At 68.7% G+C, this 56,706-nt stretch carries 54 protein-coding genes (2 of these 54 only partly in view); 24 read left to right on the forward strand and 30 right to left on the reverse strand.

Going from position 1 to position 56,706, the window contains the following annotated elements:
* Window positions 1-86 carry the beginning of a hypothetical protein gene (locus E8A74_RS52130; RefSeq protein ID WP_170229048.1) on the reverse strand. 262 nt of this gene lie to the left of the window's left edge, so 86 of the gene's 348 nt are visible here — the first part of the coding sequence; its start codon is at window positions 84-86; its stop codon lies off the left edge, out of view.
* Window positions 87-1,640: 1,554 nt separating this feature from the next.
* The gene (locus E8A74_RS55475) at window positions 1,641-2,873 is read right to left on the reverse strand and encodes a hypothetical protein (RefSeq protein WP_269749869.1); all 1,233 of its coding nucleotides are present in this window, start codon (window positions 2,871-2,873) and stop codon (window positions 1,641-1,643) included.
* A 132-nt stretch (window positions 2,874-3,005) separates the two neighbouring features.
* Between E8A74_RS55475 and E8A74_RS11415 the strand changes: the two genes are divergently transcribed.
* Window positions 3,006-3,647 (forward strand): hypothetical protein, encoded by a 642-nt coding sequence (locus tag E8A74_RS11415; protein WP_170229049.1) that lies wholly within the window; start codon window positions 3,006-3,008, stop codon window positions 3,645-3,647.
* A gap of 1 nt (window position 3,648) precedes the next feature.
* Here the strand turns inward: E8A74_RS11415 and E8A74_RS11420 are convergent, their stop codons facing one another.
* Window positions 3,649-4,782 (reverse strand): hypothetical protein, encoded by a 1,134-nt coding sequence (locus tag E8A74_RS11420; protein WP_170229035.1) that lies wholly within the window; start codon window positions 4,780-4,782, stop codon window positions 3,649-3,651.
* A gap of 399 nt (window positions 4,783-5,181) precedes the next feature.
* Between E8A74_RS11420 and E8A74_RS11430 the strand changes: the two genes are divergently transcribed.
* On the forward strand, window positions 5,182-5,757 hold the full coding sequence (locus tag E8A74_RS11430; RefSeq protein ID WP_136928985.1) for a hypothetical protein: 576 nt from the start codon (window positions 5,182-5,184) through the stop codon (window positions 5,755-5,757).
* A complete protein-coding gene (locus tag E8A74_RS11435) occupies window positions 5,754-6,275 on the forward strand; it encodes a hypothetical protein (protein WP_136928986.1) in 522 nt (173 codons plus the stop codon). Before E8A74_RS11430 ends, E8A74_RS11435 begins: the two co-directional genes overlap by 4 nt.
* Before the next feature lie 27 nt (window positions 6,276-6,302).
* On the opposite strand, the gene E8A74_RS11440 is transcribed toward E8A74_RS11435, so the two are convergent.
* The 5 genes from E8A74_RS11440 to E8A74_RS11460 all read right to left on the reverse strand — a co-directional run bounded on the left by E8A74_RS11440 (window position 6,303) and on the right by E8A74_RS11460 (window position 9,668).
* Entirely contained in the window at window positions 6,303-7,283 is a 981-nt protein-coding gene (locus tag E8A74_RS11440) for a hypothetical protein (protein WP_136928987.1), read from the reverse strand.
* Between the two features lie 49 nt (window positions 7,284-7,332).
* Window positions 7,333-7,986: an LON peptidase substrate-binding domain-containing protein gene (locus E8A74_RS11445; RefSeq protein ID WP_136928988.1), complete on the reverse strand. Its 654-nt coding sequence runs from the start codon at window positions 7,984-7,986 to the stop codon at window positions 7,333-7,335.
* Window positions 7,987-8,047: 61 nt separating this feature from the next.
* Complete coding sequence (gene folE, locus E8A74_RS11450) at window positions 8,048-8,611, reverse strand: GTP cyclohydrolase I (protein WP_136928989.1); 564 nt, start codon at window positions 8,609-8,611, stop codon at window positions 8,048-8,050.
* A gap of 5 nt (window positions 8,612-8,616) precedes the next feature.
* Window positions 8,617-9,045, reverse strand: coding sequence for a DUF2203 domain-containing protein (locus E8A74_RS11455; RefSeq protein ID WP_136928990.1), 429 nt, complete (start codon window positions 9,043-9,045; stop codon window positions 8,617-8,619).
* Window positions 9,042-9,668: a helix-turn-helix domain-containing protein gene (locus E8A74_RS11460; protein WP_136928991.1), complete on the reverse strand. Its 627-nt coding sequence runs from the start codon at window positions 9,666-9,668 to the stop codon at window positions 9,042-9,044. Before E8A74_RS11460 ends, E8A74_RS11455 begins: the two co-directional genes overlap by 4 nt.
* A 210-nt stretch (window positions 9,669-9,878) precedes the next feature.
* Here E8A74_RS11460 and E8A74_RS11465 point away from each other — a divergent pair, with 210 nt between their 5' ends.
* The 5 genes from E8A74_RS11465 to E8A74_RS11485 all read left to right on the forward strand — a co-directional run bounded on the left by E8A74_RS11465 (window position 9,879) and on the right by E8A74_RS11485 (window position 15,482).
* Window positions 9,879-11,936, forward strand: a complete 2,058-nt coding sequence (locus E8A74_RS11465; RefSeq protein WP_136928992.1) for a DUF2330 domain-containing protein — start codon at window positions 9,879-9,881, stop codon at window positions 11,934-11,936.
* Between the two features lie 287 nt (window positions 11,937-12,223).
* Window positions 12,224-12,448, forward strand: a complete 225-nt coding sequence (locus E8A74_RS11470; RefSeq protein WP_136928993.1) for a hypothetical protein — start codon at window positions 12,224-12,226, stop codon at window positions 12,446-12,448.
* Between the two features lie 20 nt (window positions 12,449-12,468).
* Complete coding sequence (locus tag E8A74_RS11475) at window positions 12,469-13,722, forward strand: molybdopterin molybdotransferase MoeA (RefSeq protein ID WP_232379506.1); 1,254 nt, start codon at window positions 12,469-12,471, stop codon at window positions 13,720-13,722.
* Between the two features lie 15 nt (window positions 13,723-13,737).
* Window positions 13,738-14,424, forward strand: a complete 687-nt coding sequence (mobA, locus tag E8A74_RS11480; protein WP_232379507.1) for a molybdenum cofactor guanylyltransferase — start codon at window positions 13,738-13,740, stop codon at window positions 14,422-14,424.
* A gap of 32 nt (window positions 14,425-14,456) precedes the next feature.
* Window positions 14,457-15,482, forward strand: a complete 1,026-nt coding sequence (locus E8A74_RS11485) for a site-2 protease family protein (RefSeq protein ID WP_136928994.1) — start codon at window positions 14,457-14,459, stop codon at window positions 15,480-15,482.
* 11 nt (window positions 15,483-15,493) lie between these two features.
* Here E8A74_RS11485 and E8A74_RS52140 read toward each other — a convergent pair whose 3' ends face one another.
* The 3 genes from E8A74_RS52140 to E8A74_RS11495 all read right to left on the reverse strand — a co-directional run bounded on the left by E8A74_RS52140 (window position 15,494) and on the right by E8A74_RS11495 (window position 16,893).
* Complete coding sequence (locus tag E8A74_RS52140) at window positions 15,494-15,691, reverse strand: hypothetical protein (RefSeq protein WP_170229050.1); 198 nt, start codon at window positions 15,689-15,691, stop codon at window positions 15,494-15,496.
* Window positions 15,692-15,698: 7 nt separating this feature from the next.
* Window positions 15,699-15,968, reverse strand: coding sequence for a hypothetical protein (locus E8A74_RS52145; protein ID WP_136967022.1), 270 nt, complete (start codon window positions 15,966-15,968; stop codon window positions 15,699-15,701).
* A 106-nt stretch (window positions 15,969-16,074) separates the two neighbouring features.
* Complete coding sequence (locus E8A74_RS11495; RefSeq protein WP_136928996.1) at window positions 16,075-16,893, reverse strand: hypothetical protein; 819 nt, start codon at window positions 16,891-16,893, stop codon at window positions 16,075-16,077.
* Window positions 16,894-17,140: 247 nt separating this feature from the next.
* Here E8A74_RS11495 and E8A74_RS11500 point away from each other — a divergent pair, with 247 nt between their 5' ends.
* Complete coding sequence (locus tag E8A74_RS11500; RefSeq protein WP_136928997.1) at window positions 17,141-17,569, forward strand: DUF6918 family protein; 429 nt, start codon at window positions 17,141-17,143, stop codon at window positions 17,567-17,569.
* Between the two features lie 13 nt (window positions 17,570-17,582).
* Here the strand turns inward: E8A74_RS11500 and E8A74_RS11505 are convergent, their stop codons facing one another.
* From E8A74_RS11505 to E8A74_RS11525, 5 genes are all read right to left on the reverse strand, one after another.
* Window positions 17,583-18,512 (reverse strand): cation diffusion facilitator family transporter, encoded by a 930-nt coding sequence (locus E8A74_RS11505; RefSeq protein ID WP_170229051.1) that lies wholly within the window; start codon window positions 18,510-18,512, stop codon window positions 17,583-17,585.
* Between the two features lie 142 nt (window positions 18,513-18,654).
* Window positions 18,655-19,959: a hypothetical protein gene (locus tag E8A74_RS11510; RefSeq protein WP_136928999.1), complete on the reverse strand. Its 1,305-nt coding sequence runs from the start codon at window positions 19,957-19,959 to the stop codon at window positions 18,655-18,657.
* An 8-nt stretch (window positions 19,960-19,967) separates the two neighbouring features.
* Window positions 19,968-22,052: an elongation factor G gene (fusA, locus tag E8A74_RS11515; protein WP_136929000.1), complete on the reverse strand. Its 2,085-nt coding sequence runs from the start codon at window positions 22,050-22,052 to the stop codon at window positions 19,968-19,970.
* Window positions 22,053-22,176: 124 nt separating this feature from the next.
* A complete protein-coding gene (locus tag E8A74_RS11520) occupies window positions 22,177-23,343 on the reverse strand; it encodes an acyltransferase family protein (RefSeq protein WP_136929001.1) in 1,167 nt (388 codons plus the stop codon).
* Between the two features lie 17 nt (window positions 23,344-23,360).
* A complete protein-coding gene (locus E8A74_RS11525) occupies window positions 23,361-23,825 on the reverse strand; it encodes a Tudor-knot domain-containing protein (protein WP_136929002.1) in 465 nt (154 codons plus the stop codon).
* 74 nt (window positions 23,826-23,899) lie between these two features.
* Here E8A74_RS11525 and E8A74_RS11530 point away from each other — a divergent pair, with 74 nt between their 5' ends.
* The 5 genes from E8A74_RS11530 (at window position 23,900) to E8A74_RS11550 (ending at window position 28,340) form a co-directional block, all read left to right on the forward strand.
* Window positions 23,900-24,241 (forward strand): cytochrome P450, encoded by a 342-nt coding sequence (locus E8A74_RS11530; protein WP_232379508.1) that lies wholly within the window; start codon window positions 23,900-23,902, stop codon window positions 24,239-24,241.
* A gap of 77 nt (window positions 24,242-24,318) precedes the next feature.
* Window positions 24,319-25,110: a formylglycine-generating enzyme family protein gene (locus E8A74_RS11535; protein WP_136929004.1), complete on the forward strand. Its 792-nt coding sequence runs from the start codon at window positions 24,319-24,321 to the stop codon at window positions 25,108-25,110.
* On the forward strand, window positions 25,107-26,036 hold the full coding sequence (locus E8A74_RS11540) for a formylglycine-generating enzyme family protein (RefSeq protein ID WP_136929005.1): 930 nt from the start codon (window positions 25,107-25,109) through the stop codon (window positions 26,034-26,036). The genes E8A74_RS11535 and E8A74_RS11540 overlap by 4 nt, the downstream gene beginning before the upstream one ends.
* Window positions 26,033-27,667, forward strand: a complete 1,635-nt coding sequence (locus E8A74_RS11545; protein ID WP_136929006.1) for a serine/threonine-protein kinase — start codon at window positions 26,033-26,035, stop codon at window positions 27,665-27,667. The genes E8A74_RS11540 and E8A74_RS11545 overlap by 4 nt, the downstream gene beginning before the upstream one ends.
* A 16-nt stretch (window positions 27,668-27,683) precedes the next feature.
* Window positions 27,684-28,340, forward strand: coding sequence for a hypothetical protein (locus tag E8A74_RS11550; RefSeq protein ID WP_136929007.1), 657 nt, complete (start codon window positions 27,684-27,686; stop codon window positions 28,338-28,340).
* Between the two features lie 4 nt (window positions 28,341-28,344).
* Here E8A74_RS11550 and E8A74_RS11555 read toward each other — a convergent pair whose 3' ends face one another.
* Together E8A74_RS11555 and E8A74_RS11560 are read right to left on the reverse strand one after the other, a co-directional pair.
* Window positions 28,345-29,472, reverse strand: coding sequence for a hypothetical protein (locus E8A74_RS11555; RefSeq protein ID WP_136929008.1), 1,128 nt, complete (start codon window positions 29,470-29,472; stop codon window positions 28,345-28,347).
* Between the two features lie 38 nt (window positions 29,473-29,510).
* Window positions 29,511-30,566 carry an OmpA family protein gene (locus tag E8A74_RS11560; RefSeq protein WP_136929009.1) on the reverse strand — a complete coding sequence of 352 codons (1,056 nt, stop codon included), beginning with the start codon at window positions 30,564-30,566 and terminating at the stop codon, window positions 29,511-29,513.
* A gap of 133 nt (window positions 30,567-30,699) precedes the next feature.
* Between E8A74_RS11560 and E8A74_RS11565 the strand changes: the two genes are divergently transcribed.
* Complete coding sequence (locus tag E8A74_RS11565) at window positions 30,700-31,830, forward strand: Rieske 2Fe-2S domain-containing protein (RefSeq protein WP_136929050.1); 1,131 nt, start codon at window positions 30,700-30,702, stop codon at window positions 31,828-31,830.
* 68 nt (window positions 31,831-31,898) lie between these two features.
* Complete coding sequence (locus E8A74_RS11570) at window positions 31,899-32,495, forward strand: Uma2 family endonuclease (RefSeq protein ID WP_232379509.1); 597 nt, start codon at window positions 31,899-31,901, stop codon at window positions 32,493-32,495.
* Window positions 32,496-32,498: 3 nt separating this feature from the next.
* Here E8A74_RS11570 and E8A74_RS11575 read toward each other — a convergent pair whose 3' ends face one another.
* Genes E8A74_RS11575 through E8A74_RS11590 form a run of 4 tightly spaced genes read right to left on the reverse strand, consistent with a single transcriptional unit; the run spans window position 32,499 to window position 37,696 of the window.
* Window positions 32,499-34,064, reverse strand: a complete 1,566-nt coding sequence (locus E8A74_RS11575) for a sodium:solute symporter family transporter (protein ID WP_136929010.1) — start codon at window positions 34,062-34,064, stop codon at window positions 32,499-32,501.
* Complete coding sequence (locus E8A74_RS11580; RefSeq protein ID WP_136929011.1) at window positions 34,061-34,351, reverse strand: DUF485 domain-containing protein; 291 nt, start codon at window positions 34,349-34,351, stop codon at window positions 34,061-34,063. The genes E8A74_RS11575 and E8A74_RS11580 overlap by 4 nt, the downstream gene beginning before the upstream one ends.
* A complete protein-coding gene (gene acs, locus E8A74_RS11585) occupies window positions 34,348-36,318 on the reverse strand; it encodes an acetate--CoA ligase (RefSeq protein ID WP_136929012.1) in 1,971 nt (656 codons plus the stop codon). Before acs ends, E8A74_RS11580 begins: the two co-directional genes overlap by 4 nt.
* 40 nt (window positions 36,319-36,358) lie before the next feature.
* Window positions 36,359-37,696 (reverse strand): hypothetical protein, encoded by a 1,338-nt coding sequence (locus E8A74_RS11590; protein WP_136929013.1) that lies wholly within the window; start codon window positions 37,694-37,696, stop codon window positions 36,359-36,361.
* Window positions 37,697-37,964: 268 nt separating this feature from the next.
* Here E8A74_RS11590 and E8A74_RS11595 point away from each other — a divergent pair, with 268 nt between their 5' ends.
* From E8A74_RS11595 to E8A74_RS11625, 7 genes are all read left to right on the forward strand, one after another.
* Window positions 37,965-38,165, forward strand: a complete 201-nt coding sequence (locus E8A74_RS11595) for a hypothetical protein (RefSeq protein WP_136929014.1) — start codon at window positions 37,965-37,967, stop codon at window positions 38,163-38,165.
* A 2-nt stretch (window positions 38,166-38,167) separates the two neighbouring features.
* Window positions 38,168-41,158, forward strand: coding sequence for an ATP-binding protein (locus E8A74_RS11600; RefSeq protein ID WP_136929015.1), 2,991 nt, complete (start codon window positions 38,168-38,170; stop codon window positions 41,156-41,158).
* A complete protein-coding gene (locus E8A74_RS11605; RefSeq protein ID WP_136929016.1) occupies window positions 41,158-42,501 on the forward strand; it encodes a sigma-54-dependent transcriptional regulator in 1,344 nt (447 codons plus the stop codon). Before E8A74_RS11600 ends, E8A74_RS11605 begins: the two co-directional genes overlap by 1 nt.
* 73 nt (window positions 42,502-42,574) lie before the next feature.
* Complete coding sequence (locus E8A74_RS11610) at window positions 42,575-43,924, forward strand: RCC1 domain-containing protein (RefSeq protein ID WP_136929017.1); 1,350 nt, start codon at window positions 42,575-42,577, stop codon at window positions 43,922-43,924.
* An 85-nt stretch (window positions 43,925-44,009) separates the two neighbouring features.
* Entirely contained in the window at window positions 44,010-45,848 is a 1,839-nt protein-coding gene (locus E8A74_RS11615; RefSeq protein ID WP_136929018.1) for a vWA domain-containing protein, read from the forward strand.
* 549 nt (window positions 45,849-46,397) lie between these two features.
* Window positions 46,398-47,429, forward strand: a complete 1,032-nt coding sequence (locus E8A74_RS11620) for a tetratricopeptide repeat protein (RefSeq protein WP_170229052.1) — start codon at window positions 46,398-46,400, stop codon at window positions 47,427-47,429.
* Window positions 47,430-47,578: 149 nt separating this feature from the next.
* Complete coding sequence (locus tag E8A74_RS11625) at window positions 47,579-51,217, forward strand: hypothetical protein (protein ID WP_136929020.1); 3,639 nt, start codon at window positions 47,579-47,581, stop codon at window positions 51,215-51,217.
* Window positions 51,218-51,236: 19 nt separating this feature from the next.
* Here E8A74_RS11625 and E8A74_RS11630 read toward each other — a convergent pair whose 3' ends face one another.
* Together E8A74_RS11630 and E8A74_RS11635 are read right to left on the reverse strand one after the other, a co-directional pair.
* Window positions 51,237-51,560: a hypothetical protein gene (locus E8A74_RS11630; protein WP_136929021.1), complete on the reverse strand. Its 324-nt coding sequence runs from the start codon at window positions 51,558-51,560 to the stop codon at window positions 51,237-51,239.
* 47 nt (window positions 51,561-51,607) lie between these two features.
* The gene (locus E8A74_RS11635; protein ID WP_136929022.1) at window positions 51,608-52,165 is read right to left on the reverse strand and encodes a hypothetical protein; all 558 of its coding nucleotides are present in this window, start codon (window positions 52,163-52,165) and stop codon (window positions 51,608-51,610) included.
* Window positions 52,166-52,609: 444 nt separating this feature from the next.
* Between E8A74_RS11635 and E8A74_RS11640 the strand changes: the two genes are divergently transcribed.
* A complete protein-coding gene (locus E8A74_RS11640; RefSeq protein WP_136929023.1) occupies window positions 52,610-53,128 on the forward strand; it encodes a class I SAM-dependent methyltransferase in 519 nt (172 codons plus the stop codon).
* An 87-nt stretch (window positions 53,129-53,215) separates the two neighbouring features.
* On the opposite strand, the gene E8A74_RS11645 is transcribed toward E8A74_RS11640, so the two are convergent.
* The 6 genes in view from E8A74_RS11645 to E8A74_RS11670 are tightly spaced (at most 54 nt apart) and all read right to left on the reverse strand, a layout consistent with a single transcriptional unit that may run on beyond the window.
* A complete protein-coding gene (locus tag E8A74_RS11645; protein ID WP_136929024.1) occupies window positions 53,216-53,899 on the reverse strand; it encodes a glycoside hydrolase domain-containing protein in 684 nt (227 codons plus the stop codon).
* A 31-nt stretch (window positions 53,900-53,930) separates the two neighbouring features.
* Window positions 53,931-54,416: a hypothetical protein gene (locus tag E8A74_RS11650; protein WP_136929025.1), complete on the reverse strand. Its 486-nt coding sequence runs from the start codon at window positions 54,414-54,416 to the stop codon at window positions 53,931-53,933.
* A 51-nt stretch (window positions 54,417-54,467) separates the two neighbouring features.
* Window positions 54,468-55,112, reverse strand: a complete 645-nt coding sequence (locus E8A74_RS11655; protein WP_136929026.1) for a glycoside hydrolase domain-containing protein — start codon at window positions 55,110-55,112, stop codon at window positions 54,468-54,470.
* A 54-nt stretch (window positions 55,113-55,166) separates the two neighbouring features.
* Window positions 55,167-55,796, reverse strand: a complete 630-nt coding sequence (locus tag E8A74_RS11660) for a hypothetical protein (protein WP_136929027.1) — start codon at window positions 55,794-55,796, stop codon at window positions 55,167-55,169.
* A gap of 33 nt (window positions 55,797-55,829) precedes the next feature.
* Window positions 55,830-56,507 (reverse strand): hypothetical protein, encoded by a 678-nt coding sequence (locus E8A74_RS11665; protein ID WP_136929028.1) that lies wholly within the window; start codon window positions 56,505-56,507, stop codon window positions 55,830-55,832.
* Between the two features lie 40 nt (window positions 56,508-56,547).
* A protein-coding gene (locus tag E8A74_RS11670) for a hypothetical protein (protein ID WP_136929029.1) crosses the window boundary here: on the reverse strand, window positions 56,548-56,706 show its 3' portion. The gene runs 42 nt beyond the window's last position; 159 of the gene's 201 nt are visible here — the last part of the coding sequence; the start codon falls outside the window, past its right edge; its stop codon occupies window positions 56,548-56,550.

Raw genomic sequence — 56,706 nt, forward strand, 5'->3', positions numbered from 1 at the left:
GAGATCGGGATACAGCCTATCCATTCGCGTGCGTCGACGCCCCGAAAACATACCTGGGCGTCGTCGGGGACATCGTTGCCGTTCACGCGGACACTGTACAGCCGAATCCAATGGCGCTGCGTCGGCGAAAGAGCGTCAGCGCAAGCGCCTGGGACCGATGCACGACCCGAGGCACACGGACCACAGTACTGGGCGGATTCCTTGCATACCGCTTTCAGCCTGCTCGTATTGTACGGGTCCGTTCGGCACTCGACCCCCCCGCAGCAGGTGGAACCACTTGGCGTCTGAGCCACCGGGACCGTCGTCTTGACGGAGGACTCGTTGCCCTGCTCGTGGACGGACGGAGGAGAAACGCTCTGGTTCGGAGAGTCGCTCCCGTAAATACCTTTGAAGATACCCACGCAGAACAGGACGACAAAGATACCCGCGAGCGTCATCCATGACGTACGGGACCACGAACGCGCTTCCGGAGTTCGATAAACCGGCCCGGCTCCAGGAGACGACAGACTCGAATGAGGCTGACTCCAACGAAGATCCGGCGAAGATGGATGCGCCCCCCCGAAATCCGGGGAGGACGCGTGCATCGGTCTCGGATCGGATGAAAAGGAAGGCGCGCTCGACCTGTACGACGGCGTTGAGCCTTGGTGCTGTGCCTCGATGTTCTTCACGAGATAGCGAATCGACTCCGCGACGAGGCTCCAAGCCTCATCCGGCTGTGGCCACCTCTCCACGGGCACGAGATTGGAGGGGAGCACGTGGAGCCCGGCTGGCCTCACGCCCGTGGCTCTTATATCAAGCGACCGCACCAGGACTGGCACGACCGACGCCGTGCGCTCCTCATGCCGCGCATAAGCCCGGTGTTCCTCGGCGTTGCACTCGCGGGACGCAGCGTAGTCCGCGGTGAGCAAACATAAAATGATCTGTGCGCGTTCGAGATCTGGATGGACATCAACCCGTGTCTGGCCAGCCAAGACATTGCTGGTGTGGGAGATTCGTATCCGTCCACGGGTGAGGAGCCCGGCGAGATGCTTCTCGAGCGCTCGGTAGGCTTCGACATCCTTGGGTGCATTCACGGCGAAGGAGATGAAGACGTCAACAGGCATCCGCGACACTCCAGGTGGCCCAGCGGGTGATCCGTGCTCCGTCTCCGGAAGCCGGAAGAGTGTGCAACGCTACCGCGGTTTGTCGGCCGCTGGCAAGTGCCGAGCAGATCCCGACCTGGGCAACCCCTGCGACAGGTCGCGCGCGTCAAACCGCCACCGCCTGCCTCCTTTTCCCCTGGCCCACCTACTCCCCTCCGTACGCTCCGCTCTCCACCTCACGACACGGCAAACGCCGCTTTCCCCCCTCGCCACGCGTCTACCCCCGCTGGTCATCGTGACCAGCGCCCCTCGCCACGCGTCTACCCCGACAGTCCATCCTGACCCGCCCCCCTCGCCACGCGGCGACCCCCGCAGGCCATCGTCACCTGCACCCCTCGCCACGCGGCGATCCCCCGCAGGCCATCGTCACCTGCACCCCTCGCCACGCGGCGACCCCCGCAGGCCATCGTCACCTGCACCCCTCGCCACGCGGCGACCCCCGCAGGCCATCGTCACCTGCACCCCTCGCCACGCGGCGACCCCCTCGGTCAGCTCCGATCAGAGCGCGCAGGCTCCGCAGGTGCAGGTGCCTGCACTGCATTCGCCGCTCGCCGTGCAAGCGGCGCCGAGATCACACGGGGTCTGCACACAGGGCGCAGGCATCGGAGTCGCGCCGGCGGGGATGTCGAGGCAGGCCCGACCTCGATCGATGACCCGAAGCATCTCTTGCATACGGAGCGCGACCTGGTCGGCGACGAGGCCTTTGATCGTGTTGGCGACCGCGCCGAGCGCGCCTGCGTTGCAGATGTGCGTCGCGTCCAGCAGCGCATCCTCGTTGAGCGAGACCCGCGTGAGGGTGAGCGGTTCGCACCCGAATCGGATGGCGCCATTCGCAGATGCCACGCCCATTCCCTGGATGAACACCGGGATGTCCACCCAGGCGGGCATGCCGCACATGCCGCCCACCGTGACGTGATAGTTGATGGGGGTCCCAAAAACGACCGTACGCATGGGCAGTTGATCGAGCCGTAGTCGCAGCGTGCCGCTGACCGACACCGGGCCGCACGTATCCGCGGGAGCCGTGGCCGCGGGGAGCTGCGAAAGGTCGAGTTCGGCGATGCAGCGTTTGGGGTTGCTGTCTGGATCGGGACCGCCGACGCATATCTTCGTGTTGTATCCGGAGACCGAGATGTCCTGCGTCTCGATCGGCACGGAGAGGGTACACGCATCCGGCAGCTTGCAGGTGGCCATGGGCACGCCGCCATCCATGTCGCCCCCGGCGCCGCCGCTTCCGCCGGCGCCTCCGGTCCCGCCTCCACCGACGCCGTTTCCGCCGGCGCCTCCGGTCCCGCCTCCGCCGACGCCGTTTCCGCCGGCGCCTCCGGTCCCGCCTCCGCCGACGCCTCCGCTTCCGCCAGCGCCTCCGGTCCCGCCTCCGCCGACGCCTCCACTTCCGCCAGCGCCTCCGGTTCCGCCTCCGCCGACGCCTCCGCTTCCGCCAGCGCCTCCGCTTCCGGTCGCGCTGCATTGGCAGGGCTCGTATCCACTGCCCTCCCCGTTGCACACCTGGACGCCCTGCGCGCCTGCGGGGCATGCGCAGGCGACCTGGCTGCCGGGAACGCAAAGCACGTTGCCCCCCGTGGAGCTCGTCGAACCATTTCCGCCGGAGCCCGCGGAGCCACCGCCCGGCGTGCACCCCACGAGGAGCGCGAGCGCGAGGAGGGAAACCCCGAGATCAGCGCGTGGGCGGCGGAATGGGCTCGACGGATTCGAATGGCGGGGTCGCGGCATGGCGCTCTTCATGGTGGGGGCTCGGCTCGTAGGAGGACCATCGTCGCCAGCCCATGTGCAGATTGCAAGTGCCAACGACGATCCGCACGGATTCGCCCCCCTGGCACACCCGCTGCCCCTTCCCCCCTCACCATGCCCGCGCCCCCCTCCCCTGCGAAGCCCCTGCTCACGTTGGCAGCGTGTATTGCCCTCACCGCCTGCGAGCCCCCTTCCCCGCAGTCCGAGCTTTTCACCCAGGATCCCGACGCGTCGACCTCGACGACCGAATTCCAGACCACCTACACCATCGACGCGGCCACGCCGCTCCTCCTCGATCTACGCGGCAGCACGACCGGCGATCCCTACGCATTGACGTGCGCGCAAAACGAGCTCGTCGTCGGCCTGCGGGGACGGGTTGATTCGACCGTCGGCGCGCTGGGGCTGATCTGTGCGCGAATGCTGGAGAATGGCACGTTCACGAATCACGACGAAAGGCCGATGATCGGGGGGACGACGGGGGAAGCGTTTTCCTCGGAGTGCCCGCAAAGCGAGGCTGTCATCGCCGTGCGTGGTCGCGCCGCGTCCACGCTCGATCGCATCGGCGTGCGCTGCGCGCGCGTGCGGCCGTGGGTGCAAATGGGGGCGCCCGGGAGCATCGAGCCCTCGTTCGGCGGCACCGGCGGCGTGCCGTTCACGGAGACCTGTCCGCCCGGGTATTTCCTGCAAGGGCTGCTCGGCTACGCCGCCGGGGCGGTCCACAGCACGCAGAGCTTGTGCGTGCCGATCGTCACCTGAATCATTTGTAAAACGTGACGGTGTACGCGCGCGGCAATTCGGGGCCCTCGTCAGGGTCGAACGGGTGGCTCCGGTCGATGCTGCCCACGTTGACGCCGACGACCAAAAGCCCGGCGAGGCCTCGCACGTCGCGAATCGTGCGATCGGCGTGGGTCGCGCCGTTGATCCCGGCGATCGTCGCGCGGCCGACCTCGGCGCCCGCGTGGTCGATCTTCACGAGCGTCCAGTGGAAAAAGACGCCGAGCTCCCAGTCCGCGGCGAACGTGATTTCGGCGTCCTCGGGCGCGCCTTGCAAATCGAGCCAGAGGTACGTCGCGCCGGTCGCCTCGATCGGCCGGAGCGGCGCGAGCCGTCGCGGCAACGTGTCGTAGGCGACGGCCCATTCGAAGCGGACGCGACCGAAATCGCCGAACCGCTCGACGTCCACGAGGTGCCCGCCGTCGCTCCGCGAGCCCACGAACGCGCGGTCGACCGCGAAATCGAGGAGCAGGTCCTCGAAAGGTTTTTCGTGCGCGCGGGCATTGCTGCGCAAGGCGTCGAAGAGGTCGGGCTCGTTGGCGAAATGAAGCGCAGAAGCGTCGGTGCGCTGGCCGGCGACGGCGAGCAGGCCCCAGAGGACGCCGGTCGGCACGCCCGTGCCGTAGTGTTCGTCGAGGAAACGCGCGAAAAGGAAGGCGCCCGTGGGTTCGTCGGGGCTCGCGAGCGCGGTGAGCGAGCGCTCCGGCGCGCGCTGAAAATCGTCGACGGCGGCGGCGTCGACGAGGCCACAATCGACGATTGTTGCGGCGAGCTCGGCAGAGGCCATTCCCATCGCGGAGGGCTCGGCGCCCGCGTCGAGGCGGAGCACGGAGGCATGGGCGAGGGCACGGGTGACGGCGGCGTCGAATTCACAGCCGGCCGCGGGATCGGGCGGCGGGAGGACGGTGAACGCAGCGGCGCGGTCCCAAGCGCCGCCCGTGGCAATGCCGTCGGGGACCGTGAAGGGCGGAAGGGCGCCCTCGACGAGGTAGATGTCGTACCGCACGTCGCCGCCGCGATCGTCGTCGGGCAACGGGAGCGGCAAGCCGAGCGCGGTCATGGCGCGGAGCGAACGTTCGGCAGAGGCGAGCGCGCGGAGGATCGAGCCCTCGGCCACGGAGGCGCCCGCGTGGACGCAGACGGGCGCGAGGAAGGAACAGGCGGCCCTGGGGACGGAGGCAGCAAGCGGGCGTTCGCGGGCCGGGAGAACGGAGGGCCCGGCGCGGCGAGCGGAAGCGGAAGCGGGAGCGGAAGCGGAAGCGGGAGCGGAAGCGGGAGCGGGAGCGGAAGCGGGAGCGGAAGCGGAAGCGGGAGCGGAAGCGGGAGCGGGCGCAGAGGCGGAGGCAGGCGCGGAGGCAGACGCGGGCGCGGCAGCGATCAGGATTCCTGCCCACCCGAGGGCCCAACGACTGCGCGATGAGCGCGACGCCGCCATTTGACACCCCTCGGCGCGACGCCCTACAACCATGAGGTCCGAGATCGTCGGGCTCCGAAGGCCGCTCGACACGGGTAGGGTATGTACACGAACGCGGGGACTTTGTCGTTCGACCTCGCCGAAGGGCTCGTGCGGCTCGGCGGAGAAGCGCGCGTCGTCGTGCCCGCCTCGGCGCTCATGGCGCTCTGGGGCGGCGCGAGCCCAGCCGCGCGCCGCGTCTTCGGTCGAGCTCTCGGCGAGTCGATCGGACGCGCCGCCGCCAAACGTCTCGCCGCCGATGGCGCAGACCCGACGCACGCGATGATCGACGCGAGCCCCGAAGCCGCGCTCTCCGAGCTCGCCGCCACGTGGGCGCTCGCCGGCCTCGGCGCGCTCGATCTCGAACGGTGGGGACGCGCGCTCGTGTTCGTCGTGGCGGGCTCACCGCTCGGCGCGGACGGCGACGAGCTCTGCGAGATCACGCTCGAAGGCGCGCTGTCCGTGGCGAGCGGCAAGAGCGCGCGGGTCGTGCGGATCGAGCGCGTCGAGGCGCGCGCGCGGTTCTTCGTGAGCAACGCAGGCGCGACGGCGAGGATGCGCGCGGAGCTCGCGCGAGGCACGGTATGGGCCGAGGTGCTCGCCGAGCTCGACGGGCCCGCCTCCCGAGGTGACGCTTGAGCGACGACGACGACCAGGACTGGCCCGGCTCGCCAGAGACGAAGGTTTCGAAATCCACGCCGGACCTCGTGCCGCCCGCATCGTCGCGACAACCACGCTCGCTCAAAGACGAGCTGCCGCTCGACGACGCCTTGCCCGGCATCCTCGATCCCGAGGCCGAGCCGCTGCCCGAATCCGAGGAGCGACCTCCCGCCTCGCGCAAGGTCGCGAGCGTGCGCGTCCCGGACGCGCGCGGCGACGAGCGCGTCGACGACTATTCGACCTGGGAGATCGACGGCCTCACGGCGGAGCCTCCGCCCACGCGCAAGGCCGGCTGGCTCGGCGTGGAACGCAAGGCGCCGGGCGAGGACGCGCGCGTGCGCATCGAGCCCAACGCCGCCCAGGGGCCCACGCTCGTGCGGCGCGTGCTGCCGGAGGACGAGCTCGTCGCGCTCGGCTCTCCTGCACGCGCCCACCGCCCTGCCACGTTCGGCGAGCTGCTCGACGCTTCGCTTGTGCTGGGTGAAGAGGGGGAGTGAGTCTCTCCTCCCCCGATCAAGGACGCCTCAGGCGCCCTTCTTCGGAGGCTGCTGGGGCGACATCGTCCGCGCCATGAACGAGTAGACGTCCATCTTGTCGCGCGGCGACTGCCCCTTCTCGGTGAGCTTCTGCGCGATGTCGTCGACGAGCGCGCGCATGCGCTCGTACGTGGCTGCGCTCGGCGCGCGCTCGTACTTGAGCGGGAAGCTCATCATCGCCGCCTGCTTCTCGTAGAACGACGGCTTCACGAAGACGTGCTCCTCCGGCGTCATGAGCGCCGAGAGCACCGTCGCGAGCGGCCACGTCGCGAGCTTCGCCTTCCCGAGGACCGCGACGAGACGATCAAAACGCGCGTCGTACGCATCGGAACCATGAAGCAAATCGCGCACCGCCTCGGCGACGGCGCGGTCGTGCTCGGCCGCCATCTTGGTGAACGGGATGATGTCGCCGAGCGGGTGCAAGAGGCCCGTCGCCGCCTTGTGGATCGTGCGCACGTTCGCCACGATCTCCGCAAACGCGCCCGCCTGGATCTGCTTGTCGAGCACGTCGCGCGCGAGGAGATCCCGCGCCGTGGCCATCGCGATCGCGCGCGTCGCCTTGGCCTTCTTGGCCGTCGGGTTCGGATCCTCGACCCCACGCTCCTCCTTGGCGAACCGCGCGCTCGTGAAGCCGCCCGGGAAGATCTCCAGGAACAACGCGAACTGCGCCTCGAAGTTCGGCAGGACGGGCGCCACCGCCTTCTGCTTGGGCTTGCCCGACGGCGACCTCTGATCCTTGAGCCCGCGGACCTTCTTCTCGAGGGCCCGCGCCTCCGCAGCGCCGAGCGTGACCGGCTCGAGCTTCGACCAGAAGGCCTTGGCGATCGAGTGGCTCATGCCATCCTCGAAGTCGTAGAAGCGCTTGTCGTCGCGTTCTTCGGAGAGATAGCCGAGGCCCCACTCGGGACAGCCCGGGTGCTTGACGATCATCGGCGCGACGGCGGAGGCAGGGGGGACGTTCACGGTCATGGGCGGCCAGAGTAGCCCATGAGGAGCGCGGCGCACGCTCTGTCCGCGCTCAATTCAGGTCGCGACCGCCCGGCATGAGCGTGTGCCTCTGCATCGCGAGGACCTCAGCGACGCGGCGAACACGCGCGCGCGGCGAGAGCGTCTCGAGGATCGCTTGACGTTCGCGTGCGTCGAGCACGAGGTGGTGGGCGCAGAGGTCGGCGAGCAAAGCCGGCTTCGCGTCGCGCGGCAAGCGAAACTCGAAGCCGCGATCCCGCTCCCGAACGAACTGCGCGAACGCCGTCGCGGTCGATACCAGCGCCGACAACTCGCTCTGCGTAATTTCCTCGTCCTGAGGAACGAGCACCTCCGCGGACGCGCGCCGGTACGGCGGTTCGAACGAGAGCTCCGACAAACGAACCCGCACGCGGCCGCGTAGGAGGATGTTGAACCGACCGCCAGGCAGCTCCGTGTGGTCGACGATCGTGCCGAGCCCGGCGACCTGCGCGATCTCCGGATGCCCATGCGCGTCCATCGGGCGCTCGTTCGTGATCATCACGATCGCCATCGAGCGGTGCGTCTTCAGCACGTCGGTCACCATCGCGCGGTACCGCGGCTCGAAGACGTGCAGGGGCAAGAGCGCGCCTGGAAAGAGCACCGTGTTCGGCAGCGGGAAGAGGGGCAACGCAGGGAGCGCCTCCAGCAGATCCGAAAGGGTGTTCATCGAACGAACGTAGCACGCACCACAGGCAGGGCGTACGCCGAGGGCCTTGAACGGACGCGCCTCAGCGGCCGAGCGCGGCGAGCGCGAGCGCGCGTCCCTCGCTCGTGGCGAACGATCCGCCGAACGCGAGGGTCTCCACGAGCGCGCCGGTTTTCCGCTCGCCCCGCGAGACGAGGCAGGTGTGCGTGAGCGAAAGCTTGCAGAGCGCGCCCTTCGCTTCGAGCTCGCGGCCGATGAGGTCGACCACGGTCGCGCCGATCTGCTCCTGGAGCGTCAACCTGCGCGCCACGACGTCGACGACACGGGCGAGCGTGCCGATGCCCGCGACACGCGCGCCCGGCTGGTACGCGACGATCGCCGAGCCAAACGCAGGCAAGAGGTGATGCGGGCAGATGGTCGTGACCGCGAGGTCACGCACGACGACGATGCCCGTGCCCGTGTCGGTCACGCCGAGCGAGCCCTCGCGCAGCACGGCGGAAGCGTCGATCGACTCGCCTTCGAGCAGGTCGTCGGCCCACGCGTCGGCCACGCGCTCGCCCGTGCCCTCGAGCTCGCCCACGGGCTCGTGCCCGAGGGCGCGCAGAAAGTCCTCCACGGCTCGCGCGGCTGCTCTGCGATCGATCATGATGGTCAGTTATACAGCGGCTTCGAGGGGATCCCGATGGGCTTGCGCCCGGAAAAACCCTGATCGAGCTCGTGCCAGTGCTCGACCGCCCGCTCGCCGTACCGCCAGCAGAGCCAGACGTCGCGGCCCTCGATCTGCCCGAGGAAATCACAGAGGCCGATGCGCGGATCCTTCACGGCCACGCCGAGCTCCTCGATGGAGCGCCAGCCCTCTTCGTAGACCAAGAGCTCGGCCCGGAGCGCGCGCTCGTCGGGGTCGAGCGCCTCTTCGCCTTCGATCATCACGAGCAAGCGCTCGCCCTGGCCACGCGCCCGCATCGCGCGCAGGCGCTGGTCGATGTCGAACGCGCGGCGCATCTGCGCGCCGACGAGGAGCGAGAGGCGCGGCACGAGCGCGTTCGCCTCCGCGAGCGTCCAGATGCGCCGAACGCTCAAGGGGACTCTTTCTCGCCCTCGGCCCCAGCCGGCGGCGCCGCGAGCTTGCGCGCCGGATCGTGGTTGCACGGGTTGATGGACCAGAGCACACGCACGCTCCGCGGCAGGACCGGGTGCGCCGTCATCACGGTGCAGGTCTCGCAGGCCGTCGGGAACCCCCGATCGTCCTCGCAGCGCATGCAGGGCTCGACGATCTTCGTGGTCTCTTCGAGGTCGTCGCGCAGGCGGTTCAGGACCGCGAGCTTCTCCTTCAGCTCGTCGATCCGCGCGGCGAGGACCTTCGTGGCCTGCTGCGCAGCCGCGGACCCCGACGTCGCCGTCTTCTTCACGTCGAGGATGGCCTTGATGTCGTCGAGCGACAGGCCTGCCATGCGCATGTCGGTCACGAGCATCAGCCGGTCGAGCTCGGAGCGTTCGAACAGCCGATGCCCGCCGTCGGTGCGCCGGGCGGGCCGCAAGATGCCCTCTTCCTCGTAAAAACGCACGGTGCGGAGCGTGCTGTTCGACAGCCGCGCCATTTCACCGGTGGTCAAGAGCGGCGTTTCGCGCGGGCGGTCCGCCTCCGCAGGCGCACTCGCCTCGGCGGGCGAGTCGGGGCACGGGGCAGGTGCATGAGGATCCACGGGTTTCGAGGGTACATGAGGTTACGTAACCGGCAAGAGGGCATCCCGTCCGCGCTCGCCTGTTTACGTCCCCACATGCTTCTTTTTCATATCCCTCCCAGGTTTGCGCGCCCGCTATGAACGACGGTTCTCACCGCGCGAGGCGGAGCACGAAACTCCGCTTCGCCGGTTGAATTCGATGGAGGCACGTCGCTTGCTGATGGGCTCGGCATGCACTTGCGCTTGCTCCCTCTCACGGGCCTCGCCGCGATCACGACCCTCGCCATGACCCAGCACGCCGACGCGGCCGGCGCCTGGCTCCCAAGCGCGGAGACCACGCCGTTCGAGCAGCGCGTGGCCGTCGCCGTCGGCCCCACGCGCTCCACGTTGTGGACCAGCCTTCGCGCGTCGGCCGACGTCGGCCCGTTCGGGATCATCGTCCCCGTCGCCCCGGGCGCCGCGCTCGATCACAGCTCCGACGCTTGGCTCGAAGCCCTCAACACAGCGACGGCGCCGCGCATCTTCCCGCCGACCGGCGTGACCCCGACGTGCCCCGGCGAAGAGGTCCCCGACGGCTCGGATCCCTTCCACGTGACCGATGAGCTCGGCTCGATCGAGAGCCTCGCGCCGATCGAATCCAAGCTCTTGCCGGACATCGCCGCGGTCTCCGCGTGGGCGAACCAGCACGGCTTCGAGATCGCGCCCGAGGTCTACGCCGCGCTCGACAAGATGGTCGGCAAGCGCTTCTTCGCCGAGCGCTTCAACGCGCCGAACGCGCCGTTCATCACCTCCACCTTGCGTGTCGTGTCCCCGACGCAGGACCCCGTGCTTCCGCTCGCCGTGACGCGCGCCGGCGCCACGGATCTGCGCGTCACGGCGTGGCTGCTCGGCAAGGGCAGGGCCGCGCTCGCGGGCAGCAAGCCGATCACGCTCCCGACGAACGATCTGCACTGGAGCGCAGGCGACGGCGATTCGAACTACGTCACGCTGCGCGCGGACAGGCTCCTCGCCGGCGGGCCGAGCGCGGTGCTGATCGAGGCGGCGAGCCACGAGGCGCTCGTGAGCAACGTGCCGATCGCGAACGGGACGAGCTCGGTCACGGGTGTGGTGACGAGCTTCTTCCAGCGCGCTGCGATCTACGGCGACGGGAACCCGAGCGCCTCGTCCTGCATCACGGTGGCCGCGGTCACGCTCGACGAGCCGTACGCGGTGGCCGAGAGCTGTCCACGCGCCGGGCTCGGCATCGTGGGCGGCGGGCCCGCGTGCGTGGAGTCGCCCGCAGGCGCGGAGCTCGATCCGGCGAAGCTACGTTGCGGCGGCATCACCGACGACCTCGCCGTCGCGCTCTCGGGCATGGTGCCGCAGGATGCGGTGCTCACGCGCGCGACGTTGTTCATCGCGAAAAACGCGGCCGGCAGCGCGTGGCCCGTGACGTTCGAGCCCGCGGCGTCGGACGTCGCGCCCTTGCTCACGGCGACGAGCCTCGATCTCGGCACCTGCAGCGGGAACAGCAGCACGACAGGGAGCGGCAGCAGCTCGAGCTCGGGCGGCAGTTCGAGCTCGGGTGGGCAAGGCGGATCGAACGGCGTGGGCGTGGGCGTCGGCGTCGGCGGATCGGCCGGTTCGTACTACGACGACGACTACGACAACGACGTCAACTGCGCCTGCGTGGGCACCGCGGATCCGGTGATCACCGACGAAACGGGCAGCGGAGGCGACGACTATTATTACGACGACTCGTCCAGCGAGGACTGCAGCGGCGACACCTCCGACGACGACTATTACGACGACTCTTCCGACGACTCGTCCAGCGAGGACTGTAGCGGCGACACCTCCGACGACGACTATTACGACGACTCGTCCAGCGAGGACTGTGGCGGGGGCACCTCCGACGACGACTACTACGACTACGACGACTCGTCCGACGACTCCTCCGACGACTCGTCCAGCGAGGACTGCGGCGGCGACACGGACGACAGCAGCGAGAGCAGCGACTCGGATTGCAGCGGCGACACGGACGACGGCAGCGACGACTGGGGCGACTGGGAAGAGGCGCGCAAGTCGAGCAGCGCAGGTCGGCGCGTCGCGACGATCGACGTGTCTCACCACGACGCGTCGTCGGCTGCGCACCACGCTCCGGCGAAAAAACTGCGCAAGCGCGGGCCCAAGGCGTCCGTGATCACGCTGGGGTTGCTCGCGATCCTCGCGCCGCTGCGTCGCCTCGCGCGGCCCGACCGTTCGCGGCGCAGCTCCAAGGACAAACCCCGGCGCGAGCGCGCTTCTTCGTGAGGGCCCCGCGTGCCCGCTTCCGGGGCTGTCCCGGGCGAGCGGGCACGCGGCCCGAGCCCTTGGACGCGGCAGGAAAACGTCGGGGGCTCCCCGCGGGTCGTGTTGCCGTCCGGGCCGGCGTGATAGGATACTCGAATCATGAATCGCGCCGGGCGCCAGACTCGCGAGGGGGTACAGCGTCGTCGCGGCATGGGCAGCGACCGCCCAAGCGCCACACGAGCACCGAGATCCGCTATGATCTGCAGGCTCGGGATGCATGAACTCGCTCAACGAAGGATGGCGCGCGCGTGGACTCCCTGTTCGATCAAGTAGTCCAGCGTAGCGGCCTTTCGCCGGTGTTCGCGAAGGGCACGATCCAGCGGGCCTTCGCGCGGATCGGCGTCGATGCGGCGAAGATGAAGCGCGACGATCTCGAGCGCGCGCTCCCCACGCTCCAGGCCGCGCTGGGCGTGTTCCTGCCGCCGCAGGAGCTCAAGGAACGAATCACGGACATCGGCAGGCTCTGCCGCTGATCACGGAGCAGGGGGGGCACGTGGGCGTGCGAGACGTGCGCATGCGTGGCTTCCGGAAGCGCACGAGCGTCGAGGAGGCGCTGGCCGCGCTCGTGTCGCGCACGGTCGAGCTCGAAGCCGAGCGCGTGCACGTCACGCAGGCGAGCGGGCGTGTGCTCGCCGAGGACGTGGCCGCCGCCGCGAGCGTGCCGCACTTCCGACGCGCCGCGATGGATGGATGGGCCGTCGTCGGAGCGTCGACGTTCGGGGCGAGCACGTACGCGCCTGTCTCGCTCGTGCTGATCGGCGAGGCGAGGCCGGGCAGGCCGTTCGCGGGCGTGCTGCGGCGCGGCGAGGCCGTGCGCATCACGACGGGCGCGCCGGTGCCCGAGGGCGCGGACGCGGTCCTCATGGCCGAGCGCGCCGAGGAGATCACGCGCGGCGATCAGACGATCGTCTCTGTCGCGGAGCCGGTCTCGCCGGGGAAACACGTCAGCGCGATCGGCGAGGACGTGCCCGCCGGGACGCTCGTGGCGAGGCGAGGCCGCAAGCTCCGGCCGCAGGACGTGGGGCTCTTGGCGAGCGTCGGCGCGGGGCTCGTGTCCGTCGTGCGCAGGCCCCGCGTACGGGTCGTGATCACGGGCGACGAGTTGCTCGCGCCGGGCAGCATGCCCGAGGGCTCGTGCATCGTCGACTCGAACAGCGTGGTGCTCGCGGCGCTCGTCGCGCGGGACGGCGGCGCGCTCTCGCCCACCGTGCGCGCGGCCGATCGGTACGAGCTCGTGCGCGAGGCGATCGGCGGCGGCGACGAGGACGTCGTGCTCGTCTCGGGCGGCTCGTCCGTGGGCCCCGAGGATCACGCGCCGCTCGCGCTCGCGGAGATCGGCGAGGTCACGGTGCACGGCGTGGCGATGCGCCCGTCGAGCCCGGCTGGCTTCGGCTTCGTCCCCGGAGACGGCCGCCCGCGCCCCGTCTTCCTCCTGCCGGGCAACCCGGTCTCTTGCTTGTGCGCGTACGAGTTTTTTGCAGGTCCAACGATCCGCGCGCTCGGCGGCCTCCCGCGCGCGTGGCCCCATCCGCGCGGAAAGGGCCGGCTCGACGCGAAGATCGTCTCTGAGCTCGGCCGCGTGGACTACGTCCGCGTGAAGTACGACGGCGCGCGGGTCACGCCGATCATGACGAGCGGCGCGTCGATCCTCTCCTCCACGACCCGCGCGGACGGCGTCGTGCTCGTCCCCGCCGGCAGCGAGGGCCATGGAGAGGGCGAGGAGGTCGAGGTTCTCCTCTATGATTGACCTCGGGGAAGCGTCGTGAAGCAAGCGCAGCTCCTCAACGTCGTGGACCGGGACCTCGTCCCCGGCCTCGGCGCCGTCGTCCTCGCGGGCGGCCGCAGCAGCCGCATGGGCCGCCCCAAGGCCTGGCTCCCCTTCGGCGACGAGGTCCTCCTCCAGCGCGTCGTGCGTCGCCTCGCCACGGTCGCCGCGCCCCTCGTCGTCGTCCGCGCCCCCGGGCAAGTGCTCCCGCCTCTGCCGGCCGACGTCACCATCGCCGACGACCCCGTCGAAGGTCGCGGGCCTCTCCAGGGCATCGCGGTGGGCCTCGCGGCGCTCGCCGGCAAGGCCGAAGCTGCGTTCGTCTCCGCCACCGACGCGCCTTTCGTGGATCCTTCGCTCGTGCGTTTTCTCTCGGATCTCCGCGGCTCCATGCGCGACGTCGTCGTCCCCCGCGCCGGCGGGCATGACCACCCGCTCGCGGCGGTGTACGGCGTCTCGGTCCTGTCCGAGATCGACGCCCTCCTCGCCGAGGACCGCCTCCGCCCGTTTTTCCTATTCGAGCGCGTCCGCACCCTCGTCGTCCCTGAAAATCAGCTCCGCGAGGCGCCTCTCGTTTCCCTGTCCGGCGACGAGATCCTCGCCTTGCGAAACCTCAACACGCCCGAGGACTTTCGCGCGGCGCTCGACGTCGCGGGCCTGCCGATGCCGCGCGATCCGGCTTGAGCGAAGGCCGCCCACCGGCCACGCTAGGCCCGATGCAAAGGGACCAAGCCGAGACGACCGACGATTCCCCCGCGGCCGATGTGCAGGCCGCCGAGGCGCCTCTGCCCGATCCCCATGCCGACGCCGCCGCGCCCGCCGCGGGCCCGCTCCGGTGGCAGAAAAACCTGCTCCTCCTCGTCCTCACCATCGCCTCGACGCTCGTCACCTTTGCCCTCTCGAACGGCCTCGTCCCCGAAGGCGCGCCGTTCGCCGAGCAGCTCCGCGGCGTGCTCCGCGCGTGGACGTATACCGTTCCGCTCATGGCCATCTTGCTGACGCACGAGCTCGGCCATTACTTCGCGGCGCGCCTCCACAAGGTCCCGGCCTCGCTCCCTTTTTTCATTCCCCTGCCCCTCCTGAGCCCGTTCGGCACCATGGGCGCGGTCATCGGCATGAGCGGACGCATCAAGAGCCGCAATGCCTTGCTCGACATCGGCGCGGCCGGCCCGCTCGCCGGCCTCCTCGTCGCCATTCCGGTGATCCTCTACGGCCTGCGCACCTCGCCCGTCCTGCCCATCCCCGAGGAGGGCATCCAGGAAGGGCAATGCCTGCTCTATTTCGCCCTGAAGCGCCTCGCCATCGGCACGATCCCCGCGGGGCACGACGTCTTCCTCAATGGTCCCGCGTTCGCGGGCTGGGTCGGGCTCTTCGTCACGATGCTGAACCTCGTCCCCGTCGGCCAGCTCGACGGCGGGCACATCGCGTATGCCCTCTTCGGCGAGAAGCAGAATCGATATGCCCGGATCGTCCACGTGACGATGCTCGGCATGTTCCTCTTGAACCTCGCCCGCTTCCTGCCCCCGGCGCTCCGGGCCGGCGAGGGCGTCGGCGACGCCGTCGGCAATTCGATCTCGTGGCTCGTGTGGTTCGTCCTGGTCCACCTGCTCGGCCGCCTCGGCGGCAAGGATCATCCGCCGACCGAGCCGGGCGAGCTCTCGCCCGTGCGCCGCGGCATCGCGGTCCTCTCGCTCGTCGTCTTCGTCCTGCTCTTCATGCCGACGCCCTGGTCGAAGTATTGAGCGAGCGCTCGCTACACGAGCGTCTCGAACAACGTATCGAGGAGCCGATCCGTGGCCCGGGCGCTGCCCTCGGGCCCTCGGCTCATGGGCGCGAAGCGCCACGAATCGCGACGGGAGCACCGGTGGAGATCGAGGATCTCGTGATCGAGGTCGAGGCCGCCGGGGCCCGTTTCGCGTGCCCCGAGCGGCGCTCTCTCGTTCTCCTCCATGGAATCATCAGCCCGCGGCGCGCCGCCGAAGCCCGGCGCGCGGCCGCCCGATTCGCCGCGCCCGGGCCACACGCGCCCCCATCGCGCCCACGCCCGCGGCGGAATCGGCGCCGCGGCGCTCTTCCTCGTCCTCGAACTCGGCCAGGACGAATTCGACGAGGGTCACGCTCTCCATGTATTCGTTCGTCGTGAAAGACCAGGGATCGACGGGGATGGGCCTCCGATCGTGACGTGCAATGGACGGACGGCGGCGAATGCGAGGCGAAAGAAAGCGCATGTTGTTTCTCTCGAAGGTAAGACGTCGACAGCTCTAAGTACGTATCAAGAGATGCTGCTCGCGCCCTTTTCGCTCGCGGCCGCGTCACAAAAAGGGCGCGCGAAATTCAAGGCTTCGCTTTGACGGCCGCCGCCATGGCCTCCACGAGCGACATCGTCGGCGGGGGCACTGAAGGCGTCGGCTCCGGCTCCTCTTCGGCCTCCACCGGCTCCGCCGTGGGCGCAGGCGCGGGCGCCTTCGCGACGGGCACCGCATTCCGGTTCGCCCGGGGCACGTGGCTTTGCCAGCTCGGCGCGGGCATCGCCGCAAGGGCAGGCTTTGCCTCGGGGAGCGCCTTCACCGGCTCCTCGGCGCGCGGCGGCGCCGTCTCCAGCCGGAAGCTCGTGGCGATGCGGTGGGCCCGCTCCGTCGCGCCCGGCATGACCCTGCCCGCGAGCTCCGGCGCCGCCAGCGACGAACGTCCGGCCCGCGCCGCCCGCTCCGAGCCGACCTTGTAGCCCATCACCAGCGATCCTCCGACGGCCACGGCCAAGAGCACGCGGTCGAACGTAATCGGCCGCGGCCGCGACGAGGTCGGCTCACGCTCGCGCGCGGCGTCGCTCGCGGCCTGCGCCGGCGTCGCCGCCGCTGCAGACGCCGGGAAGAGGTCGACGCCGCGGATCGCCGCGCGGACGCTCATCGACACCTCCCCGAGGCCCATGCCGGACGGAGGCGGCAGCATCGACGCACGCGAACGATCCGCGAGCTCGTGCAGCTCCTCCAGCCGATCCTCCTTGCTACGTGGCCCCTCGCGCCCGCTCCCGGGCGCCCATCGGCACGTCGGATCTTCGTCCGCGAGGTTCGTTTGTCCCCGGAAACGTGAAGCAAAGACCTCCGATACGCACCGAGGACAGATCGTCGCCTCCGTCCCCGGGCGTTCGCGCACTCGGGTCCCCCCACAGACGCCGCAAATCGAGCTCATTGGATCCCCCCGAATCCAAGCAGTATGCTCAGCTAGTGCCTCATACTACCAAGCCAAAGCGAGCGTGCATGTCCATTCGACGCGGCTCGGGGGGCGCGGGTTGCGTCGAAAAGCGGCTCGCTCGGGGCGGACGCGGCGCTTCGAGCGGGGGCGTGAAACTCGCGCGTGGCGCGGCTCGTGTGCTAGGAAGGCCGCGCTTGGAGGAAAAAGAATGGGACTTTCCGATGCGCTCGCGGACAAGGACAAGAAGGGCCGGATCATCTCCGACTGCGCCACGTTGATCGACGAAGAGGTCGCGTCGAAGGGGCTCGCCGCGCTGCCGCTCAAGGCGGGTTACAAGGCGATCAAGGGCATCAAGCCCGGCTTCATTCCGCACGTCCTCGAATCGCTCCTGCCCGAGATGGCCACGAAGGTGGACCCGCTCTGGGCCGAGGGCGTCTCCGCGGGCAATCCCGTCAAATTCTTCCAGGACAACCGCGGGCGCGTCGCGGACGCCCTGCTCTCCGTGACCGACGCAAAATCGAAAAACGCGAAAAACGCGCTCGTCCGTTCGACCTACGAATCGCTGCGCGGCACGGCCAAGAAGCACGTCGAGGAGGCCATCCCGCGCCTCTCGAAGGTCATCGAAAAGTACGCCTGACGCGGAGCGACGCTCAGGCGACCTGCGCCGTCCGCGGGATGTCCGGCTCGACGAAGCACCAGCGCACGTCGGACCTCCGGTGGCGCAGTGACGCCTCGAACTCGTTGATCGCCGTGCAGACCTCGTTCGTGGTCACGCCCTCGTAAAAGCTCACCTTCACGGCCACGAGCACCTCGCCCGGACCTTGCTGCATCGTGATCACGTGCAGCACCCGATCGATCTTCGGGTGCGCCGCGACCGCCTGCCGCACCGCCACCTCGACCTCCGGATCGGCCGACTCGCCGATCAGGAGCGACATGATCTCCACCGCGAGGAAGACGGCCACGGCCACGAGCACGACCCCGATCGCGACGCTGCCGACCGCGTCCCACTTCGGATCCCCGGTCACGTACGCCGCCGCCAGCGCGATCGACGCGAGGACGAGGCCGAGCGAGGCCGCCGCGTTCTCGCCGAAGACGACGACGAGGTCCGAGTCCTTCGTGTCCTTGAGGTACTGGAAGAACGGCTTCTGCCCGCGGCGCTTGTTCATCTCGCGGATGTTCGAGATCGTCGCGTTGCCCTCGAGCAGCAGGGAAAACCCGAGGATCCCGAGGCCGAGGTGCACCTTCTCCACGGGCTCGGGGTGGCCGAGCTTGTGGATCCCCTCGTAGATCGAGAAGACGCCGCCACCCGAGAAGAGCAGCAGCGCGACCAGGAACGACCAGAAGTAGAGCGAGCGCCCGTAGCCGAGCGGGTGCGACGCGTCCGGCTTCTTCCGCGCCCGGTTCACGCCGAGCAGGAGCAGGAGCTGGTTGCCGCAATCCGCCGCCGAGTGCAGCGTCTCGGCGAGCAGCGCGCCCGAGCCCGTCAGGAACGCGACCACCCCCTTGCCCGCCGCGATGGCGAGGTTGGTGAGCAGCGACTGGACGATATGGGAGGTCGAATGGTCTTCCGACGACGACACGGCAGCCCTTGTATCACGAGCGGGCCCCGAAAAAGAAAACCCCCAGCAGGCCAAAGCATGCTGGGGGTTTGGGGGCGCAGCTCGGCTTGCCGAGCGTAGCCCCCATGCGCTGACCGCGGGTTCGCTTACGGAGAGCCTTCGCTCAGGAAGGATCGCCGAACGACCGCTGGAAGAGCTCCTCGATCGCCTGCTTTCCGTCCTCGGTCAGGTTCTGCGTGCCGATGCCGGCGAAGGCCTCGCTCTTGATCATCGGCAGGGTCGCCATCTCCCACGCCGTCCCGCTCCAGCGGAACCAGGTCCGCTTCTGCTGGTCGAAGACGTAGAGCGGCTTCTTCCAGAGCCGCGCGAGCTCCGCGCCCCAGCCCGTGCCGCCGCGGACCGTGCCGTCGTCCTGGATCTGGCCGACGACGAAGACCTCGCGCGCCGCGTTGATCTGGTACCAGATCGTCTGCAGCACGTTGCGCACCAGCGGGATCTCGCTGAGCACGCGGCCGAGGCGCTTCGACACGTAGACCAGGCTGAAGTCGCCGCGACGCAGGTCCGCCTCGCTCAGCACCTGCACGCCGCGCGTACGCTCGCGCAGCGTGTGGCCCTCGAAGCTGAAGTTCGTCTCCGTGAGGCCCCAGCGCTCCGCACACGCGCCGAACGCCGCCTCCGCGCCCTTCGCGCCGCCCGAGTACAGGCGGTAGCGCTTGGCGTCGCGCGGGCGCTCGGAGGCCGGCGGGATGTCCGCGTCGATGATCCGCATCGTGTGCGGCTCGAGGCGGAGCGAGAGATCGGCGATCTCCTTGCTGTCGTGATCCTTGAGCAGGCGCAGGCGCACGACGTCCTTCTCGGGGTCGAGGAAGACCACGACGCCGAACTTGTCGAAGAACTTATCGACCGGCGCGGGCGCCGAGCCCGGCTTCGCCTCGCCGGCCTTCGTCGTCGTCGAGAGCCAGAGCTCGGCCGAGTGGTCCCGCGCGAGCGTGCTCAGCGTCTCGATCATGGCCTCGGTCGCGTGCGCGCAGTCGAAGCCGTCGATGATGATCACGTCCGGCGAGAAGTGCGCGATCTCGCGGGCAAACGCCACGGTCTCGACGAGCTTCTTCATCGACGACGACGCGCCTTCGGTCGTGTTCGCGTGACCGAGGAGCGAGAAGATCAGCCGGTGACGCTCCAGGTCCAGGCGCACGGACTCGGGCTCGGCGAGCTTCGTGTACGACGCGATGTCGTGGAAGAGCTCGTCGTAGTAAGCGCGCACGTGATCGACGGCGTGCTCCGTCGAGATGTGCAGCACGCGCCGATCACGCAGCAGATCGTCCAGCGCGATCTGCACGAGGAGCGCCGTCTTGCCGACGCCCGCGCGCGACAGCACGACGCCCACGTTGCCGCGGCCCAGGCCGCCGTGCATCGACTTCTCGAAGACCCGCATGGGGCTCCGCTCGTTGACCTCTTTGCGGTACATCGGTGCCCTCACTTCCCCTTCTTCGCCAGCTCTTCTTTGTGCTTCTTGATGAGCTCCTCGGAGATCGCTCCGGGGACCGGGGCGTACCGGGAGAACTCCATGGTAAACTCAGCTTTGCCCTGCGTCGCGGAGCGAAGAACGGTCGAGAACCCGAACATCTCGGCGAGGGGGACCTCTGCCTCGACGCGGCAGAACCCTTCGGACTCCGTCGTGCCGATGATGATGCCGCGGCGCTGCATCAGGATGCCGACCACGCCGCCCTGGAACTCCGCCGGGCTCTCGGCCGCGACCTTCATGAGCGGCTCGAGGATCTGCGGACCCGCCTTGGGATAAGCCTCACGCCATGCGCCGCGCGAGGCCTCCTGGAACGCGATGTCCGACGAGTCGACGGCGTGCGCGGCGCCGTCGTTGATCGTGACACGGACGCCCGTGACGGGCGCGTGGATGACGAGGCCCTTCGCGAGCATCGAGCGGAAGCCCTTGTCGCACGAAGAGATGAACTCCTTCGGGATGGAGCCGCCCGTGATGTCGTCGACGAACTCGAACCCTTCCTCGAAGGGCTCCATGAAGCCCGCGACCTTGCCGTACTGGCCCGAGCCGCCGGTCTGCTTCTTGTGCGTGTAGTTGAACTCCACGCGGCGCGTGATCGTCTCGCGGTACGCGACGCGCGGCGGGCTCGTCACGACCTCGGCCCCGTACTCGCGCTTCATGCGCTCGATGTACACGTCGAGGTGAAGCTCGCCCATGCCCTGGACGATCGTCTCGTTCGTCTCGGGATCGCTGCCCACGCGGAAGGTCGGGTCCTCCTTCGTGAAGCGCTTCAGCGCCTTCGACATGTTGACCTGCGCCTTGTTGTCCTTCGGCGTCACGGTCAATGAGATGACCGGCTCGGGCACGTGCATGCTCGTCATGGCCACGCTGAGCGTGCCATCGGTGAACGTGTCACCCGAGTTGCAGTCGACGCCGAACATCGCGACGATGTCGCCGGCGCCCGCGCTCTCGATGTCCTCCATCTCGTCGGAGTGCATGCGAACGAGGCGGCCAACCTTGTGGCGCTTGCCCGTGCGGGTGTTCGTGATCTCCTTGCCCTTCGAGATCGTGCCCTGGTAGACGCGCAGGTACGAGAGCTGGCCGAAGCGGCCGTCCTCGAGCTTGAACGCGAGCATGACGAGCGGCTTCTCGGAGTCGCTCTCGAGCGCGATCTTCGCCTCGTCCTTCTCCAGGTCGACGGCGTGGTTCGTCACGTCCGTCGGGCAGGGCAGGAAGGTCGTCACGGCGTTGAGTAGGAGCTGCACGGCCTTGTTCTTGTAGGCCGAGCCCATCATCACGGGCACGATCTGGAGGTTGATCGTGGCCGAGCGGACCGCCTTGTTGATCAGGTCCTCGGTGACCTTCTCCTCGAGCATCGCCTCGGTGAGCTCGTCGGAGAACATGCTCAGCGCGTCGAGCATCTCCTCGCGGCACTTCTGCGCCTCGGCCTGCATGCCGGCCGGGACGTCGGACTCGAGGATCTTCTCGCCGTTCGCGCCCTCGAACCGGAACGCCTTCATCTTGATCAGGTCGACGACGCCCTCGAACTTGTCTTCGAGGCCGATCGGGAGCTGCAAGAGCACCGGGTTCAGGTTGAGCTTCTCGCGGAGCTGGTCACGCGCGCGGAGCGGGTTCGCGCCGGCACGGTCACACTTGTTGACGAACGCGATGCGCGGAACGCCGTAGCGGCGCATCTGGCGATCGACCGTGAGCGACTGCGACTGCACGCCCGCGACCGAGCAGAGCACGAGGATCGCGCCGTCGAGCACGCGCAAGCTGCGCTCGACCTCGATCGTGAAGTCGACGTGGCCGGGCGTGTCGATGATGTTGATCTGGGTGTTGCCCCAGTTGCAGAACGTCGCTGCGGACTGGATGGTGATCCCGCGCTCGCGCTCGAGATCCATCGAGTCCATCTTCGCGCCGACGCCGTCCTTGCCCTTCACGTCGTGAATGGCGTGGATCCTCTTCGTGTAGAAGAGGATGCGCTCGGTCAGCGTGGTCTTCCCCGAGTCGATGTGGGCGCTGATTCCTATGTTCCTGAGCCTGGACAGATCGCTGATCACGAAGAGGACTCCTGCCACCCCCTGGGGGAGGGCGGCTCTCGGCAAAAAACGCGGCGCGCTATAATCGTTAGCCGGCGGTCACGCCAGGGGAAAGTGGACTGGCGTGCCGGCTGACACCGTCTCGTCACGCCGGTGAAGGACGCGATTCCCTTCTTTTCTGGCTCGCCCACCGCATCGCAGGGCGCTCGACGAGCACCCAGGAGACGTAGCCCACGACGAGCGAGGCGACCAGCGCGAACGACGCGGTCCGCGTGAGGTTCTTCCAGGTTGGCGGGGACGCGGGTTCGAGGTCCGCGAGCCCGAGCGCGAGCTGGTGAAAGAGAAACACGCCGTAACTCACGATTCCGACGAAGGCGAGCGGGCGCGGCGCCACGATCCCGAGCGCGCGGCCGCGACAGAGGACGGCCGAGAGGACGAGCGCCGCCGTGACCAGCGAGAGCAGCGCATACGGCGCGCCGCCGCCGGGCTCGAGGTAATGCAGCCCCTCCAGCCGAAACGCGATCACGAGCGCAGGCACGCACACCACGAGCGCGTAGGGCGCGATTGCGGCCGCGCGCTCGCTTCGTGCGTGCGCGACATACGCCCGCGCCGCGAGCGCGCCGAGCACGAACTGATCGAGCCGGCTCGGGATCCACCGCCGCTGCGTCGCTTCGAGCAGGCCCGTGTGGATCCCCGGTTCGAGCACGATCGCGTGAAGCAACATGCGCACGAGCCAGCTCCCGATCACGAGCCCTGCGCCGATCCAGATCGCCCGCCGGCCCTCCTTGCAGACGAGGGGCGCGAGCCACGGAAAGACCAGGTAGAAGCAGGCCTCCGTGGTGAGCGACCACGTCGCCCCGATGATCACGATCCCGCCCGGCGAGACGTATCCTTGGAGCACCAACAGATGCGCAGCGAGCGACGCGGCGAACGAGGGCGCGCCGAGGACGCCGCGGTGAAAGGCGATCGTCACGACGAGCGCGACCCAGTAGGCGGGCAGGATGCGCGCGGCGCGCCGGAGCAAGAAGTCGCGCGGGGTTTGTCCGCCCGAACGGATCCACGAGAGCCCGAGCGAGAAGCCCGAGAGCACGAAGAAGAGATCGACGCCCCACCACGCGTGATGGAGCACCGTCAGGATCCACGGCACGAGCGGCGCCGGCGCGCGAGCCTCGACCGACGCGCGCACGAGCGGGAGGAATCGATCGCCGAGGTGCTGGACGAAGACCGCGAGGATCGCCACGCCGCGCAGGGCATCGAGCTGCGGCAAGGACGGCCCCGCGCTCGGCGCCGGCCTTTCGAGGGCGAGGGGCATACGGACCGACGCGCGCGTCAGCGCGGCTGGATGCGGGCGAGGCCCACGGTGTCGTCCCACTCGTCGCCGTATCCCTCGAAGTGGATGCGGTACCGCTCCTGCCCCACGATGCCCACGATCACGGCGGGGTACATGGTGCTGTGCCACTCGACGCGCACCCGATCGCCGATCTTGTAGATGTTCGTCTGCGCGGCCGCGAGCGCCTTCGCGCGCACCTTCTGCGGCGGCTCGGGGTGGACGACCGTCCCCTCGATGTGACTCTTCACGCGGTCGCGCGGCACGACCTCGTCCCAGATCGGATCGTAGCCCTGGTAGTGGACCTTGAACTTCGTCGGCCCCTGGGTCTCGAGGATGACCGCCGGGTAGACGTTCTTCTCCCACTCGACGAGGACGTTGTCCCCCACGTCGAAGCGCTTCTTGCAGCCCGACGAGAGGGCGGCGAGGAGCGAAAGGGAGAGGACCGAGGACCGAACGAAGGCCATGACGCGGAGTTCGAGCGTCGGAGAGACGTCTCCGGCGGAGGGAGATACCGCCGAGGGCCAGGGCTTGCAAGCGTGTGGAGCGGCACGTCTCCCGCGGCGACCTCGCGAGTGATCTGCTCGACGCCCAGGTGGACGGGCGCCGCCTCGACGACGCGGAGCTCGTGAGCTTCATGTTTCTCCTGCTCGTCGCCGGCTTCGAGACGACGACGCACCTGCTCACGAATTCGCTGCGGCTCCTCGCCGCGCACCCCGATCTGCTCGCCCGCCTGCGCCGCGACCCCACGGCGATCGTCCCCCACGATCCGGGGCGCGATGAGCTGCCGCATCCGGTTCGAGCCGCTCTGAACGCGACGCGCGCTGTGACAAGGTCGGGTGGGATCGGGCTTCGTTCTGCGCTACCCTCGGCCGCGTCGTGAGGTCCGGCGGACGTTTTTCTGAAGCAGCGAGGGCGTGGGGCGCGGGGACGCTCGGACCCGGCCTTTGCGCCCTCGCCATGGCGTGTGCGCCGAACCTCACCACGACCGGAGGCGAGGGGGGCGACGGCAGCGGGGGCACGGGCGCGAGCGGGAGTGGGAGCGCGGGTGGGGGCGGCGGCGCGGGCGGCGAGATCGTGTGCCCCGAGGTGCCGAACACGCCGACGATGGTGCCTGTGGCGTCCGCGTCGGGAAAGTATTGCATCGACAGCACCGAGGTCACGAACAGCCAATATGCGGCCTGGATCCCTTCGGCCGCCGGGATGGACCCGGACCAAGGCCCCGAATGCGCCTTCAACATGAGCTTCGTGCCTGCCATCCCACCGCCCAACGACGATCACCCCGTCGCGCACGTCGACTGGTGTGACGCCGCCGCCTTCTGCAAATGGCACGGAAAGCGTCTTTGCGGGAAGATCGGCGGCGGGCCGGTCCCGTATGCCGACATCAACAATGCCGCGACGAGCCAGTGGCACAACGCTTGTAGCGGCGCCGGCACGCTCGTCTACCCGTACGGCGGCGTGTATGACGCGGTCGCGTGCAATGGCCAGGACAAGATGAACGGCGCTTCGGTGAAGGTCGCCAGCCTGGCCGGCTGTGTGGGCGGTTTGCCGGGCGTCTTCGACATGAGCGGCAACCTCTCGGAGTGGGAGGATGCCTGCGACGGGGCGACGGGGGAAAACGATACGTGTCGCCGGCGCGGCGGCGGGTATGCCAGCATCGCGACGGATCTCGATTGCCCGACGACCGGGGGCGGGGCGCGCGGCACAGCAAACGCGACCACGGGATTCCGCTGCTGTGTGGATGTGCCATGAAGGAAGAAATGGGGCGGACGATGAAGTCACGGAGCGCGTGGACACTGCCCGCGGGAATGCTGATCCTCCTCGTGGCGTGCGCGCCGGAGCTGCAGACGACGGGTGGTGCAGGCAGCGGCGGTAGCGGAGGCGCTGGCGGAATCGGGGGCGGCGGCGGAATCGGGGGCGACGGCGCAGGTGGTAGCGGCGGCAGCGGTGGCACAGGCGGCAGCAGCGGCTCGGGCGGGGGTCCGCTGGCGTGCCCCGACATCCCCAACACGCCGACCATGGTGATGGTGCAGGCTCCGAACGGGGGACCGTTTTATTGCATCGACAGCACCGAGGTCACGAACCTCCAGTACCTCGAATGGGTGGAGACGAAGCCGACGGTGGTGCAGCCGGCGCAATGCGAGGGGAACACGACGTTTGCCCCCTCGAAGGTACCGTCGAAGGACAGCCTGCCGGTCGCGGACGTGGACTGGTGTGACGCGCTCGCGTTCTGTGCTGCGCACGGCAAGCGTCTTTGCGGCCAGATCGGCGGGGGGGCCCTGCTGTTCAACGAATCTGCCGGCAATCCTGCGAAGAGCCAATGGCACAACGCCTGTGCGGGCGGGGGCGCGAAGGCCCACCCCTACGGTGACGCGTACAATGCGACGGCCTGCAATGGCCAAAGTGCCGAGCATGGCAACGTCGTCCCGGTCAAGAACCTGCCGACGTGCGAGGGCGGGTTCCCTGGGATCTTCGACATGAGCGGGAACGTGTGGGAGTGGGAGGATTCCTGCTACGAGACGCCCGGCGACATGCCTGCGGGAAACCCCTGCCGGCGCCGCGGAGGCAGCTACACGGCCTCGGACCACGACATGGATTGCTCCTCGGCAAGCACGACGCTCGCACGCGGATCGTCCAACGCGAACACCGGCTTCCGTTGTTGCGTGGATCTCTCATGAAAGAACTCGCTCCCGGCTCCATCGTCGACAGAAAGTACGCCCTCGAAAAACCCCTCGGGGAAGGCGGCATGGGCGTCGTCTGGCTCGCGCGCGACGTGCACACCGACGTGCCCGTCGTCGTGAAGGCCATCCGCGCCGAATACGCGCATCGCAAGGATTTCCGCGACCGCATCCTCGCCGAGGGCCGCGCGCTCGCCCGGATCGACCACCCGAACGTCGTCCGCCTCAATGCCGTCGTCTCGGACGAGGACGGCCTCTGCCTCGTCATGCAGTTCATCGAGGGCGGGACGCTCGAAGATCGCATCGCGCGCCACGCGAAATCCGGCACGCCGCTCTCCGTCGCCGAAGCGCTCGCGCTCTTCCGCCCCATCGTGCAAGGCGTCGCCGCGGCGCACGCCGAGGGCATCATTCACCGTGATCTGAAGCCCGCGAACGTGCTCATCCGCGCGAAGGACGGCATCGTCAAGGTCACGGATTTCGGCATCGCCAAAGAGGAGAGCGACGCGCAAAAGGGCAAGGGGAACACCGAGGGCGTCATCGGCTCGGTGCTCTACATGTCGCCCGAGCAATGCACCGGCAAGAAGGACCTCGACAAACGGGTCGATGTCTACGCGCTCGGCATCGTGCTCTACGAGCTGCTCGTCGGGCAGGTGCCATTCGACGGCGACAGCCATTACATGATCATGACGTCGCACGTGAAGGAGCCGCTGCCGAAGATCCGCGCGCGCAGGCCCGACGTACCCGCGTGGCTCGAAGCCGTCGCCGAGCGCTGCGCCCAGAAGCGCCGCGAGGATCGGTTCAGCTCGTGCGAGGAGATCCTCGCGGCGCTCGACGCGCAGGGCCAGGGGTTGTACGGCTCTACTGCGCCCGCCGCCCCGCTCCACCTGACGGCGCCGGCGGCGCCGCTGCACGCGAACGTCATGGTGCCGCCGGGCATCCCGCAGACGGCGCAGGCCGCGGTGATCACGGCGCCCGGGAACGAGCCTTCGCCCAAGCGCGGCCTCGCCGTGGCGTTCACCGTGGGCGTCGCGGCCCTCGCCGGGCTCGGCATCTCGTATTCGCTCGGCTTGTTCGGCGCGCCCAAGGACGAAAAACGCACGGAGGCCAAGGGCCCGCCTCCGGTGGAGCCTACAGCGAGCGCCCCCGCGCCCGCGAGCGCGGCGCCGAGCGTGGACACGAAACACCCTCTCGCCGCCCTCGCCGGGCGCTGGCGGAGCGACAGCGGCCGCGAGTACGACGCGGTCCTCGTCGGCGACCGGCTCGAAATGCGGATCCACGACGCCAAACCCTTTGCGCTCCAAGGATACGAAGAGGGCGAGGCCCGCTTCGTGCTCCGCGCCTTGCCCGGAAAAACCGACGTCTTCGGCGTCGAGGATCGCCTGCGGCCGAACCCGCCCGCGGGGCATGACTACGACGTCGCGCTCGCCCGCTCGACCTGCATCGTCCCGTACACCGAGATGGCGGGCAAACCACTCGAAGCGCGGCTCGACGGCGGGAAGCTGCGCGTCTCCATGGTGCAAACGCAGCCGCCGCCGACGAGCTACACGCTCGCCGGCAAACGGGTCACCGGCTGCAAGAACCTCGCGGCCGCGCCGCTCACGCCAATCGAAAGCGTGCTCGGCCGGCCCTGATCCGGAGGCTCGAACCGTGCCCCTCGCGCTCTCGCTCCACGCGCATACGCCGTATGCGCTCCAGCCCTCCTCGGTCCAATTCCGATTGCGGATCGAGAACCACGGCCCCGCGCCGGTCCGGGGCGAGAAACCGGACGGGATGAGCCTGCTCACGACGGACGAACGAGGGCAGTGGCTCCCTTATCTCCCCCGCGCGCCCTGGCCCTTTCCCCCGGATGAAATCGAGATTCCCCCCGGCGGCGTCCACGAAATGAGCATTTCCTCCTCCGTGAGCGGGAGCATGCACGACGTCGGCCTGTACCGCGTATCATGCCGCTGGGGCGGCGCGGAGAGCAACGTCGTCGAATACCGCGTCCTCGACGATCGGCACTCCTACGTGGCGACGTTGCGGGCCGTCTCCGGAACGACGGTCGAGCTCACGCTCGACAACCGAGGGCCCGCGCCAATCGTTTGGGGCGAGCCCTGCGACCCCGAGCAGGATATGAGCTTCTGGATCCACGGACAGACGCGCCTGAAGACCGTGCTGACCACGGGCGCGGACCTCGTGCGGATCGTGCCGGGCACGCCGGCCGTCCTTCGAATCGAGCTGCCGGAAGACGAAAGCGGCCGGACTCTCTCCGGCCGCTTTCAGCGCGAGCCTTTCGCCAGCGGCGAAACCAAGCTCGTCTTCTGAAGGGTCATTTCCCCTTCCCCGCCTCGATCCGCTGAATGATCGAGATCTCGTTCGCAAACATCACCGCGCGTTGCCCCATCTCGAAGACGGGCGCAGGTCCCGATGGCCCCGGACGACCGGTATCGCCGCTCGGGCCCCTTCGCCCGAGCTGCCCATTCTTGCCGTCCTTCGGATTGCAGGAGGCCTCTCCCGCCTTGAGCATGCCGCGTTGGCCGCCCTTGCCGCCAAAACCACCCTTGCCGCCCGGCCCCCGATCGCCGCTCGGCCCGCCGACGCTCTGGAGCAAGAGCCGCCCCTTGAGTTTGTCCGGGTTCGCGTCGTCGAGGATGACCTTGATCAAACCACCGGCACCGCCGTCGCCGCCTCGACCGCCGGGCCCGCCGTCCGTGCCATTCGTGCCGTCCGTGCCGTCGAGGCAGTCCTCCTTCGCGTCCTTGCCGTCCTTGCCCGGAATGCCGGGCGCGCCCTCTCGGCCCTGGCCGCCTTCCCCGCCGATGCTCGTGATCCGCACGGGTTTGTCCGCCGAGGGGCTGATCAGGTACGCGCGGCTGCCCGGCCAATCGAGCCGAATGAGCGCCGCGTCGGGATAAAAGGGCGTCGAGAGCGTGGTGATCGAGACCGTGATGTCCGGCCCCGGCGCGCCCGGCTCGCCCTCGCGCCCCTTCCCGCCGCGGATCTTTTGCTCCCCCTGGCAATCGTAGACCGGCTTGAGCTGGGCCTCGCCCTCCATCGATTTGCCGCTCGTCGCCGACTCCAGCCAGCCGCGCAGGCCCATGCCCGTGTCGGCCGTCTTGAGGACGTCCTTCTCCGGAACCCAGATGAAATTCCCCCCGCCGATGGAGCCCGAGCTGCCCTGGATGCGCACCATCTCCGACGAGATGACCGTATCCTTTTCATTCATGCACCCCTTGTTCGCGTCGACGTTGCTGCAGGACGTGCCGTCCTTCAGCTTCGCGACGACCTCGACCTGGAAGGGATCCCCCGGGCAAAACAGCAATTGCCCCGACGCCGGCCGGACCGTGACATTCACCACGTTCTTCGGTTCGATCTGCGCTTGGTTGGGGCCACAGCCGACGAGCAGCGGCAGGGCGGCGACGAATGGAAGGGAGGCGAAACGACGCAGGAAAGACATGACGAAGCTCCTCGATGGACCAGGAAAATGATGCTCGTTCACGCGCCGCCGGCGGGCGGGACGTAGGGCGTCTGCGGCGAAGAAGGCTGGCTCGATGGGGGTTGCCACACGCCGGGCTTGCGCTTCGTGGGATCGATCCCGGCCGCCTTCGCGCGCCAGCAGCCGCGGGGTACGTCTTGCCAAACGCCGTTCACCTGCACGGCTTTGAGGAGCACACGCCGGTTGACGGGGTCGTCGACCTCGTCGCCTCGATCGACGGCCGGGCAATACTCGCCATACCCGACCGGGACGAGCCGGCTCTTCTCGACGCCGCCGGCCACGAGGGCATTCGCGATGGCCTGGGCGCGGCGCTCGGTGAGGTTCAGGTTGTAAAACTTATCGCCCTTGCTCGACGCGTGCCCCTCGATCTCCATGCGCTGGATCTGCGGCACTTGCTTCAGCACCTTGGCGATCTCGGCGACGGTCGCCTTCGCGGCCGGGGTGAGCTCGGCCGAATCGAGCTCGAAATCGACCTTTTTCGTCTCGGGGATGACGATCTCGTGCGAAGCCTCGTCGTACGCGACCTCGCCCGCGGCCTGATCGGGGCAACCGTCGTCGTCGCGGTAGCCATTGATCGTCTCGGGCTGGTTCGGGCATTTGTCGTTGACGTCGGCGACCCCGTCCTGATCGTGGTCGGGCGAGGGGCAGCCGTCGCCCACGTTCGGCGGCAGGTTGTCCTCGGGCTGGACCGGGCACTTGTCCTTCGCATTGGCGACGCCGTCCTGGTCCTCGTCGTCGGAGGGGCAGCCGTCGTCGGCCTTCGGCGGCAGGCCGTCCTCCTTCGCGTAGGGGCATTTGTCATCGGCGAGCAGGACGCCGTCGTTGTCGGGATCGGTCGCGGGACAGCCGTCGTTCGCCTTCGGCGGCAGGCCATCCTCGGCGTCCGCGGGGCAAGCGTCGTCGATGTCGGCGGCGCCGTCTTGATCGGTGTCGGCGCCTCGATCGGCCTGCCCGTACATCGGGCGCGGCGCATAACCGCCGCCGCACGCGGCGGGCAGGAGCGAGAGGACGAGGGCGAGGAGGGGGCTACGAGCGAAGGTCTTTCGGGAAAGCATGACGCGACGGCCGCGGAGCCTAGCCGTCCTGGGCGCCGTTGGGAAGAGAAGAGCCGGGCCGGGCCGGTGCAGCATGAGGGGAGCGCAACCGGCGCTTGCCATCGGGACCGAAAGTGGGGAGGCTTCGAGCGTGATGGGACCCGACGATCGCGACGTCGCTACCGAGCCTTCCGAGAGCGCGCCCCTCCTGCCAGCCGAGGCGTTGCTCGCGCCGCCGCGCGCGAAGGTGCGGGCCTCGGTGGCGCGCCTTCACGGCCACTGGTTCGTCGTGGCGGCGTCGAACGAGCTCGGGGATCGGCCGATCGCGCGGACCTTGCTCGGCGTGCCGCTCGTGCTCTTCCGCGACGGCGAGGGCAAGCCGGGCGCGCTGCTCGACCGCTGCCCGCACCGGAACGTGCCGCTCTCGATCGGCGAGGTGGTCGAGGGGCAGCTCCAGTGCTCGTACCACGGCTGGCGCTTCGACCGCGGGGGCACGTGCAAGTTCGTCCCGTCGCTCGTCGGCGACGCCGGGGCGAAGGCGCGCAACGCGCCGAGCTACGCGGCGCGCGAGCAGGATGGGTTCGTGTGGGTCTACTCCACGCCGAACGAGGCGCCGAAGACCGAGCCGTATCGTTTCCCGCAGCTCGGCGCGGGCTACACGACGGTGCGGCGGCGGGTGGAATCCGAGAGCACGATGCACGCGGCGCTGGAGAACGCGCTCGACGTGCCGCACACGCAGTACCTGCACAGTGGCCTGTTCCGATCGAAACCGCGGGGCATCGAGATCGAGGCGCGCGTGACGCGTACGCACGACCGCGTGGTGGCCGAGTACGTGGGCGAGCCGCGCCCGACGGGCCTCGTGGCGCGGATCCTCTCGCCGTCGGGTGGGGAGGTGACGCATTTCGATCGGTTCATCCTGCCCTCGATCGCGGAGGTCGAGTACAAGATTGGCACGGAAAACCATTTCCTGGTGTCGGCCGCGATGACGCCGGTGACGGACTTCCTGACGCACATCTACGCGGTGGTGAGCTTCAGGGTGCGGCTGTTTCCGGGCTGGCTGCTCAAGCCGTTCTTGCTGCCGCTCGGCCTCAAGGTGTTCGCGCAGGACGCGGCGCTGTTGAAGTTGCAGACGGAGAACATCCAGCGTTTCGGGGGCGAGCAATACGCGTCGACGGAGATCGACGTGCTCGGGCGGCACATCTGGCGGCTCATGCGGAAGGCCGAGCGGGGGGATGTATCGACGGGCGAAAATGTTCATGAAGAAACGGTGAAACTTCTGGTGTAGTCCGGGTGAAACCGGGTTCCAGAAGGTAAAACCAAATCTTTCCCCGTCGGAAGGAGCGTGGTAGGGCGATGAGCAAGGAGGCACCGCACATGGGAGAGGCCGCTCGCAAGCTCGTCACGTTCGCCGAGTACATCGCGTTCGAGGAGAACATCGAAACGAAGCACGAGTACCGGAACGGCGAGATCGTCGCGATGCCAGAAAAGACGCTGAAGCATGCCCTCATCGCTGTATATGTCAGCGTTTCACTCGGGAATCAGCTCGAAGGTCAGCGTTGCATCACCTTCGGTTCCCAGGTCCGTTTTCGGGTGCTCGCCACGGGCCTCGCGACCTATCCGGACGTCAGCATCGTGTATGACAAACTCGAACGGGATCCGGAGCATCAGGACACCCTGACGAACCCCACCGTGCTCGTGGAAGTCCTCTCCCCAAGCACCGAGGCATACGACCGCGGGGACAAGTTCCACGACTACAAACAGATCCCCTCGCTGAAGGAGTACGTCCTCGTGTCGTCCGAACGTCGACGCATCGAAGTGTTCCGTCGCCAGGAAGACGGCTCGTGGCACTACCACGACACGATGGAGCGAGGGGTGGCCGAGCTTGCATCGATCGGCTGCAAGCTCGACCTGGACGAAGTCTACCGCAATCCCCTGGAAGAGAGCGCGTAAGGCTCACTCCGCCGGAGCGGGCTCCGCATCCTCCGCGCCGAGGTGCATGCGGCGCTCGACCTCGGCATATTTCGCCTCGGCCTCGGGCTCCGGGAAGAGCAGGCTCACCACGATTCCCACGACGAACGAGAGCGGCACCGTGATGATGCCGGGGTTTTTCAGGGACAGCATCGCCGTGGGGTTTTTGAGCAGGTCCACCTGAATCGTCGGCGACATCCAGATGAGCACGAGCGCGCTCACGACACCCGCCACGATCGCGCTCACGGCGCCCCGCGTCGTGAACTTCCTCCACGTGATCGACAGGAGCAAGACCGGGAAGTTCGAGCTCGCCGCGACGGCGAACGCGAGGCCGACCATGAATGCGACGTTCTGCCCTTTGAAGAGCAGGCCGAGGCCCATCGCCATTAGCGCGAGCACGATCGTCGCGACACGCGCCACCTTGAGCTGCTCCTTTTCGTCCGCTTGCCCGTGCCGGATCACGCCGACCCATAGGTCGTGCGCCAGCGCCGCCGCGCCCGAGAGCGTCAAGCCAGCGACGACCGCGAGAATGGTCGCGAATGCCACGGCCGAGATGAACCCGAGGAACGGACGGCCGCCCACGGCCTCGGCGAGCAGGAGCGCGGCCATGTTGCCGCCCTTGTCGACCGAGGTGATGGCCGCACGACCGACATGCACGCTCGCGCCGAAGCCGAGGATGAACGTGACCAGGTAAAAGAAGCCGATGAAGCCCGTCGCATAAAACACGGACGAGCGCGCGGCCTTCGCGTCGGGCACCGTGTAAAAGCGCATCAGGATGTGCGGCAGGCCGGCCGTGCCAAACATGAGCGCGAGGCCGAGCGAGACGGCTTCGAGCGGGCTCGACACGAGCTTGCCCGGCGCGAGGACCTCCGGGCCATAGGTCTCGGCCGCCTTCGCGAAGAGCGCGAGCGGGTTCATCCCGAAAGGAACGAGCGAGAGGAGCGCGAGGAGCGTCGCCCCGCCGAGCAGGAGCACCGCCTTGACGATCTGCACCCACGTCGTCGCGATCATGCCGCCGAAGAGCACGTAAAGCAGCATGACCGTGCCCACGATGAGCAGCGCGGTCTCGTATTGCAGGCCGAACATCATCTTGATGAGGTTGCCCGCGCCGACCATCTGCGCGATGAGGTAAAAGCAGATCACCGTCAGCCCGCCGATCGCAGCGGCGATGCGGACGGGCTTTTTCTTGAGGCGATAGGCCACGACGTCGGCGAACGTGTACTTGCCGAGGTTGCGCAGCGGCTCGGCGATGAGGAACGTCACCACGGGCCAGCCGACGAGCCAGCCGACCGAATAGATGAGGCCGTCGAAGCCGCTCGTCGCCACGAGGCCCGCGATGCCGAGGAAGCTCGCCGCGCTCATGTAATCGCCGGCGAGCGCGAATCCATTCTGCAAGCCGCTCACGTTGCCGCCGGCCGCGAAGAACTCGCTCGTGGTCTTCGTCTTGCGCGCGGCCCAGCCCGTGATGGCGAGCGTCGCCGAGATGAAGACCAGGAAAAACGCAATCGCCGTGCCGCTCGTCGCGCCGAGCGAGGTCTGTACGCCGTTCATGTGCCACCCCCGCGCTTCGACTTGCCGGCGAGGCGCTCGACATGGACGTCGTAATGCCGGTTCGCCCAGGAGACGTAGATGCCCGTGAACACCCAGGACAGGACGATCACGAGGGAGCCGAGCAACATGCCGAGGCTCAAGCCGCTCGTGAGGAGATGGCCAAGCAGGGGTTTGCCCCAGGCCACGAGCAGGATGAAGCCGAAATAGGCGAACATCGTGGCCGCGGTCAGGACGCGCGCAATGCGGTCGCGCGCCGCGGCGACCCGGCGGAGATCCTTCTCGTTCATGCCCTCACCTCGGCGCCCAGCGTACGCGATTTCGCCGCGCCCTCGACGGGTTTTTCGAGCAGCTCGTCCATGAGGGTCGGATCGGCGAGCGTGGTCGTGTCCCCGAGGTTCTCAGTCTCGCCGCAGGCGATCTTGCGCAAGATACGACGCATGATCTTGCCCGAGCGTGTCTTCGGCAGGGCCGAGACGATACGGAATCCGTCCGGCGTGGCAATCGGGCCGATCGCGTGGCGGACCTGCTCTTTCAGCGCGCCCTGGAGCTCGATCTCACTGCGGTACGAGACGCCGGGCCGCAGGACGACATACGCAAAGATGCCCGTGCCCTTGATGGCGTGCGGAATGCCCACGACGGCCGCCTCGGCGATGGCGTCATGCTCGGACAGCGCGCTCTCGACCTCGGCGGTGCCGAGCCGATGGCCGGAGACATTGAGCACGTCGTCGACGCGCCCCGTGACCCAGATGTCGCCGTCCTCGTCGCGCAGACACCCGTCGCCCGTGAAATACAGGCCCGGGAAACGCGCATAATAGGTCTCGCGGAAGCGGCGGTGGTCGCCGTAGAGCGTGCGGGCCTGGCCGGGCCAGGAGCGCTTGACGCAGAGGTTGCCGCTGACGCCATCTTTATCGAGGATGTGGCCCTGATCGTCGAGGACGGCGAGCTCCACGCCGAAGAAGGGTTTCGTGGCGGACCCCGGCTTCGCGGGCGTCACGAAGGGCAGCGGCGTGACGAGGACGCCGCCCGTCTCGGTTTGCCAGAACGTATCGACGACGGCGGCGCGGCCCTTGCCGACCTGATCGTGATACCAGCGCCAGGCCTCCGGGTTGATGGGCTCGCCGGCCGAGGCGAGAACACGCAGCGTGTCGCGGCTCGACGTCTCGAGATACGCATCCCCCGCGGCCATGAGCGAGCGCAGCGCGGTCGGCGCCGTGTAGAGCTGCGTGGCCTTCACATCGTCGACAATCTCCCAGATGCGGCTCGCATCGGGATAATTGGGCAGCGTCTCCAGGAGCACCGTCGTCGTGCCATTCACGAGCGGGCCGTACACCACGTAACTATGGCCCGTGATCCAGCCGAGATCGGCCGTGCAGAAATGGACATCGTCCGGCCGCAGGTCGAAGACGACGGCGTGCGTCAGGGCCGCATAGACGAGGTAGCCGCCGGTCGTGTGCAGGACGCCCTTGGGTTTGCCGGTGGAGCCTGACGTGTAGAGGATGAAGAGCGGATCCTCGGCGGCCATCCATTCGACGGGGCACGTCGAGCGGTGCTTGTCCATGACCTCGTCGAGGAAATGGTCGCGGCCCGCGTGCATGGGCACCTGCACGTCCGTGCGGCGCGCGACGAGGACCGTATGGACGAGCGAGAGCCCCTCGACCGCGTCGTCGACGATGTGCTTCAGCGGAATGCGCTTCGCGCCGCGGAGCGCCTCGTTCGCCGTGAGGACGACCTCGCAGCCGGCGTCGAGGATCCGCTCGCGCAGGCTCTCCGCCGAGAAACCAGCGAAGACGACGGAATGCACGGCGCCGATCCGCGCGCAGGCGAGCATCGCGTAGACCAGCTCGGGGATCATCGGCATGTAGAGACACACGCGGTCGCCCTTGCGCACGCCGAACGATTTGAGGACGTTCGCGAGGCGGCAGACCTCGTGCTTGAGCTTGCGGAAGGAGATCCGCTCGTACGCGCCGGGCTCGTTTTTCGCCCACACGAGCGCGATCTTGTTCGGCCGGTGGGCCGCGTGCCGATCGACCGCATTGAAGCAGGCGTTGAGGCGCCCGCCCGAATACCAGGCGACGTCCGTGCTCTCGGGGTCGACGTCCATGGTGCTGTGCGGCGGGTAAAACCAGGAGAGGGCGCGGGCGCGCTCCGACCAGAAGACCTCGGGCTCTTCCAGGCTCTGCCGATAGAGGGTCTCGTAGTCCTCCATCGAGCGGACCTTCGGGTGGTAGGCGAGCGGTTCGTCTGCGAATTTCATGTGCTTCCTCCCATGGCTCCGGCAGCGGCGCGCGCCTTCGTCAAAAGAACACCTGCGCCTGCATCGTGACTTCGTTCTTGCGATCCGTTTCGATCGGTTTGCCCTCGGGCCGCGCCGAGAACACCGGGCGACTGCGGTAATTCAGCGTGAGCTTGCCGTGGTGCCCCACGATGAACCAGTTGAGCCCGACGTCGGGCACGAGCACGGCGTCGTCGAGGCCCTCGAATTGCCCGCGGCGCACCGCGACATAAGGCTGGAGTTGCCCCGCGCGGCCCATGTCGGGGAACAAGAACCCCGCGTGCCCGTAGATCTGCATGCCCGTGCCGACGGTCGGCACCGCGTTGCCCGGACCATTGAACGATCCGGGCGCGCCCTCGGCGAGGGCCGTCGAGGGGGTCAAGATGCCGATGTTCCGCACGTAGTTCGGCCCGAAATCGGAGAGGACGAGGCCCGCGTACGCCGTGACGGCCGTGCCTTTCCAGCCCGTGGGCAGGTCGAGGAACGTGTCCACGCCGAACATCCGCGTGTCGACCTTCCGCTTGTCGCCGCCGTCGAGGTACGCCATCGAATCAGGGTGCCAGTAAACCCCAGCGCCGAGGTTCAGGACCTTCTTCTTGCCGAGGTACGTGCCGACGTAATAAGGCAGCGAATTCGATTCGGGTTCGAGGAAGTCGTACTTGAAATACCCCTGCACGGCCGGCATGTTCGAGGTCGGGTCGTAGTCGGCCGTCCCCTCCTTGGGCTCCCCCGCGACGGCGAAGGGGTGGTTCACGGCGGCCCGGTATTCGAGGCGATTCCAGAGGATGCCCTTCACGTACACGCCGAGCTGACGCGCGAACTGGTCGGACTTGTCGATCGTCGGCCAGTTGTGGATCGGCGAATCGATCGTCATCGAGTTGATCGTGCTCGCGCTCGCGAGGCGGGAGACGCCGTTCCAGTAATGGAGGCCAACGCCGAGCGCGAGCGCGTCCCCGGCGATCCGGTACTCGCCCCACAGGTCGTGCAAAAAGAGCTGCGGCTTCTTCGGCGTGTCGCCCGCGCCGAACCCGCCCCCGACGGTGCTCTGGTTGTTGATGCCGAAATGCGCCAGGATCGTCAGGTCCTTGGAGAGCTGGCCGTGCAGGAGCAGGCGCGAGCGGCGAATGCCGATGTCGACGCTCGCGTCCTGGGGCGCGCCGCGGACGAGCGAACCGGGGTTGTGCTCGTTGTAGCGCATCCAGATCTGGTGCCACGTGAGGATGCGGAAGTACTGCTTTCCGTCCTTCGAAAGCTCGATCTTCACGCCCTTGTCGATCGACGGATCGTATTCGGCCCGCGCCACGCTCGCCGTCGTCGCGAGCGCGACCATCGCCACCGTCGCCGTGAGACACCTCTTCATGGACGACCCCCAACGCCGCGCCGGCCCTCCAGCGCGCGGGAAAAAATGGGGAACGGGGGGACCGAGTACGCCGCGTCGGACACGTCCCCGTTCGCCGGGAAAACCGGTTTGCAATGCGCGTACCAGGCGCGAATCGCGGGCGCGCGCCTCGGCAAAACCGCATCGCGTGGTGTTTCGTAACGAAGCGGCGTTTCCTTTCGTAACGAACGCAGTGCGTCAGCACACTCCACGCGCGCCAAGGGCCCCGGGGATCTGGTAACGTCGCGGCGTGGGCATCCCTCCGCGCGCCTCCGCCGCCGAGATCTCCCTCGTCCTGCTCGGATGTGGGGCCTTCGTCGCCCTGTCGCCGCTGCGCCTCGCGTGGGCGCACCCGGGGCGCACGTGGCTCGCGCCCTTCCTCGTGTGGGCCCTGCTCATCGCGCTCGCGGCGCTCGCGGCGCGGGGCGAGCGCCGCGGTCGCGGCTCCTGACCATGACGATCGCGACCTCCACCCTCTCGCTCGTCGCGCTCGGCTACCTCGCGCTCTTGTTTTTGCTCGCGCACCTCGCCGAGCGGGGGACCATTCCGCGACGCTTCACGGGTAACCCGCTCGTGTATTCGCTTTCGCTCGGCGTATATGCCACGTCGTGGACCTATTTCGGCGGCGTGGGGTTCGCGGGGAGCCATGGCCTCACGTTCCTCGCGGTGTGCCTCGGGCCGACGCTCGCCTGCATCGCCGCGCCGCTCGTCTGGCAGCCCATCCTGCGCCTCTCGCGCGATCAGCAGCTCACCTCGCTCGCGGACCTCTTCGCGTTCCGGTATCGCGGGCGCCGCGTCGGCGTGTTCGTCACGCTGCTCGCGCTCGTCGCCAGCGTCCCGTACATCGCGCAGCAGATTCACGCCGTCGTCGACAGCGCGCGCGCCCTCGCCCCCACCGCCTCGCCGACGGCGCTCGGGCTCGGGTTTTCCGCGCTGCTCACCACGTTCACCGTGCTCTTCGGCGCGCGGCACCTCACGGCGCGCGAGCGGCACGGAGGGCTCGCGCTCGCCGTCGCATTCGAATCCGTCGTGAAGCTCGTCGCGCTCCTCGCGGTCGGCGCCGCCGCGCTCTTCGGCGTGCACGGCGGGATCGGAGGGCTCGAAGCGTATCTCGCGGCCCACCCCGAGGTCACCGAGCGGCTCGCGGCGCCCGTGCGCGAAGGAACGGGTTATTCGTCCCTGATCCTCCTCTCCTTCGGCGCGGCGTTCCTCTTGCCGCGGCAATACCACGTCGCATTCGCCGAGGGCGCGGAGGAGCGCTCGCTCCGGTTCGCGGCCGTCGCGTTCCCCGTGTTCCTCTTGCTCCTCAACCTGCCCGTCTTGCCGATTCTGTGGGCGGGTCAGCGCCTCGGGCTCGACGCCTCGCCCGACGTGTACGTGCTCGCCGTGCCCGCGGCGCTCGGGTCGACGAAGCTCCCCCTGCTCGCGTTCCTCGGCGGCGTCTCCGCGGCGAGCGCGATGGTGATCGTCACGACGATCGCCGTCGCCGGCATGTGCGTCAATTATTTCGTCTTGCCGGTTCGCCTCGACAAGCTCGGCGAAGACCCGTACCGGCGCCTGCTCTGGCTGCGCCGCGCGCTGGTCGCGGCCCTCATCTTCGCAGGGTATGGGTTTTACCGGGTCCAGGAGCGCGGCGGGCTGCTCGTCGAGACGGGCCTCGTGTCGTTCGTCGCGTTCGCGCAGTTCCTCCCGGGCCTGCTCGGCGTCTTGTTCTGGAAACGCGCCACGCGGGCCGGATTTCTTAGCGGTCTCGGCGCCGGGTCGCTCGTGTGGGTGGCGGCGGCGCTCTTGCCCTTGCTCTCGCGCACCGGGGTTCTGCCGGGTGATCTCGGCGCGCGGGCGCTCTTCGGCGCGGACCTCGGGGAGAGCTGGACCTTGCCCACGGTGCTCTCGTTATCGGTGAACGTGGCGCTCTTCGGCGGCGTGTCCTTGCGCGGCGGGCAATCCCCCGAAGAAGCCGAGGCGGCGCGCATCTGCGCGCGGGAGGCGATCGTCGTCGGGCCCCCCGCGACGCCCTGGGGCTCGGCGTCCGAGCTCGAACAGGCCCTCGCGCGCAAGCTGGGCGCCGCCGTCGCCGAGGCCGAGATCACGCGGGCCCTCGGCGAACTTGGTCTTTCGCGGGAAGGGCTCGGCCGCGCGGATTTGCGCCGCCTCGGGGATCAGGTCGAGCGAAATCTCTCGGGCCTCTTTGGGCCGATCCTCGCGCGGCTGCTCGTGCATCCGGCCGATCGCGGCGAGGGCGACGACGCCGCGATCGCCGATCAGCTCCGCTTCCTCGACGAACGCCTCAATCGGCCCGCCCTCGGCCTCACCGGAATCGCGGCCGAGCTCGACCTCTTGCGGCGGTATTTACGCACGGTCCTCGAAGAGCTGCCCATCGGCGTCTGCGCGCTCGGGCCCCGCCGCGACGTCATTCTGTGGAACCGCGCGCTCGCCCGCACGACCGGCCTCGCGCCGGAGGTCGCCTCGGGTTTGCCCCTCGAACGGCTCCCCGCTCCCTTCGGGCCCATCCTCTCCTCGTTCGCCGACGACACCGCGCGGGCAGAGGCCGACGTGGCCCTCGACGACGGCCGGCGCCGCCTCGCCGTGCGGCTGCACAAGGCCTCGCTCGATGCCGAAAGCGCTGGAGAGACGGGCGCGCCGTTTGGCCTCGTGCTCCTCCTCGAAGATCGCACGGAGCGCGCGGCGCTCGAAGCGCAGCTCGTGCATCGGGATCGCCTCGCCTCGGTTGGTCGGCTCGCGGCCGGCGTCGCGCACGAAATCGGCAATCCGCTGACCGGCATCACCTGCCTCGCGCAGAACCTCGCGGAAGAGCCGGACGCGGCCGAGGCGCGGGCGCGGGCGCGGCTCATCCTGGAGCAAGCGGGGCGCATCGACGCGATCGTTCGATCCCTCCTCGGCTACAGCCATGCAGGCACGAGCGCCGTGGAGCCGGGGCCGGAGGGTACATTCGCCCGTGTCCCGCTCGCGCCGGTCGTCGACCAGGCCATCGCGCTCGTGCGGCTCGACCGGACGGGCAAGCGGATCCAGATGGAAAACGTCTGTCCGGACGACCTCGCCGTCCACGCCGACCGGCAACGCCTGACGCAGATCCTCATCAATCTGCTGACGAATGCTTGTGACGCGTCGCAGGAGGGAGGCAGCGTGTTCATCGACGCGGAGCGACAGGACGCGTCGGTGGTGCTGCGCGTCATCGACGCGGGGACGGGCATTCCGGAGGAGGTGAAAGCGCGGATGTTCGACCCCTTTTTCACGACGAAGCCACGCGGCGAGGGCACGGGGCTCGGGCTCGCCGTGGTGGAGAGCATCGCGCGGGAGCACGGCGGCGCGGTGTGGGTCGAGAGCGAACCGGGCGTGGGGACGACGGTGCACGTGCGGCTTCCGCTCGCGCTCGCGCCCCGTCTGGGCGAGGATGCGCTCTCCGCGTTTGGCGGGACGACCTGATGCCGCGGCTCCTCCTCGTCGAAGACGAATCCATCATCCGGAGCGAGCTCCGCCGCCTGCTCGCGCGCGCCGGCCACGACGTCGCCGAGGCGCAGAGCGTACGCGAGGCCGAAGAAGAGCACGATCTCGGCTCGTTTGATCTCGTGATCACCGACGTGCGGCTGCCCGGCGCGCCCGGCACGGACCTCATCGATCCGTGTCGCACGCGGGGGGTGCCCGTCCTCGTGATGACGAGTTACGCGACCGTGCGATCCGCGGTCGACGCGATGAAGCAGGGCGCGGTCGATTACCTGTCGAAGCCGTTCGAACACGACGAGCTGCTCGCGCTCGTCGAGCGTATCCTGTCGCGCCCGAAGCCCACCGCGGACGTGCCCCCCGCGCCTGCCGCCCGCGCGGACGAGGGGGTGTTCGAGGGCTTGATCGGCCGGTCGCAAGCGATGCGCGAGGTCGAGGCGCGGCTGCGCAAGGTCGCGCCCACGGACGCGACGGTGCTCGTGCTCGGCGAGAGCGGGACGGGCAAGGAGCTCGTCGCGGCCGCGATTCATCGCACGAGCCGGCGCGGCGGACGCGCGTTCGTGCCGGTCAACTGCGCGGCCATCCCCGAGGGGCTCATCGAGAGCGAGCTTTTCGGCCACGAGCGCGGCGCGTTCACGGGCGCGACGAGCGCGCACGCGGGCCTCGTGGAGGCGGCCGACGGCGGCACGTTGTTCCTCGACGAGATCGGCGAGCTGCCCCTTGCGGCGCAGGCGCGGCTCCTGCGGTTTTTGCAGACGGGCGAGGTGCGGCACGTGGGCTCGACGCGGGCGCGCAAGGTGTCGGTGCGGCTCGTCGCGGCGACGCACCGGGACCTCGCGGCGATGGTGCAGGCGGGCACGTTCCGGAGCGATCTTTATTTTCGGCTGCGCGTGATCGAGGTGCGGCTGCCGCCGCTGCGCGAGCGGGGCGAGGACGCGCTCGCGCTCGCGAGCCATTTCATCACCGAGGGATCTCGAAAAGCGGGGCGGCCGGTGCCCGCGCTCTCGCCGGACGCGGAGAAGGCCATCACGACCCATTCGTGGCCCGGCAACGTGCGCGAGCTCGAGAATGCGATCGAGCGCGCGCTGATCCTCTCGGAGGGCGGGACGATCACCGCGGATTTGCTCGGCCTGGAGGCCGAGGAAGAGAGCCGCGGCGCGGCGCCGACCTCGTTGCCCTCGGACGTATCGCTGGAAGAGTATTTCCGTCGGTTCGTCGTGGAAAACCAGGACACCATGACGGAGACCGAATTGGCGAAGCGGCTCGGGATCAGCCGAAAGACGTTGTGGGAGCGCCGGCAGAGGATGGGGCTCTCGCGCTCGAAGTGAGGGCGGCATTGACAATCGAGCCGCCGTACGCGAGCATAGCGCGGTAGGCTTTGGTTTCCTTCGAGGTTCCATCATGCGAAATGCATTCTCCGTAAGCGCCCTCGTCGTCGGCCTCGCCGTCCTGGCCGCGTGCACGCCGGAGCCACGCGATTACGGTACGGGCGGCGGCGGCACGGGCGGCACCGGGGGCGCGGGCGGCGCTCCCTCGTGTGACCCTGGGACGGCCGATTGCGACGACGCGCCGGGCTGCGAGACGGTCGTCGAGAACGACCCGGCGAACTGCGGCGGTTGCGGCGTCCGGTGCGGGCTCCAGTGCGCCGGGACGACGTGCGACGATCCGGTGCAGATCGTGGCCGGCTACCGGCACTCGTGCACGCGGACGGCGCTCGGGGACGTGTATTGCTGGGGGAGCAACACGTCGTACGAGCTCGGGATCGGGGACATGCTCGACCAGTACCTGCCGCAGAAGGTCGCCGTCGGGGGAAAGGCGGTCCACATCGACGCGGGCGGCGGCGTCTTCAAGAATGCGGCTGGCGCGGACCAGATCATCGCGCACACGTGCGCGGTCCTCGAGGACACGACGGTGCGGTGCTGGGGCTGGAACACGAGCGGGCAGCTCGGGACGGCGAGCGGGAACTGGCAGGACAAACCCACCACGGTGGTCAGCCTCGTCGGCGCGAAGGAGGTGAGCGTGGGCGGGCGGCACACGTGCGCGGTGACGAGCCAGGGCGAGCTGTATTGCTGGGGCGCGAACGATATGGGGCAATGCGGGCTGGGGACGCCGAGCGAGAAGGTCGACATGCCGTCGCTCGTGGCGCTCGCGGACGTCGTCCACGTGTCCGCGGGATTCGAGCACACGTGCGCGGTGACGAAGGCCGGGACCCTGCATTGCTGGGGCGTGAACGGCCTTTATGGTCGGCTCGGGATCGGCGACGGGCCGGATCAGGCCGCGCCGAAGGTCGTGAGCTTGACCTCCGTGGAGCAGATCTCGGCCGGCTACGAGCACACCTGCGCCTTGAAGGGCGGACAGCAATATTGCTGGGGGAACGGTTATCAGGGCCAGCTCGGGATCGACGGGGAGTTCACGTGGCGCACGTCGCCCACGGACGCCTCCGCGGTGCCCTCGCCGATCTTCGTCTCCGCGGGTTTCCAGCACACGGCGAGCGTCTCGGGCGCGGAGGGCAAGCCCTACGTGTCGAGCACGGTCGTGCGAATTGGCGATGGAACGACCAATACCACGTACGTGCCCCTGCCCGTGGAGCTGCCGGACGTGGTCGAGATCGCGGCCGGATGGCGCCACACGTGCGCGCGCACGAGCAAGGGCCAGCTCCACTGCTGGGGCGACAACAAGGAGGCGAAGTTCACGGCTCCGGACTTCGGCGACGAGATCCTTTCCCCTCGGCTCATCCTCTTCGCTCCCTGAGATCCTGATTTTCCGCCCTGGTCGCCTTGTGATAGGTCTCTAGGCCGCGCGGGCGGCCACTTCGGGCGTCCAGAGGGGAAACTCCGTGAAAGCGACTTACGCATTGAGCAAGCCGACGATCGTCGTCGGTGAGTCCACCAAGCTATCGCTCGTCGTCCGCTTCGGGGCAGAGGGGAAGAAGGAAGACGCGCCGAGGAGGAAGCTGAACCTGAGCCTCGTGCTCGATCGCTCCGGCTCGATGGGCGGCACGCCGCTGCGCCAGGCCATCAAGGCGGCGCAGGCGCTCGTCGGCGAGATGAAGGAGGACGATCGGGTGAGCGTCGTCATCTTCGACGACAGCCCCGACACGATCGTCGATCCGGTGCTCGCCAAGGACAAGAAGGGCATCCAGGACAAGATCGGCAAGGCGCGCGCCGGCGGCTGCACGAACCTCTCGGGCGGCTGGCTCGAAGGCGTCAAGCACGTGAAGAAGCACGCGAAAAAGGACGAGGTGAACCGCGTCCTGCTCCTCACGGACGGCCAGGCGAACATGGGGATCACCGACCCCGACGTGCTGAAGAAGACGTCCGGCGAGAAGGCCGGCGAGGGCGTCGTGACGACGACGCTCGGCTTCGGCTCGGGCTTCAACGAGGACCTGCTCATCGGCATGGCCCGCGAGGCCGAGGGCAACTTCTATTTCATCGAGTCGCCCGAGGACGTCGAGCAGGTCTTCAAGATCGAGCTCGAAGGTTTGTCCTCCGTGATCGGGCAGAACCTCGTGGTGAGCGTGCGGCCCGACGAGGTCGTCGAGCACGGCTGGGTGCTGAACAAGTACCGCATCCAGGAGAAGGGCAACGAGCTCGAAGTGACGCTCGGCGACGTATACGCCGTGGAGGACAAGGTCCTCGCGCTCGAGCTCGAGGTGAAGCCGACGAAGGCCGGGCCGGTCAAGGTCGCGTCGGTCCAGTTCCAGTACCAGACGGTGGTGGACGGCTCGATCAAGGACGGGTCCGGCGAGTTCGTGGTGACGGTGAACGCGGGCACGGCCGAGGAAGCGGCCGCGGCGGCGCAGGACATCAACGTCATCGGCGAGGCGCGGCGCCTGGAGACGGCGAAGCTCAAGGACGAGGCGGTCGACCTCGCGGACAAGGGCGACCTCAAGAACGCGGCGCAGAAGCTGCGGAAGATGGCCGAGGATCTGCGGAACAGCCCGCTCGCGAACCAGTTCGCGTTCGCCGAGGAGATCGAGCAGCTCGAGCACTTCGCCGACCGGCTGGAGAAGCGGTCGTACGACGGCGTGCTCCGCAAGGAGCTGCGCGATCAGTCGTACCAGGCCGGGGCGCGGAGCCGCGGCGACCTCGCGCAGCGCGGCACGGCGGGCGGCAGCGCGGCGGGGTTGCCGACGGTCACGAGCGCGGACGGCGGCGTGGTCGTGCGCTGCGAGAAGGAGGGCGGCAAGCTCCGGATCAAGGTGATCTCGGACGGCTTCGATGCGTCGAAGAACGTGCAGTTCCCGCGCGCGATCCGGCAGGAGGGCGTCACGTACCTCGTCGAGAACGTGGTGGGGAGCAACGACGGGAGCTTCTACCGCGCGGCTGGCTGGATCAAGCGGCTGCTCCGGCCGGGCGAGACGGTGAGCGCGAGCTCTGGCGGGTCCGCCCGGCGTTCGTCGGGGTCGTCCTCGAAGGCGGCGAAGACGCCGGCGACGGCGGCGGATCTGCCGACGTGCACGGAGATCGGCGACGGCGTGCTCGTGCAATGCGTGCCCGAGGGCAAGAAGCTCCGGGCGCGCGTGGTGTCGGACGGGTTCAACCCGAACTACAACATCCGCTTCCCGCGCAGCATCCGCGAGCTCGGCGTGCTTTACGTCTGCGACGAGGTCGTCGAGGCCTCGGGCGGCGGCTCGTACGTCGCGGGCGGCGAGATCAAGCGGCTGATTCAGTAAAGCCACGCCAGGCGCGGCGCTCGCTCGGGCGCCGCGCCCCCTGCCCCGTGGACCGGAGGCCTCGCCACGCGGCGACCCCCTCGGTCACGTTCACGCGTCCCCCTCGCCACGCGCCTACCCCCTCACGTCACGTTCACGCGTCCCCCTCGCCACGCGCCTACCCCCTCGCGTCACGTTCACGCGTCCCCCTCGCCACGCGCCTACCCCCTCGCGTCACGTTCGCGCGTCCCCCTCGCCACGCGCCTACCCCCTCGCGTCACGCTCGCGCGTTCCCCTCGCCACGCGCCTACCCCCTCGCGTCACGTTCGCGCGTCCCCCTCGCCACGCGCCTACCCCCTCGCGTCACGAAAAACGGTCCAGAGCGCTCGCGGGCCGGTCGGGAGGTGAGAAGCAGCGCGCCCCCGTGCTATAGGCTGCGCCGAACGCATGCCGCGCACGACCAAACCTACGCCCGCCAAGAAAACCCCTGCCAGGAAAGCCACCAAGAGGGCCCCTACGAAGCACGCGCCTCCGAGGCCCATCCTCACGACGGAGGCGCCCGAGGGAGGGATGCCCGCGTGGGCCGAGATCAACAATCGTGGCAATCGCAAGCAGGAGGAGGGCGACCTCGACGGCGCCATCGCCGATTTCACGAAGGCCATCAAGCTCGCGCCCGGGGAGCACGCGCCGAGGTACAACCGCGGCAATGCCCGGTCGCTCGCCGATGACGTGGACGGCGCGATCGCCGATTACACGGACGCGATCAAGATCGCCCCGAACTTCGCGCCCGCCTGGCAGCGGCGCGGCCTGTCGAAGCAGCGGCACGGGGATCTCGAAGGCGCCATCGTCGATCTCGAGGAGGCGATCCACCTCGCGCCGGCCGAGCCGAGCGCGTACGGCGAGCGGGCCGCGCTGCGGGCCCTGCGCGCCGATTTCACGGGCGCCGTGGAGGACTGCGTGCGGGCCCTCGCGCTCGCCCCGCTCGACTGGCATCACCGGCCGAACACCCAGAACCTGCTCGACATGATTCGCAAGGCCGAGGAAAAGCAGAGGACCGAGACCATGGCAGCAAAAAAGGCCGGAACGAAGGCGCGCAAGGCAGCGAAGGTCGAGGAAGCGCCCCGGACGGCGCGTTTGGTGGTCGAGGAGGTGCTCGGGGCCTCGGGCTTTACGTTCGCCCTGGCCGAGGACGAGGCGGGCTACATCGACTACCTGGCCGCGGTGGGTCAGGGGATCGTGGAGGCGTTCGCGGTCCGTCTGTCCGAGGAGCTCGAGCGGGTCGTCGTGTACGTGATCTTCGAGCCGAAGGCGAAGAAGGAGCTGCGCACGGAGCTCGCCGAGTTCGTCACGCGTGCGAATTTCGGGATGGGCGATGGCAATTTCGAGATGGACTTCGACGACGGCTCCGTCCGGTTCAAGATCGCCCTCGATTACACCGAGGAGCCGCTCTCGCCGTTGCTCCTGCGAAACATGATCTTCGACGCGATGGATACGACCGAGGTCTACGCAGACGCACTCGCGCGCGTGATCGCCGGCAAGGCGAAAGCAAAGACCGCCGTCCGCGCGGCCGAGAAGGCGGCGATGGAGTCGGGATCGCTTTGATCAGACCTCACCCCCGGCCCCTCTCTCGCGCGGAAGAGGGGTGACGGACACCTCTTCGCCCCTCGCCCGCGAGGGGATGGGGGGGAGGGAATCGATCCTCTTGTACCGCGCCCGCAACATGCGAAAGTAGGCCGCTGGAGGGTTTTCGTTTGCCTACCGTTCGGGATGGCTACCTCGCGGTGTTCGCGTCCGCGCGCAGCGACGCGGGGCGCGCAATGGCCCTGGCCAACCTCGCGGCCCTGCTCGCCCACCGCGGCGACAAGGTCCTCGTCATCGACCTCGCCGTCGACTCGCCCACGCTCACGCGCTACTTCCCGGACGACACGAAGCGCCGCGCCGCCACGTCGAACGCCCCGAGGCCGCGGCCCGCGCCCGGCATGGTCGATCTGCTCGCCTCGGTGCGCGAAGAAGCCCGGCGCTTCCCCGCGACGCGCGGGCCGGCCGGCAGCGGCGCGGCGCGCGAGCTCGTCGAGCGGATCATCGAGGCGAACGACGCCGCGATCCGGCGCGTTCCCCTGCGCTACCCAGGCCTGCCCGAGGACCGGACGGTGGAGCTGCACTTCTTGCCCGTCGGCGGCGAGGACACGCCACGCGAGCGGAACCGGCCGCTCGACGGGCTCGAAGCGTTTCCGGGCGTGCTCGAAGAGGTCGCCGCGGCGCTGCGCGGGCGTTACGACGCGGTGCTCCTCGACGCGCCGACGGGCGAGACGGAGACGACGGCCCTCCTGGCCTCGCACCTCGCGGACAAGCTCGTGGTGGTGCTCGACGACGCGTCGCTCGAAGAGGCCATCGAGCTCGGCGCCTGGGCGCACGGGCGGCGCGCGATCGCCTCGACGGATCGGCCACTCCACCTGTTCCCGCTGCTCGTGCACGTGGCCGACGGCCCCGCGGGCCGCGCGTTCGTGGAGGAGGCGCGCCCGCGGCTCGAAGCGCTGCTGCGGTCGACGCTCGCGCTGCCCGCGTGTGACCTGTCGTTGTACGTGGAGCTCGCGCAGATCCCGCAGCGCAGCGCCACGAAGCCCGCCCCGCGCCTCGCCGCCGAGGTCGAGCCGACGTCGGATCCGCAGGGGCTCTCGCACGCTTATTTCCGCTTCGTACAGTGCCTCTCGAAGTCGAGCCCGATCAAGGTGGGCGCGCGCGCGCGGCCCATGTCGGCGGAGCTGCTCTCGGCGATCGAGGCGCGGCGCGCGGCCCCCCAGGCGACGCCCGCGGAGGGCCTCCGCGTCGTGCCCGCGGAGCGGCCGAGCTCGCCGGGGCTCTCGGCCCCGCCCACGACCCTGCCCTCCGCCGGGGCCGGGGGCCGACCCACGGAGCGGCCGGGGCGCCCCGATCCGCTCTCGACGCGCAAGCTCTCGGCCCAGCACGCCGAGCGCCTGGCCGAGGCGATGGCGCTCCGGGCGCAAGGCCGGAACGCCGAGGCCGCGAAGATCTGCGCGGCGATCGTGCGGGAGGCGGTGCGCGACGAGCGCGGGAGCAAGGAGACGGCGAAGGCGTTCCTCGCGCTCGGGGATCTCTCGGCGCAGACGGAGACGGGCGAGTACGACGAGGTCGTCCGGAGGTTCCACGAGCGCCGGCACGAGGATCCGGAGCTCTTCGAGGCCGTGCTGCTCGCGCTCTACCGCCGGGGCAAGCGCCACGCGGCGCGCGAGCGCTTCGCCCTCGCGACCGACAGCCTCTCGGCCGCGCTGGAGCTCGCCGGGGAGTGGAAGTTCCCGGGACAAACGTCCTCGGTGGATCTGCGCGCGCTCGCGGCGGACGCGGCGCTCGTGCTCGGCGTGATCTCGATCGAGCGAGGCGACGACGCGCGCGCGCTCGCGGCCCTCGGGCATGCGGCGCTGTCGACGCCGGGCGGGAGCAGCGCGGCGCAGCGGGAGACGGAGGCGGCGGCCGCGTGCCTCTCCGCGTTCGTGCTCGCGCGCTCGGGCAGGCCCGACGACGCGGCCGACCGGGCGAGCGCCCTGCGCGAGCGGCTCGGCCCCTCGCCGTCCCCGGTCGAAGGCGCGATCGCGGCGATCGCGGCGTGCAACGAGGGCGCCTCGCTCGGGCTCGCGGGGCATTACGACGACGCGCTCGCCGTGCTCGGCGCGCTCTCCGAGCGGCTCGCGGGCACGTGGCAGAGCCCGTTTCACGAGGTCGCGGCCGCGGCCGCCTACAACGAGGCGGCGGTGCTCGCGCGGGCAGGCCAGGTCGAGGCGGCGCTCGAGCGGCTCGGGCAATTACGCGCCTCCTTCGGCGGGCTCGGCGCGGTCGTGCACCGGGTGCGCTTCTCGACCGTGCTGCTCGAAGGGCACCTGCTCTCCACGCTCGGCCGGAAGGACGCGGCGATCGAGCGGCTCGAAGCGCTGCAGGACGGGCTGCGCTGGATGGACGTTTGTTTGGACCACCCGGGCGAGGTGTACATGCGTGAGCGCCGCGCCGACATGGCCTGGTACCTCACGCGGATGCGCGAGCACGCCCGCGGCGTGGACGAGCTGCCCGGGCTCCTCCAGGCGAGCGAGGAGGAGGGCGACGCGCGGCACGGGCGTGTGCACCTGCGCGCGGCCTTCGAGCTCGTGCGGCACGGGCGCCGGCTCGACGATCTCGGCGCGCACCGCGCGGCCGGCGCCTGCTACGAGGAGGCGATGTCGCGGCTCGAGCGCGCCGGTTCGCGGCCGCCGGGCGACGCGTCGATGCTCGCATGCGCGGGCCTCGTGGCCCTGTCCCGAGGCGCGGCGCAACGCGGCATCCCGCTCCTGCGCAAGGCCGCCGAGCAAGGCGGGACGGCCGCGCTGCAAGGGTCGCTCGAACGGATGCGGGGCGAGGGGCTCGACGTGGAGGCGCTGGTGGCGGCCGTGCGGGAAGCCTTCGACTGGGTCCCGCGCGACCGGACGGACGCGCTGCGCGCCGCCGATCCGCTCGGCGCGACGTTGATCCGCGCGCTCGTCTACCCGGGCCGCCCGCCCGAGCCGCTCCTGCCTCCCCTGCCCTTCCCGCCCGTGGGCGCGCGTTTCGCGGCCGCGGCGACGCCCGCGCTCGCGCAGGGCGCGCCGGGTCTGCCGCAAACGGCGGCGCTCACGCACGTGGGGCGGCTGCTCCTGCTCGATCCGCCCGACGGCACGGAGAACGACCTCGCCACGTTCGGCCCGCACGCGACCGAGCCGGTGACGTCGACGCGGATCTCGCCGGTCTCGCTCGCGTCCCCGCTCACCTGGCCCGAGCGGCTCGGCGCGCCGACGGGCTCGGCCGAGGAGGTGGCGAACGCGCTCGACGCGCTTTACCCGCGCTCTTCGCCTGTGGCGGCGCTCATCCACTGGCAGGCGACGGGGCCGGACGGCGTGGTCGTCCCGGCGGCGCCCGTCGCGGTCGAGGTGGAGGCGCGGGACGGCGCGACGTTCCGCCTCGCGGTGCTGAGCGACGTGCACGGGCACGATCGGATCGTCTACGACGGGGTCACCTCGATCCAGGTCCGCGACGGCCAGGGCCCCTCGGCGCCGCGCCGCGTCCCCACGCCGCTGCTCGCGCTCTGGCGCGCGCTCGCGATGGGCCTGCCGGGGACGTTTTCGCTCTCGATCGGGCAGGGTTCGTCGTCGCCCACGACGATCGTGCTCACGGGCGCGCCGCGCGAGCCCGGCACGGGGATCCTGCACGTCGAGCTGCACGTCGACCGGGTGCTCGTGGCCCGCGGGGATCCTGCGGCGCTGCGGCGTGTCGTCGCGGAGGACGTCGACGGCGTGGTGTATCGGTTCGAGGTCGAAGCGACGGTCGGCAAGATCGAGCCTTCGCTCTTTGGGAGCATCCCGGGGCTTTGATTGTGCAACCGGACGACTTTTATTGAAGACCCAATTGGGTCTTCAATGAAAAGACGGCCGCATTTCTAGCCTTCGCGATAGAGGGGTACGACAGAAGATCGACCCCGAGGCTGTCATCCACGACCCAACAACGGTAGTCAGCACCGTCCCATTTCCTGCCGCGACCACCGCTTTTGCTGCCGAGAACTCGGAATCTGAAGCTTTCGAGCCGGTACAGACGGCAGCGGTAGCGACGAGCGTTCCCGGCCCCGTGCGCCAACACCTCCAGCCTGAACAGCAACTCTTCCCCGTCGGCAGCAGGCACCGCCAGCTCAAGAGCTTCGACGACCTTGGAGGACTGCATCACTTGCTCCGTCATCTTTTGGAACAACGGCACTGACAGTGCCGCGGTTAACAGCCAGCTGGGGTCGATTGCGTAGCACTGCGCTTCGCTTCCACACACGCGGCAGGCTCGTTAGGTCCGCCTGCGGTTCCTATCGCTCGGTCAGGACAAGAGACACTCGGGTTGATCTGCTGCACGTTGCAAGATGCGGTGCATGACCACTTCCCCTTGACTGTCTCCGCAATATCCTTGCTGAGCTCCAGAGAAACGGCAATCACGATCGTGACCCCTCCCGCTTCGATGATGAGATCGGCGAGGGCGACCATCACGCCCACAACCAAGAGGTTCCCGACCAGCGCGCGCCCCGGCATCGTCTGCACGTTCGTCTGGGCAAGCGGCTCGGCCAGCCGCAGCTTCAGGAGCTCCTTCGGCACCGTCATGGCGCGCAGCGCGATGCGCGTACATGCCGCGAGATCCGCATGGGGCACCCCCTTCGACTCCACATCGACGATGTGGCCCTCTTGGTCGGCGTTCACCGTGTAGTCGAACGTGTAGTACCCCGCGCGAAGCTCGCCGCCGAACGCATCCACGCACTCCCGCAGACGCTCCGCGGTGGCGTCCGGCACGCGCGGACCCTCGCTCATCGCCGGGGTTACGATTCTGCTCCCGCAGCCGAGCGGCATGAGCACCGTCGCCGCGCAACCTAGGAGCCCGAAGGAGAGGAGGGCTCGCGTACGCGGAAAATACATTCCAGGAATGCGACCAGAAGACTCCGGATCGGTCAACGCAACGTGCACCCGCCCCCACGATGCGTCCACCCGGAGGGACAGCCCGCGAGCCGGCCGCGGCCACGCTCGATCCCTGCGAGATCGCCCCTCGTCCCTGGGTCTCCGTCCCGAGCGCCTCGACCGTGACAGCGCAGGAACACACGCCGCGCAGGTCGCGCCGTTCCTGCTCAACATGCGCAGCCCCAGCGGAACGCGCGCCGGAAAACCTCGCGCCAGAACCATGGCACGTGGGGTGCAAGGGATTCGTACGTTCACGGAACGATTTCCTGCTCTCGCTGCGCCATGAACCACCCCGCCCTGCAAACGATCCGCGTCTCCGAGGGGCCCCGATGGGAGCTCGAAGCGTTTCATCGATCGCCGAGCTACCGGATGGATCTCGTCGCGCTGTTCACGATGCTCGACGAGCTGCCGTTCCGCTCGATGCTCGATATCGGAAGCGGGGCAGGGCTCGTGGTGCGTGAGGCGCGGGGGCGCCACCCGGGGCGGCGCATCGACGGGGTCGAGCGATCCGATTTCGGCGCAGGCGCGGCCGCGCGGCGCTTGCGGCGGCGCTACGACGTGATGACGGCGGTCCACGCGCTGAACCACGTGCCGCACCTGGATCGGGCCGCGGCGAAGATGGCCGAGCGCCTGACGGCGGGCGGGCATGTGGTGATCGTGAATCCGAACCCGGCGTTCACGTGGATCGGCGTCGAATACCTCGACCCCCGGACCCTCGATTCCGTGATGGAGCCGCACGGGCTCCGGCGCCTGCGGCGGCTCGAATATGGCAACGAGCTGCTCGTGTACCGCAAGAACTGAGCGCCACGCCTCGGACGCGGCGGTGACCTCGAAGAGCTGGTGTTCGCCGGTCTTTCCTTCGACGGAGACACACCCGCGGGGCACCCGTCACGCCGACGTCGAGGCAGACCCCAAAAACGGCGTTGTTCCGCCCAGGAAATCCTGCTGGACCACGTCCACGTCCACAGGGATGTTCGCGATCGTGCGTCCCGCCGGATAGAGCTGATACATCTGGTAGCCACGCGCCGGCATCGAATACGGCAGGAATTGCGCGGCCTGCCAGTAGGCGCAGTCGTTCGGGAGATTCGAGATGGCCGTTCCCGAGAGCACGCTCTGTTTTCCGGTATAGATCCCGGCGGCGAACCCTCCGGCGGTGACAGCGGCTGCCCACGCGTTCACGTAGTCGAGCAGCGGGCCGGCCGACGCCCCGGCCATGCTCCCCTCGAGGTCGAACCAGAGGGTGAAGCCTGTGTTCTGCGGGAAGCCGAACGCCTGCGCCTGTTCCACGAGGTAATTCGCGTCGGCCGTCCCCTGCGCCGCGTCGATCGTCCTCTGGAGGAAGTTGAGCTGGAAGAGGCTCACGGCGAGCCCCGCGCCGAACAAGCCCGCGAGCTCGCTCGCCGTGAGCTGACCTGCCTGCGACGACGCGACATTGGGCACCCCGATGCCACGCAACGCGAAGCGATAACCAAGCCCGTAGAGCTGCTTCGCGGAGCCGCTCGGGATCGGCGCGCCGGTCTTGTCGACGCCGACCGTGCCTGGTGAAAAATGGATGATTCGTCCTGAGCCCATGAGAATCTCCTGAAAAGGGCAGGCTTTTCGATCACAATTTCATGCCGATCTTTCTCCAACCCTTCGTCTTGTATCCTTCCGCCGCTTTCTCGGTCATGTCTGCTATGTTCAGCAGGTAGCCCCCCACCTGCGTCGTATCCTTTCCTGTCTTGTGCTTGAGCTCCAGAAATTTCAGCGCCCCGCATCCCAGCTTCTTCATCAAATGCATTCCCCCTCCGGCGATGCTCCCCGAGCTTACGAACAAGTATTCGTACCCCCAGTTGGCCGCAGCCTGGCCGGCGGCATAACACAGCATGTACCCCAATCCTTGGCCCGTCGGTTCTGTCCTCATGTAGCCGACTTGCGCTATGTAGCCGCTTGGTAGGAACAGAACCTCGTCGACGTCGAGCGTCGTTGCCATCTCGAGCGTCGATTTTAGGTTTCCAGGCATGTACCTACCAACGACTTCTCCGTAGTGGTTTCCGACGTCTCCTTCTATAGAGAAGCCTCTATCGTCGTTTTTGAACTCCCATTTCATGATACGGCTCCCTCGTGTTCTGTGTGGGTCGGGTTGGGCGACTGCGCATGATCAGCCCTGCCAGAACGTGGGCCAGCCGCCTCCGAAATCCTGCTGGACGACGTCCATGTCCACGTTGATGCCCGCCACCATCGTATTGGCAGGGTTGAGCTGGTACATCTGGTACCCATCGGGGACGGCGGGGACCAGCGACGCCGCCTGCCAGAAAGCCTTGAACGGCAGAGCGCCGACCTGCGACGCCGACAGGAGCGATTGCGGACCATTGTAGAGCCCGGGGACGTATCCCAGGTTCGTCACGGCCACCGTCCAGTTCGTCAGGTACTGGATCAGCGTCTCCGCGGGCACGTCGAAGGTCCCTTCGAGATCACACCAGAGCGCCATGCCCTGGCCGATGGGAAAGCCGAAGGACTGCGCCTGATCCGCGATGAACTCGCCGTCGGTGAGCCCCTGAGCGGCCGTGACGCCGGTGTTCCGGTACGTCTGATAAAGCCCGAGCGCGAGCCCCGCGCCGAGGATCGTCTGGGCCTCGCTCTCCGTGAGGACTCCATTGGTGGAGCCGCCGGGGAGGCCGACGTTACGAATGGCGAAGCGGTACCCGAGCGAAAAGAGCTCCGCCGCTTGCGGGGCGATCGTCGCGCTGCGATCGATGCCGACGCTGCCCACCGGAAGACGAACGACGGTTCCTGCGCTGCCCATGACACGCACCTCTCGTTGATGTGGAAGGAAGGATTCGATGACGTTCGTCGGAGCTCACTTGCCCCGCTTTTGCTGCTGCTGCTGCTGCTGCTGCTGCACCTGCTTCGCTTGCTCTCTCTTCTCTTCTTTCGCCTCTTGCTTCGTCAGCGGTAGGCGGACCAAATTTCCGACGACTTCCAGCTCCACGGTATCCTCTTTGTCACGCCCTTTCACGTCGCCGACTTGATTTCTCACCTTCTGGGACATCTCCTTGTCCATGTGCCCGTCAACGAGCCCCAGCACGACTTGGGGATTGCCACGTTCGAAGAGGATGTTCCACGTGCCATAACCACCGACGCGGAGGTGTCCCGTGTTGTCACTGAAGGAGCGGCCTTCTTGTCCATTGGCGATTTGTCGTAGAGCGTTCGCGATGTCCTTGTCCTCCCCAAGGAGTTCTGCCACCGCTTCCCTGCAAACCGTGACCCGAACCACCTCTTCGTCCTCTTCGTCCTTCTTCAATTCGATTCCCAACAGCCCCGCAGCCTCGACGATGTTGGCCTCCGTCGGGTCAATCTTCGCCTTTTTGAGGGCCGCGCCGATGATTTGCATCCTTTCATCATACGACGTGAATTGATTGATGATCGCCTCAGCATTCAACCATTGCATACCCGCGACGATGTTCTTTTCTTTATACGTGAGCGGCATGGTCATCCCTCCTGCGTCGGGAACCGACGATCTTCAACCAGGGATCTGGGCTCGAAGCGCGCGCTCGTACCCCTCGACGAGCAGCCGCAGCCCCTGGGACAGCGGCGTCTCGCTCACGACGATCTCGATGCTCGCGGACGTCGGGGTCCCCTTCGGCGTCGCGCCGCCGTCGGGCGCTGCGCTCGCCGGCGGGGGCCCGCCGCTCGCTTCGCCGCTGCTCGGAAAGCTCACCGCGAGTTCGTCGCCCGCAGCGCTCAGATGGAGGTCCGTCTTGAATCGTACCTCCGAGACGCGCGCGAACGAGACGGGCGCCAAGGCGATGAGCGGAACGTAGACCGTATGGATCCCGGGCCCCTCCTTCGTCACATGCGGGAACTGCACCGCCATCATCTTCGGTCGCAGCATCCCCGAGGAGCCGCGCCGCTTGGCCATTGCCGCCGCCGCCGTCTCGAGCGCCTCCGCAGCCTGCCGAACGGCCGCGCGCGCGCTGTCGGACTCTGCCGCGCCCGAGGTCGCGCCGGAGGCCGCGTCGGACGCCGCGCGGGAGGCCGAGAGGGCCCGCTGCGTGGCCTCCGTGATCTTCGACGCCTCGTCGTCCTCGGCGGGCTCGAAGAACTGCTGCAACGTGTCCAGGTTCTTCGCAACGAGCGCGTCGGACGCCGCCATCGCGCTGCGCTGAACCGCGGAAACGAGTTGTTCCAGGTTGATCATTGGCTACGAAGCTCCGTGGTATGCCGCGATCGTGTACGCCTCATCGAGCGCCCCCGCCCTCGATCCGCCTGCGGAGGGCGTTGAATTCGTCGACGGCATGCGAGACGGTTGGAATGCTCGCGGCTCCGAGCGCGACCGTGGCGTCGCACCCGGTACACGAAAATCGCTTGCCGGCGAGGAGCAGATTGGCATCGATGAC

This window comes from Polyangium fumosum (assembly GCF_005144585.1).
Taxonomy (GTDB): domain Bacteria; phylum Myxococcota_A; class Polyangia; order Polyangiales; family Polyangiaceae; genus Polyangium; species Polyangium fumosum.

Bases quoted from the DNA above. Each gene is read 5' to 3' on its own strand.
- E8A74_RS11565 (WP_136929050.1), top strand. From the start codon at position 30,700: ATGGGACCCGACGATCGCGACGTCGCTACCGAGCCTTCCGAGAGCGCG.
- E8A74_RS11535 (WP_136929004.1), top strand. From the start codon at position 24,319: ATGGCGTGTGCGCCGAACCTCACCACGACCGGAGGCGAGGGGGGCGAC.
- E8A74_RS11630 (WP_136929021.1), bottom strand. From the start codon at position 51,560: ATGCAGTCCTCCAAGGTCGTCGAAGCTCTTGAGCTGGCGGTGCCTGCT.
- E8A74_RS11580 (WP_136929011.1), bottom strand. From the start codon at position 34,351: ATGAACGAGAAGGATCTCCGCCGGGTCGCCGCGGCGCGCGACCGCATT.
- E8A74_RS11440 (WP_136928987.1), bottom strand. From the start codon at position 7,283: ATGACCGTGAACGTCCCCCCTGCCTCCGCCGTCGCGCCGATGATCGTC.
- E8A74_RS11660 (WP_136929027.1), bottom strand. From the start codon at position 55,796: ATGCCGCTCACGTATAAAGAAAAGAACATCGTCGCGGGTATGCAATGG.
- E8A74_RS11650 (WP_136929025.1), bottom strand. From the start codon at position 54,416: ATGAAATGGGAGTTCAAAAACGACGATAGAGGCTTCTCTATAGAAGGA.
- E8A74_RS11570 (WP_232379509.1), top strand. From the start codon at position 31,899: ATGAGCAAGGAGGCACCGCACATGGGAGAGGCCGCTCGCAAGCTCGTC.
- E8A74_RS11640 (WP_136929023.1), top strand. From the start codon at position 52,610: ATGAACCACCCCGCCCTGCAAACGATCCGCGTCTCCGAGGGGCCCCGA.
- E8A74_RS11510 (WP_136928999.1), bottom strand. From the start codon at position 19,959: ATGTACCGCAAAGAGGTCAACGAGCGGAGCCCCATGCGGGTCTTCGAG.
- E8A74_RS11500 (WP_136928997.1), top strand. From the start codon at position 17,141: ATGGGACTTTCCGATGCGCTCGCGGACAAGGACAAGAAGGGCCGGATC.
- E8A74_RS11445 (WP_136928988.1), bottom strand. From the start codon at position 7,986: ATGAACACCCTTTCGGATCTGCTGGAGGCGCTCCCTGCGTTGCCCCTC.
- E8A74_RS55475 (WP_269749869.1), bottom strand. From the start codon at position 2,873: ATGCCGCGACCCCGCCATTCGAATCCGTCGAGCCCATTCCGCCGCCCA.
- E8A74_RS11665 (WP_136929028.1), bottom strand. From the start codon at position 56,507: ATGATCAACCTGGAACAACTCGTTTCCGCGGTTCAGCGCAGCGCGATG.
- E8A74_RS11590 (WP_136929013.1), bottom strand. From the start codon at position 37,696: ATGAAGAGGTGTCTCACGGCGACGGTGGCGATGGTCGCGCTCGCGACG.
- E8A74_RS11485 (WP_136928994.1), top strand. From the start codon at position 14,457: ATGCAAAGGGACCAAGCCGAGACGACCGACGATTCCCCCGCGGCCGAT.
- E8A74_RS11610 (WP_136929017.1), top strand. From the start codon at position 42,575: ATGCGAAATGCATTCTCCGTAAGCGCCCTCGTCGTCGGCCTCGCCGTC.
- E8A74_RS11520 (WP_136929001.1), bottom strand. From the start codon at position 23,343: ATGCCCCTCGCCCTCGAAAGGCCGGCGCCGAGCGCGGGGCCGTCCTTG.
- E8A74_RS11655 (WP_136929026.1), bottom strand. From the start codon at position 55,112: ATGGGCAGCGCAGGAACCGTCGTTCGTCTTCCGGTGGGCAGCGTCGGC.
- acs (WP_136929012.1), bottom strand. From the start codon at position 36,318: ATGAAATTCGCAGACGAACCGCTCGCCTACCACCCGAAGGTCCGCTCG.
- E8A74_RS11415 (WP_170229049.1), top strand. From the start codon at position 3,006: ATGCCCGCGCCCCCCTCCCCTGCGAAGCCCCTGCTCACGTTGGCAGCG.
- E8A74_RS11545 (WP_136929006.1), top strand. From the start codon at position 26,033: ATGAAAGAACTCGCTCCCGGCTCCATCGTCGACAGAAAGTACGCCCTC.
- E8A74_RS11465 (WP_136928992.1), top strand. From the start codon at position 9,879: ATGCACTTGCGCTTGCTCCCTCTCACGGGCCTCGCCGCGATCACGACC.
- E8A74_RS52145 (WP_136967022.1), bottom strand. From the start codon at position 15,968: ATGCGCTTTCTTTCGCCTCGCATTCGCCGCCGTCCGTCCATTGCACGT.
- E8A74_RS11605 (WP_136929016.1), top strand. From the start codon at position 41,158: ATGCCGCGGCTCCTCCTCGTCGAAGACGAATCCATCATCCGGAGCGAG.
- E8A74_RS11620 (WP_170229052.1), top strand. From the start codon at position 46,398: ATGCCCGCGTGGGCCGAGATCAACAATCGTGGCAATCGCAAGCAGGAG.
- E8A74_RS11645 (WP_136929024.1), bottom strand. From the start codon at position 53,899: ATGGGCTCAGGACGAATCATCCATTTTTCACCAGGCACGGTCGGCGTC.
- E8A74_RS11600 (WP_136929015.1), top strand. From the start codon at position 38,168: ATGACGATCGCGACCTCCACCCTCTCGCTCGTCGCGCTCGGCTACCTC.
- E8A74_RS11575 (WP_136929010.1), bottom strand. From the start codon at position 34,064: ATGAACGGCGTACAGACCTCGCTCGGCGCGACGAGCGGCACGGCGATT.
- E8A74_RS52140 (WP_170229050.1), bottom strand. From the start codon at position 15,691: ATGGAGGAGAACGAGAGAGCGCCGCTCGGGGCACGCGAAACGGGCCCC.
- E8A74_RS11540 (WP_136929005.1), top strand. From the start codon at position 25,107: ATGAAGGAAGAAATGGGGCGGACGATGAAGTCACGGAGCGCGTGGACA.
- E8A74_RS11430 (WP_136928985.1), top strand. From the start codon at position 5,182: ATGTACACGAACGCGGGGACTTTGTCGTTCGACCTCGCCGAAGGGCTC.
- E8A74_RS11555 (WP_136929008.1), bottom strand. From the start codon at position 29,472: ATGTCTTTCCTGCGTCGTTTCGCCTCCCTTCCATTCGTCGCCGCCCTG.
- folE (WP_136928989.1), bottom strand. From the start codon at position 8,611: ATGATCGATCGCAGAGCAGCCGCGCGAGCCGTGGAGGACTTTCTGCGC.
- E8A74_RS11525 (WP_136929002.1), bottom strand. From the start codon at position 23,825: ATGGCCTTCGTTCGGTCCTCGGTCCTCTCCCTTTCGCTCCTCGCCGCC.
- E8A74_RS11560 (WP_136929009.1), bottom strand. From the start codon at position 30,566: ATGCTTTCCCGAAAGACCTTCGCTCGTAGCCCCCTCCTCGCCCTCGTC.